This window comes from Bartonella numerosa, from assembly GCF_037070845.1.
Lineage (GTDB): Bacteria > Pseudomonadota > Alphaproteobacteria > Rhizobiales > Rhizobiaceae > Bartonella.
Genome location: NZ_JAYMZI010000008.1, coordinates 1 through 49,894 on the forward strand (window position 1 = coordinate 1; position 49,894 = coordinate 49,894).

Consider the following 49,894-nt stretch of genomic DNA (forward strand, 5'->3'; position numbering starts at 1 on the left):
AAGCAGGGTTGGGTTTTAATGCTCAGCTAGTTCCAAAGCTCGTTCTTCATGGTGATCTGTCTTATCAACATAAGCTTACGAAGGCGGGCTTTTTTGGGGTCACTTTCTCTGGTGGGGTGCGCTACAGATTTTAGTGAGTAGGGTATGTAAAATTTTGCGTGCTGTTTGTGCCAAGCGGGTGGAGGTTGGATGGGGGCGGCAGCGGTTCTTTATTTCTATCGTGTTTTTTTGGTTGAGTAAGTATCTTGTCGGGTCGGTTCTGCGTGAGATAAAGACATGTGAGAATTGTTGGACTTCAAGGCGCTTGCAGGTGTGAGGGGTTTTTCGGGGATTTTTGTTCTGGAGAATTGGCTGTAAAGGCGGCATGTCGGGGCGCTCGTAGTGGCGGTGGGTTGTATCCTCGCCGTTGTTTTTTCTGTTATTGGATCAACGGTGCCGCATGCCGGGTTCGAACCAGCGACCCCATCATTACGAATGATGTGCTCTACCGACTGAGCTAATGCGGCGCAAAGTCACGTATTAACCGGACAAAAGTTGACTTTAGGGTAATAGCTAAAAGAATGTACAAAAGCAAGAGCCGTCTTGTCTAATCATTTGTTGGATACAAAAAGTGTTTTGAGATTGGGGAAAGTCGCTCGTAAAAGCTAGAGAAAGAACAGTATTTTTTTTGTTTTTATGTTGTGTTTATACTGGCAGAATGGTTTTTCGATTTAGGGAGTATTTGGTGTTAAAAGTGTGTATGGGGAACTTGCATTTATGACGATGAACGATGTGCTTGGCCGCTTTTTGCGTGGGTAAGCGGGCCATTGGTCAGGGCTACGAAAAGCGCTTTTTATCGACGACTGCATTTTTATAAAGCCAGAAAACATCTTTATTCTTCGTTTATTCGCAAAATAATCTTTAGAATTATCATCGATAAGATGGAGCCTTTTAAAGCATTAGCTTGAATTTGTAATGCATTTTAAAGAAGTTTCTTCAGTATAAAATGTGCCTTCTTTTTATAAATGAAGTTTTATGAAAGGGCTTTTGCTTTTTGCGATTTAAGAGACAAAACATTATTGCTAATGCCCCCGAGATAGACCATGCAGGGAAAGATGTCAGACTGATGCAAATGGGGGACATAAAAATTGGCATAGAATCGCTTATAGATTGGTTGAGGTCGAAGATGTCAATACGTAGGAGGTTTACCAATACTCTATTAAAGGGTGTTATTGTCCAGTGTGCGGTGCTAATGGTGCGTTCGCCATCAACCACGGATACTATAATCGTCAGCGTGGTGAAAATGAAAGCCATTAATTTAGATAAAGGACGAAACATATTTTTCTCGTTGTTTTAAGGGATACCCTCGTAACGTATAGAAGGATAGATAAGTTGCGTAAGAATGAGCTCTCGTTCGCTTTTATAATTTTTTGAAAAGTGCATAAAATCGTTATTAGCTCTTTCGGTAAAGATTGAGCATGAATCCGATGAGGAATAATGTTTGAGGAATAGCACAATGGGTTGGGGTGCGGTTTTCAAAATCTCCATGTTCAAATGATTGCACTGGGAGGCGTTCTTGGAGCAGGCCTTTAGCCGAAATAACTTGAAACATTTAAAGCATCGGTTTTCTCATAGTGTGGGATCTTATAGGCAAATTTTCGCGCAAGCGAAATTATTGTCAGAGCTGAAGGAAGATGCGGACACAAATAAAGCGACGAAAAGTATAAAAAAGCACGGTATGAAGTGAAGAATATTGCCTATGAAATAGTAGAAGTCATGAAAGGAAGGGTATAGCTGAATTCAAGCAGGAGTATAAAAAGTGTCCACAAAATCAAAAAAGGAACTTTCCCTATGGGATTCCATATCAAATGAAATCAATAAGAGAGAGAAATTAAAACCCTTATATGTTCTTTTGGACGAAAAAACTTAAAACAAGAAATTGAGCTCATAGAAAAAATACGTGATATTTACCTAAATATGGATTCAGTTGATTATCAAGCTACAACTTTAAAAAATCGCAAGAGAGGAAAAAACGACACAGTAATAAAGCCGACTAATGCTAGCTTACGGATCATAGGTCTTAGAGGAGTGTTAGATGCTTTCATCGCATACAAAAACGATAATGAATTTTTTTATACTGGGCCGCTCTTAAATATCTAATGGACAGAGTAGGAATTTTTAAACCGTTATTTTTACGTTCATTGGAAGTTTTGAAAAATACATAAGGAGAGAAAAAGTTCATTTGTTGCTATGTTTTTTACAGCCTTACGTTAATTATTTTGCCCCTGATTCCTCACTCTACTGTTTTGTACGGTGTTTGTTGGTGGCTCTGGGAACGGTGAATTAATGGCAAATCTTTCCTGTATTATAGGAACACAAGCGACCTTTATTGAAGCATACATTCTGGCACTGATTCTTGATATGAGTTTGGTAGTGGTTGTCGTTTCTATATGGTGTTTGCTTCTGTTCTTGGGTTATAAATTTAGTTATATTGGCAAAGGGATGGTATAAAAATATTGATTGGAGTAAATTTTGGGCATCATAAAATTTGATAAAGTGACACAAATTTTTGGCGATTTATGTGCTCTGAGGGGTATTAGTGTGCAGCTCACTGAGAGGCGGGTTGCTGTTATTGGTGCAAATGGTTCGGGGAAGAGTACGTTCGTTCGCCTTATAAATGGATTGCAATTGCCATCTTACGGTCTTGTAAGCGTCGACGGGTTCGATACAAAGCGTGATGCGAAGATAGTAAGGCGTAAGGTGGGCTTTGTCTTTCAAAATCCCGATAATCAAATAGTTTTTCCTCTAGTGGAAGAAGATTTATCTTTTGGGCTTAAGAATTTGAAACTCAGTAAAGACGAGATCAAAAAGCGTGTGGATGAAATCTTACAGCGTTATGATCTTCAGGCTTTTAGAAATCATGCAGTTCATTTATTAAGTGGTGGGCAAAAACAGTTAATTGCGATTTCTAGTGTAGTGGCAATGAAACCAGATTATATCGTCTTTGATGAGCCAACAACGTTGCTTGATTTGAGGAACAAGCGTCGCATCACAAAAGTCATAAAGGAATTGTCACAAACGGCGATTGTTGCATCGCACGACTTGGGGTTTCTTAGACAATTTGACAGAGTGCTTGTCTTTGACAAGGGAGAAATAATTGTTGACGATGTACCCCCTGTAGCGATTAAAGAATATACGAGAAGAATGGCGTGATTGGTTTATATTGTCCCCAAAATACATTAATCCATAGGCTTAAGCCCGGGATCAAGCTGGTATCCCTTTCTGTATTTGCAATTGCCATATTTGCGGTTTCATCCATATCTGTACTTTTGTTATTTTTGTCGCTTTTGGCTTTATTATACAGGGCTGCAAAGGTTCCTTTCAAAATTGTTTTTAAACAGTTTAAGTCAATGAGTTTGTTTTTGGCGCTTATATTTATTTTTCAGGTTTTTTCTAGTTATTGGCTTGTGGGCTTTGAGGTTATATTGCGTCTTGTCATTCTCGTTTTTTTAGCGTCACTTATTTCTTTTACAACAAAAGTTTCAGACATGGTCAGTTCAATTGAATCAGGACTTCGGCCATTTCGGTGTTTTGGTATAAATCCATCGAAATTTAGTATGGTTTTGTCTATGACGATTAGATTCATTCCAGTCGTTGGTGAAAAATTTAATGAGGTTCGCGAGGCGCAGCAGGCGCGTGGGCTTGATGCCAATATTTTTTCCCTCGCGATACCTTTAATTATACGAACCATAAAAATGGCTTCAGAGGTCGCTGAGGCTTTAGACGCGCGTTCTTATGATGATGATATTGGTGACAGAGCGTAATGATGATGAGAGAATCGTAGAGGGAGGGTGCTTAATTGAATACGAAGGATCTGGTTTATATTGCTTTATTTGCAGCTATTTACGCAGTTTTAGGTCTTTTCCCTCCCATAATTTTGCCTTTTTTTCTCGGGGTTCCTATTACGGCACAGTCTATGGGGCCGATGTTAACGGGGTCGATACTCGGAGCGAAGAGAGGAGCTTTGGCGTCTGCTCTTTTTCTTGTACTTGTTGCGATTGGACTGCCTCTATTAGCCGGTGGTCACGGAGGCATTGGAGCCTTTTTAGGAGCTGGGGGCGGTTATCTGATTGGCTTTGTATTTGCTGCGCTTTTCATTGGCTTTATGGTGGAGCTATTCTGGAATCGGTTGAATTTTATTATATTATTTGTAATAAACTTTATAGGTGGAATTGGAATTGTGTATCTTTTGGGGATACCATGGATGGCTTACGTAACTAAGGTTTCTTTATTGAATTCTTTAGTAATCGCGTCTGGTTTTTTGATTGGCGACGTCCTAAAGGTGCTTGTTGCATCTTCTATAGCGATTACGGTAAAAAAATCTATTCCTCTCATTTCGTTACGGAAAAAGTAAATCTTGCTCTGAATAGAGGCTCTGGGTCTCGTACATTTTAAGGTGGAAAGAAAGATAGTATGTTGTGCTCCTATCTTATGTTTGTGTTTTAAATTAGAGAGGGTATACAGGATAAGGGCTGTGCACTACTGGATCATTGTTAAAAAAATGGCCAAATTGTGTGATCTTATGTTTTTAGGATTTATCGTTTATGATGTCGCAGTAAAAGATCGACGTTATACTTCGAGTATAAATTATCCAAGTTTTTGTTGATTCTCAGAAAAATTTACAAGTCGTCATCGAAAATTGGGAATGATTGTTGTCACTTTAGTGATTTTTTAGATCGCGGAAAATGGAGTCTGTTCGTAGTGTAAGATAAATGATGCATTATGTAAAACAGAGTATTTATTAATTGGGCCTAAGGCTGCATTGTGCGTAGCGTTCCTAAATTGCAAGTTGGTCTGGTCTTTAAGAGCAAGACAAAGAGTAATGGAAACAAATTTATCATGCTATCAACCATAACCAACTACAGTTCGTTTTTTCAAAAGCGAACGCCGGTGTTTGCGGAATAGGGTGCATTTTTATGTCCTCAGAGAGTGTTTTCAGGGTCTGTATGTTGTACGTATTGAAAGAGTGTAACTGGGATAAGTCGGCCAATGTATCATTTTTTTTACGATAAATGTATTTTTGAGAGTTAATTTAAGTTCACTTAAACAAGAATCTGATCTCTTCTAAAGAGATATGGGGTTGCGTGTGCGCGTATTATGTACAGTTTATAACGGGAGTACTTAGTATTGAACGATGATTTACTGGGCTGGGTGGGCTCGATAATAGATCTAATCCGCTTTCTTAAGTGCTCTCGTGACAATTTTATTACCCGGTGGACAAATTTTAAAGTATGTACTCGTTTGAAGTAATTGTTTTTTGATTGCATGCTGAGTGGCTCTAGAATTCTGCATAATTTTGGAAAAAATGGTGCTTTCTGAGCAGGAGGTGGCTCGGATTTTTCGTGGGAACACTACGCCAATTTTGGTGGATCGTAGATAGTTCATTTTGGGTCAGCTTTTGCGTATTTTTTTATGCGGTTATCAAGGATGCAGGTAATTTCGATCCGTGGACGTATTCGCCGGGCGTGACGTGCTCTGTTGATAGAAAAGGTGATAAGGAAGGAATGTTTCGGGACGTGCTAACTTTTAAAACGGAAGAACCCCAGAGTCTTCAGGTAATCCTGAAAACGTTGGAAAAACTGGAAAGATTCTACGTTTGCGACTTTAAAGAACTTGAAATCCCTATTTTCTGCTGTTTTTTACAGTCTACCATCCGGAACGAAGGACACGCACATAACTCCGTGCCGGGTTGTGCACAGCCTAAGAGAGACGGTGCCCAGACGCGGATTCGAACCACGGACACGCGGATTTTCAGTCCGCTGCTCTACCAACTGAGCTATCTGGGCGTATCCCGCATAATACGCGAGATGTGTGCGGTTATAACATCAAAATTTTCTCTGTCTAGTCACCAAAAGAAAAATAATCAATTTTCGATGAGATAAGCTTTATACTTCGGGAATTATAATTACTCTTTCTATAAAATCAACTTGATAGGTATATTAGGATGCGTTAGTGTGCTTTTATCAGGGCGCTGTCCGATGGTGGCAATGGCGTGTGCAATTTCCCTTGGAAATCGGTCTGTGAGCGTGATTGATGGGGATGTTTTTTCCTAAAATTTCGTGCATTTTCAGTTTACGAAATAAATAAAAAACGTTTTAGACGCCTGCGGAAAGAGGTAGTTGGTGTCGTGTTTTTAAGGAGGCATCTTTCTTTAAAGAAAGGTAAATTTTTTTGAAAGGGGAGATTCGTGGTGGTATTAAAAGAACCAGATTGTCGTCCAAATAATCCTAATTTTTCTTCAGGTCCTTGTAGTAAGCGACCTGGGTGGACCACTGAAGTTTTAAGGACAGCGCTTTTGGGGCGTTCGCATCGGTCGAAGATAGCAGAATTGAGGCTTTCTGAGGCCATTGATTTAACCCGCGAGGTTCTCAGAGTGCCTGCTGATCATCGTATAGGCATTGTTCCTGCTTCGGATACTGGTGCTATTGAAATGTCTTTATGGTCTTTGTTAGGTGAACGTGGCGTCGATGCGGTTGCGTGGGAAAGCTTTGGTTCAGGTTGGGCTAATGATATCCTTGATCAGTTGAAGCTTCCTGATGTGCGCTGTCTGAAAGCTCCTTACGGTGCGTTACCGGACTTGACGCAAATTGATTTTGACCGTGATGTCGTTTTCACGTGGAATGGGACAACTTCTGGTGTGCGCGTTCCCAGTGCAGATTTTATTCCCGATGAGCGGGCAGGCTTAACGATTTGTGATGCAACGTCAGCAGCTTTTGCGCAGAACCTCGATTTTTCGAAGTTAGATGTTGTTACCTTTTCATGGCAAAAAGTTTTAGGGGGGGAGGCAGCGCACGGTATATTGATTTTAGGTCCTCGCGCTGTTGAGCGGATTGAGAATTATACTCCGGTTTGGCCTATGCCTCAAATTTTTTGTATGAAAGAAAACGGAAAATTAAATGAAAATATTTTTAGGGGAAAGACGATTAATACACCTTCCCTTTTATGTGTCGAGGATTACATTGACGCGTTGAGGTGGGCGAAGTCTTTAGGCGGTTTGCCGGCATTAATGGAGCGAGCTGACAGAAATTTTGCTGTAATCGATGCTTTTGTACGTAGAACACCTTGGCTAGAATATTTAGCAAAGATCCCTCAGATACGCTCTAATACGTCTGTTTGTTTAGAAATTGTGGATCCGATTGTTACTGCTTTGGACATTGAGATGCGGGAATCTTTTATCAAAGCGGTGGTGGATCGTCTCGACGAAGCTGGGGTTGCCTATGACATTGGCTCATATCGGAGTGCTCCTCCAGGCCTTCGGATTTGGACGGGCGTAACAATTGAAGCTTCTGATCTTGAGCTGCTGACGGAATGGCTTGAGTGGGCGTTTCAGATCGAAAGGGCTCGGCTTTAATTAGCTTTGTAATGTAGTTCTTTCTGGGCAGGGGGGCAAAGGGTTTTGGGCTGTGTCTCGCCTCGTGCTAGTGGAGGGCTTTCAGGGATTGTGTGTATCATAAAAGATTGCAGGGTGGGTGCTAATTATACGGACTGGTAAAGACGATAATAAAAAGCTGTAAATTTTTCGGCTTTTTTCAGAAAGAAACGCGGATTAGGGTGAGGGCGTATTTTGTGTCACAGTGTTGCTTTTATCATTGAAAATCACGTCCTTGATTGCGATGAAGACTGGAAAAGCCGAAATGGGGAGTCGCGCTTGTTGCGAGGTTTCGTTATAAGAGGGTGTTTGTTTTTCATACTGGTTTTATTTTATCAAACATGGCGGAGAAAATTATGGCCAATGTAGTAGTTGTTGGTACACAATGGGGCGATGAAGGTAAAGGTAAAATTGTAGATTGGTTGTCTGAACGGGCAGATATCGTGGTGAGGTACCAAGGTGGACACAATGCAGGTCATACATTGGTTGTTGATGGAGTTAGTTATAAATTGTCGCTTTTGCCCTCTGGTTTAGTCCGTGGAAAGTTATCAATTATCGGCAATGGTGTTGTGGTTGATCCCCATCATTTTGTTGCGGAATTGAAAAAACTTCGCGATCAGGGCATCGAGATTACGCCGGATATTTTACGTGTTTCTGAAAATGCTTCTTTGATTCTTTCTGTACATCGTGATCTTGATGCTGCTCGGGAGGATAGTCTGTCGAATTTGGTGATCGGCACGACAAAGCGTGGAATTGGTCCTGCTTACGAGGATAAGGTGGGTCGTCGTTCTATTCGGGTGATAGATTTGGCGGAAGCTGACACACTTATGTTCAAAATAGAACGGCTTTTGCGACACCATAATGCTTTGCGTCGCGGTATGGGTGCTGCAGAGATCGATCCCAAAGAGCTTTATAATGAGTTAATGCAAGTAGCAGATGAAATTCTGCCTTTCATGGATTGTACGTGGCGTCTTTTAGATGAAAGTTCCCGAATGGGGAAGCATATTCTTTTTGAAGGAGCACAAGGTGCTCTGTTAGATAATGATTTTGGGACGTATCCTTATGTGACGTCATCGAACACAATTGCTGGGCAAGCATTTATTGGTTCAGGTATGAGAACAGGGTCAATGCACTATGTTTTGGGCATCGCAAAAGCTTATACAACACGCGTTGGAGAAGGACCATTCCCCACAGAACAGGTGAATGATATTGGTGAATTTCTCGGAACGCGTGGGAATGAATTTGGTGTTGTAACTGGTCGAAAACGTCGGTGTGGTTGGTTTGATACAGTCTTAGTGCGTCAGATGGTGTCGATTTGTGGCGTTCAGGGTATAGCGTTAACAAAGCTCGATGTGTTTGATGGTTTAGATGAAATTAAAATCTGCGTTGGCTATGAGCTTGATGGTAGAAGGATTGACTACTTACCATCTTCCATGGAGGCTCAGATTCGCGTGAAGCCAGTGTACGAAACGGTGGAGGGTTGGAAAAATACGGCACGCGCGCTAAACTGGGAAGACCTTCCGGTACAGGCTGTCAGGTATATACGTCGTATTGAAGAGTTAATAGGTGCTCGGGTGTCTCTCTTATCTACGAGTCCTGAGCGTGGCGACACTATCCCTATCACAGACCCCTTTGCGGATTAGTCGCTATCCCGGAAATTTTGCATTAGTCTTCGGCAAGTTTCTTTGTTTTTTACAAATAAAGGTTCGAGGTCTGGACAGCAGAAAAGTACAAGACGACGTTGTTTATTTTGCATACTACTATTAAATTACGATGGATAATTATGTGAGCATAAACGGCAGTCAATTTAGAAGGTTAAAATAAAGGCATTCTTGCTTCGCAATTGGGGCTTCTTTCCTCAATTTGAGAGGGATCGTAATAGGGTATGGTAGACTTTGTTAGAATCTTAAAAAAAACAATTGACGCACAAAGCAACGTTACATCGCAGGTGCGCGAGCGAATTTATAAAAGAGCTTTTGAAACACTAGAGCATCAATTTACAGTGGCTACAATATCACAGAAAGTGGCGGATGAACAAAGACAGGTTTTGCAGAATGCTATCGCAATCGTTGAAGAGGAGTATTTAGCGGTTGAGAAGGAACAATTTTTTTCAAAAATTGGATGGAAGTCTGCGGGCCAAAATGAGGACGGAAAAAGTACACAAGACTCTGTTTTAGTGCAAAATGATAATCTTCCAGTTTTGGTGACAGAAGAAAAATGGGAAGCCTATGTTGTAAATTTAAAGGACAATAAAGAATCTAATGGGCCTTCCACATTCGCTACGCCGGACGCGGAGTTGGTTAATATGGATTCTTACCCAGATTCTCGGCGTATTGAAGAAAATGTCATTGAGGATCCTGGTTTTGCTCCTGCTGTTCAAATAGATAGCTCACATGTTGTTTCGCATATTTTTTCTCAGGCTTTACGCCGTGCTAATCGTTCGTCGATGCAGAAACGTGTCATAGTAGGGATGAGTGCTTTTGCCAGTTTTATTATTTTGATTGTTTGTATTTGTTTTGTGGGGAGACGCGTGTTTGTATCGAGTCACCATCAGTTATCAAGGCAAAGTGTTCAAATTTCTAATGCATCACCGGAGGTATTTTCGGTTAATAGGAAGCTAACACAACGCTTGTTAGAAGATGGAAGTGAGGTTGATGTTGGTTTAGACCAAACGGGGGGGTCTTTGAATAGAGAAAAAGCCTCGACAGTTATTGCAGCCAATTTGCAGCCAATAGAACAGCTAGGAGAAGCGGTTTTTTATAGGGCACGTACGGATTATGATTCAGAAAAAGTGGCAACGGGTAGCGTACGATGGTCACTTGTAAAGGAGCTCCAAGATGCGACAGCTCAGGAAGAATTAGCTATACGGGGTGATATAACAATTCCAGATGAAGGATTGCTATTACGGTTGATTCTGCGTCGTAATACCGACTCTTCTTTTCCCGCTGCGTATGTTATGGATGTTATTTTCATTCTTTCTGATAAATTTTCGGGCAAGGCTATAACTGATGTTCAGGCATTAACCTTTAAAGCGAGTGAGCAGTCAATTGGGCAATCGTTGAGGAGGGTTGTTCCTGCAAAAATTGACGATAATTTTTTTCTCATTGCATTGAGCGGGAATCATCCGTTTCTTGGTAGAAATTTGCAATTAATGCGAGAGTTAAACTGGATACGTTTAACATTAATTGATAAAAGTGGGCGCGTAAACGAATTAACTTTCGCAAAAGGGCCGATGGGGGAGTCCATTTTTAATGAAGCTATTGAGCAGTGGCTGACTAGATCGGAAAAGTCTAGGGTTTCTAATCGGAAAAAAGTTGTCAGTGAGGGGCAAAACAAAACAACAGGAAGGTAGATAATTCACCATCTGCAAGAGAAGACACCCCCCCCTCCAGAAACGTGAAACCAAACCAAAATCAAATCACGCCTCCAGCACCACTAAAAATATACAAATATTATTGACTTTGTTGTACCTATCTCTGGGACGAAGCAGAAGCTTTAACGGAATGTTGCACCTTTTCGAACGCACGCATTTCAATTTGTCTTACACGCTCCCGACTGATATTGAATTCGCTAGAGAGCTCTTCCAACGTCATGGGCTCATCACTCAAACGACGCGCTTTGAATATACGTTTTTCACGATCATTCAAATTATCCAAGGCATCCGTTAACATAGAACGACGATTCTTCAACTCATCTTGTTCAATTAAAATTTGCTCCTGATTATCGGAATTATCCACCAACCAATCCTGCAACTCACTATTTTCACCTTCTTTTGTGCGGAGAGGCGCATTAAGCGAAGTATCACCGCCGAGTCGGCGATTCATTGATACAACTTCATCTTCTGTCACGTTCAGCTGCGTTGCAATTTCTTTTACTTGCTCCGCATTGAGGTCACCGCTGTCGAGTGCTTGGATCCTATTCTTTAATTTGCGAAGATTGAAAAACAAACGCTTTTGGTTTGCAGTTGTTCCCATTTTCACCAAACTCCAAGACCGCAATACATACTCTTGAATTGAGGCTTTAATCCACCACATTGCATAGGTTGCCAGGCGAAATCCACGTTCTGGTTCAAAGCGCTTAACAGCTTGCATGAGTCCAATATTACCCTCCGAAATAACCTCTCCAATTGGCAATCCGTAACCTCTGTACCCCATCGCGATTTTAGCTACGAGACGCAAATGACTTGTAACTAATCTATGCGCAGCCTTCAAATCATTGTGCTCGCGATAACGCTGAGCCAGCATATATTCTTCTTTTGGCTTAAGCATTGGGAGACTGTGTACTTCTTCCAAGTAATGACTCAGCCCTCCATCACCTGTAGCTATCGATATTAAATTCATACGGGCCATATAGCACCCTCCTTCTTCACGAATTCCCTGACAAGGCAAACTCTCTCGTTGATATTACATCAAACCCTATCGTTAAATATTATATAATTTTCTCTCGCACCGCTATAATAAAATTTTGTTCAAAAAGAGATATTTTATTGTAAAATCATGAAAAGGACAAAAGTTTCAATCAATTGTCTTTAGGCTGGTAATAAGTTCAACTATATCTTTTGGGAGTGGCGAGGCAAAAGATATAATTTCGCTTGTAGCTGGGTGTTCAAAAGTTAAACTAGTTGCGTGCAGTGCTTGTCGATTGAATTGGTCGATTACGTTTTTGATCATGGGATAAGTTGTATTTGACTTTGTTTTAAAAGCATTTCCATAAAGAGCGTCGCCTATGAGCGGGTGTCCTATATGGGCCATGTGGACGCGAATTTGGTGTGTACGTCCTGTTTCTAAACGACATTCTAAGAGGCTAGCGAAAGATGTTGTACCTGAACGGTTCCCGTATTTTTCAAGTAAAGAAAAATGTGTAATAGCGTGACGAGCGTAAAGAGTTTGGCTACAAACGACTGCCTGCTTTGTTCGGTTGTGGGGAGAACGTCCAAGGTGTGTGTCAATTGTCATGACATTACGGTTAGGGGATCCCCAGACTATAGCTTGATAACGTCGATCTAATGCACCGGTTCGCCCGTGATCAAAAAATTGAGAGCTGAGTTTTTGATGAGCGAGATCGTTTTTAGCAATGACCATAACTCCGCTGGTATCTTTATCAAGACGGTGGACGATGCCCGGACGCTTGATACCTCCGATACCAGATAAACTATCACCACAGTGGTGGATTAAAGCGTTAACTAGCGTTCCTGTCCAATTGCCATTTCCGGGGTGAGTAACTAGGCCTGCGGGTTTGTCTACGACGATGATATAATCATCTTCGAACAAAATATTTAACGCGATAGCTTCACCGTTGGGTTTTGCATCTTGAAGAGTGGGCACCATTAGTTCGATTATTTGGTTAGGTTTTAATTTTGTTTTTGGTTTCTTTACTAATTGGCCATCAATTTTAAGGCATCCTTCGCGGATGAGGGTTTGCAGACGCGAGCGCGACACCCCACTCTGGCACCGCTCCGCGAGCCAGTGATCAAGTCTTTGTCCAAGAGCATCTTCATTTGTTGTCTGTTGTATCAATACATGCGCCTGCAGTAAATATATTCACCAATATGAAATGGCTTTTGTATCTAGAAATTCTTCGATTCCCCATTGGCCGCCTTCACGGGCACGTCCGGAAAACTTTACACCTCCAAAGAAACTACCATCAGGCAAGCCGTGTCCGTTAACCTCTACCATACCAGATTTCATTTGTGCAGCGACACGACGGCACTTGTCCCGATCTTGTGATTGTATATAGTTTGATAGTCCATATTCTGTGTCATTGGCCAGTGCAATTGCTTCACCTTCCGTGCTGAATGGAATGATTGAGAGGACTGGACCAAATATTTCTTCTCTGAATATCCGCATGCTAGGTGTAACATCGGCGAAGATTGTTGGACGAACGTAGTAACCGCGCTCCATACCCACTGGTAGACCAATACCACCCGCGACAAGAGTCGCGCCTTCGTCAATTCCTGATTGGATAAGTTCTTGAACTTTTTCGTATTGCTGCTTTGAGACCAATGGACCGATGTGATTCCCCGCTTCGTCACTAGGTCCGACTTTTGTTTTTTCGGCGATGTCTCTGGCTGTTTTTACGGCTTGATTGTAAATAGACTGTTCTATAAGCATACGTGTTGGCGCATTACAGGTTTGTCCAGTATTATAAAAGCACTGACGCACGCCACGCTGGACTGCATCTGGGTCAGCATCGGAAAAGATGATATTTGCACCTTTTCCGCCGAGTTCTAAGCTAACCCGCTTCAAAGTATTGCTTGCTTTCTCAGAAATATCCTTTCCGGCTCTCGTTGACCCAGTGAAACTGATCATTTCTATGTCTGGATGAGTCGATAAACAACGTCCTACAGTTGCACCATCTCCATTGACTAAATTAAAAACGCCAGCAGGTAGCGTTGACTCATCTAAAATTTCAGCGAAGAGCATAGCGGAAAGGGGGGCAATCTCAGAAGGTTTTAAGATCATAGTGCAACCAGCTAGTAAAGCAGGGATGACCTTAAGAGTTACCTGATTCATAGGCCAATTCCATGGGGTAATCAACCCCACGACACCGATGGGGTCATGGTGAAGAATTGCTCGATCATTTCCTTCAACTAGAACATCTTGGAGCGAAAATTTTTTAAAGGCTTTTATAAAGTTACGGATATGAAAACTGCCTGCAGCAGCTTGCGCATTACGCGCCATATCGATAGGCGCTCCCATTTCCATTGAAATAGCTTTCGCAATATCTTCCGAGCGTCTTTCGTAGATTTCCAAAATTTTTTCAACAAAGCCGATCCGCTCATTCGGTGAAGTCATTTTCCAGCTTTGAAAAGCTTTTTTAGCGGCATTGATTGCTTTGTCTACATCATTTTCGTTGCCAATACTAATAACGGCACAGGCTTCTTCTGTTGATGGGTTAATAACATGCGCATCGCGAGGAGTGTCTGGATTATTCCATACCCCTTCAATGTAAAACTTTCGCTTATCAAGCATAAGGTGCTCCCTATTTTTTTGCTGTCAAATCTCGCGTTATTTGAACAGTTTCTAACAAAAATGACAAGAGTAATTTTAAAATATAGAGATAGAATGATTTTTGACGATTCGGAGCACAAAATTGAGGTGAGATTGCTTATTGTGTAGGGAAGGAGCGGAGTAATTAGCAGCATTTTCCAAAATTGGTAAATACAGCTGCGATATCGTAGGTCTCGCAACTCGTGAAATAATAATGGATAAAAAGTATCATCGGAGCATAACTTTTTTTAAAAAAAGATGGACGTAAGAAAAAAGTTATTAACCTTCGTATTGTAAATTCCCGCACAATTCTTTTTTAAGAGGCGGTTTTTTTTGCTATAGTTTTGTTGGGTGTCATGCATAATTCAAAAACAAAGTCCACTTTTGCATCTTCTTTTCCTGATGAAGGTGCGGAAGGCGCACTGAGGGGCGGTCCATCTACTAAAATCACGGAGATATTTCCTTATCCGGAAGTGTGGAAGAGGGCCTTTACTCTTGGACGGAATGTGCGCTTCACACGAACACCAGAAGTTGAGATTTTACGTCGCCGCATAGAGGCAGATCCGATTTTTGCAAAAAAATTTAAAATTTTCACAGAGCAAGAAAAAAAACGGCTCACGGATGTCACTGTGCGTTGTGATGGGAAAACGGCACCCTCGAAATTGACTGGAAGAAGCGTTAATTCTGAGCCAGTTGGGAGAAAAATGTCACTTCATCATGCGAGGGCTATTGGGCAATTATTGCAACAAATTGATAATATTTCAGTTAAAGAGGATATGAGGGGGACCGAGCTGCAAATAGAAGACATCGAGAAAAAAGAAAAGCCTGTTTTTCATCTTTCTGATGATGTATTTTTTGAGTGTGGGCCTTTTGTGTTAGAACGGCTAGATGACAAAATTGCGGAAAAAGATGCTAAATCGATTAATTTTGCGAACAATGAAGTTGCGCTGAGCGCTGTATCTGCTTTTGGCGAGTCGATCGCAGCTCTTTACCGTGTTCTTGAATACCATTTTCTAAAATTTGACGCTCCAATTATATCTGGAACTGCAATAGAGAATATTCGGGATATCGGACAAACCGGAAGTTTAACACATTCGAAAACCGGTAACATGGGAAGAGCCGAATCTCAAATGTGTAATTCTGGACTTGTTATGGAAAATTCTTCTCGCGTATTTGCTGATTTAGAAGATGATACAGTGATAACGGATATTCCCAGTGATGTTGCTAAGCATGTGGGAGAAGGTGCCGTAAAAAGTTTGGAAGATGCTTCTGGATCGAAGGTAAAAAGAAAAACACAACGAACTCCCAGAGCGCTGTCAGTTAGCCGTGATTCTTTGGACTTAAATTGCCATCCTTTAAATTGTAGCAATTATGAGTTTCCCCCGGTTGATTTATTGCAAGACCCCGTTTTTCATGAAGGTACGATTATCACACAAGAAACGTTGGAGCGTGGTGCTGGGCTTCTAGAAAGTGTTCTGGAAGATTTTGGAATTAAGGGTGAAGTTATTCATGTTCATCCGGGGCCAGTGGTAACGATGTATGAGTTCGAACCTGCTGCTGGGGTAAAGTCATCGCGCGTCATCGGTCTTTCTGATGATATCGCTCGTTCTATGTCTGCTATTTCTACGCGTGTTGCTGTGATTCCTGGGCGCAACGTAATCGGAATTGAGTTGCCAAATGCTGTCCGTGAAACAGTGTATCTGCGTGAATTAATCCAATCAAGTTCTTTTCGTGAGAGTTCGTTTAAATTAGCTCTTGCTTTAGGAAAAGGGATTAACGGCAAGCCTGTGATTGCAGAGTTAGCTAAAATGCCCCATTTATTGGTTGCAGGAACGACAGGGTCGGGAAAGTCTGTTGCGATTAATGCGATGATTTTGTCGATCCTTTACCGAATGACGCCGGAGCAGTGCCGTTTAATTATGGTTGATCCTAAGATGTTAGAACTTTCTGTTTATGATGGAATTCCGCATCTTTTGACACCTGTGGTGACCGATCCAAAAAAAGCTGTAACAGCTTTAAAATGGGCAGTTCGTGAAATGGAGGAACGTTACCGAAAAATGGCGAAATTGGGTGTACGTAATATTGACAGTTTTAACGCGAGAGTTGCGCTTGCTGCTCAGAGGGGTGAAAGGATTATGTGCACCGTACAATCGGGGTTTGATAAAGAGAGTGGGGAAGTTCTCTATCATGAAGAAGAAATGGATTTGACACAACTTCCATATCTCGTTGTTATCGTTGATGAAATGGCTGATTTGATGATGGTAGCGGGAAAGGAAATCGAAAATGCCATTCAGCGTTTGGCACAAATGGCGCGTGCCGCGGGGATCCATCTCATTATGGCAACGCAACGTCCCTCCGTTGATGTCATTACGGGTACAATTAAAGCAAATTTTCCTACCCGCATTTCCTTTCAGGTAACATCGAAAATTGATAGTCGTACAATTTTGGGAGAACAAGGCGCTGAAACTCTTTTGGGTCAAGGGGACATGTTGCATATGGCTGGGGGTGGTCGTATTGTGCGCGTTCATGGGCCTTTTGTTTCCGACGAAGAGGTTGAATCTGTGGTTGCGCATCTTAAAATGCAAGGAAATCCCGATTATTTAGCGACGGTAACGGATAGCGAAGAGGATAATAAGGACCCAGATTCTGCTGGCGATGCGAAGGGTTCTGTATCAGGAAATTCGGGAGACGATAATGATGAGCTTTATTTACGTGCCGTCAAGATTGTTATGCGTGATAGAAAGTGCTCGACGTCTTATATTCAGCGTCGGCTTGCTATTGGTTATAATAAGGCGGCTTCTATCGTTGAAAAAATGGAAGAAAAAGGCATCGTTGGAGCTGCTAATCATGTTGGTAAACGAGAGATTTTGCTTAATGACAGTTAGTTTGAAAGATCGGTGCTTGGAATTTTGTGGGATCGGACGTTATTTTATCTTGTGGGTGCTTTTTTAAAATACTGCAAATGTCGAATGGAGGAAGAAGGGGGAGGCGGTGTTCTCCGTAAGAATGTTTGTATTTAATGCAGATTATGTAAAAAATTTCGAAGGTATATTCGGTGTTGTGGTGTACTGGGTGCTTTAAAAGTTTTTGGTGTGCGGTGCTCGTTGGGCCGAGTAACTTAGGTTGCTACGCTGGTTTTTTTTGTAATCTTCGGCGAGGTTATTTGTTTTTGCTTAGCGTATTATTGGAGAGGATGTTTTTCCGTTGATAATTTGCGATGGTGCGGCAGTATCGGTCGTGGCGGTGATGAGTGTGAAATTACAAATTTGTGATGTTTAGAAGGAGTATGCTGAAGTTGTAGGTCTGGCATTTTCATGTATTTTAGGATCTGCTATTTATCGGCAGATTTCATAAGTTTGCTAGTTACCTACCGTGCCGGCTTTGAATGCTGAATACTAGATCAAGAGTTTGCGACTTTGGTTTTTTAAAAGATGCAAGAAAAAGTACAAAAACAAAGAGATGAAAAGCTGGATACAGACATATCTGGTCTTTCAGATGTAGAGCGTTCAGCTTTTTTCGAGATTGCAGAACAGTTGCGCGGTGAGCTGCATCCTCCCACAAAGACTGAGCGCTTCGTTGAAGAAATGATAGATCAAGTACCGTCTTCTCAAGTATCGCACGCAAAGGTTATAGAGCAGACTCTTATAAAAGAGCCTGAAGTGGTTCTATCATTGTTGGATATGGCGACTGATGGCGTTTTGTGGCTGGATGGGCAGGGGTTAATTCAATCAGCCAGTGGAGCCGCATTAGCATTGATCGGTTACGAAATAGATGAATTATTAGCACGGCCGTTATCGTCATTATTTGCTTTGAAGAGTAAGTTTTTTATTGAAGAATATTTTACGCAGATTCGCGCTAAGAAGAAAAATCAGATTTTAAATCGTTATGAAACGGCTGATTTGGTGACAAAAAGTCGTAAAAATATACAAGTTTCTGTGGTAATCGTACCTTTGGTACGACAACAATGTGATTATGCTGTTATGTTGCGTAACACTTCAGGGGTTGCTTCGCCTTTAGGCAAAAAGGTAGAAGGAGGCGGAGCGGCCGGAATCATCCACGAAATGCGGACGCCTTTGAATGCTCTTATTGGTTTTGCGGAAATTATGAATGATGGCCGTTTTGGCCCTATAGATAACGAGCGTTATCGGGGGTACTTGCGTGATATTATTTCGTCTGGAAAGCACATATTGTCGCTGGTTAATCAGTTATTGGAATCTTCAAAAGCAAATCATTTAGGCTTAAATGGTCAGGTCAGCGCGCCCGTCTTAATTGAAGAACTTGACGTGGCGTCCTGTTTGCGTTCCTGTATGTCCCTTCTTGAGATGCAGGCTAACAATAGCGGTATCATCATGCGCATTTTTGCGCCAGATCATCTACCATTTATCCATGTGTCGCGGCAAATATTTCGGCAGATTATATGGAATCTCCTGTCTAATGCTATCCGTTTTACACCGTCAGGTGGACAAATTATTGTCCATGTTTCTTGCGGAAAGAGGGGGAAGGTAAGGATTTCTGTAAGTGATAATGGCATAGGGATGAACGATGAGGAAATCGCACAGGCTATGCAGCCTTATGGACAGGTAGAACGTAGGGATAGCAGATCGGGTGACAGCACTTTCGTTGGAACCGGTCTGGGGTTGCCGATGTGTAAATCTATGGTAGAAAAGAGCGGCGGTCAGTTTTTATTGTTTTCAAAACCTAATCATGGAACAACTGTGCAGATGTTCTTTCCTGTATTCCATGAGTAAGTTTTAGCACTAATTTACTGTCTTCGGGCTAATAGGTCTCTGATTTCTAACAGAAGCTGTTCTTCCATGGATATTTTTTGTGGACTTCTCGTTTCTTCGTGTTTTCGGCGCATTTTGTTCATGCCCTTAACAAACAGGAAGAGAATCCAAGCAACGATAAGGAAATTGATGAGCAAGGTTATAAAGTGACCGTAACTAATGGTCGCTCCGGCTTCTTTTGCAGCGCTCAGAGTCGCTTGTTTCTCCCCTGCGAGTTGAATGAACATGTTAGAAAAGTCAATTCCACCCGTTATGAGACCGATTATTGGCATAAAAATATCATTGACAATTGAGTTAACCAAATTGCCAAAAGCGCCCCCTATAATCACACCAATAGCAAGATCAACCATGTTGCCTTTTATGGCAAATTCTTTAAATTCTTTAAACATTGTATCCCCTCTGCTTAACTACGTGATATACGATAGCCTTAATTATCGCTTTTTACAGAAAAGGAAAGAGCAGTCTTTGCCTCATTGCAGTACAAGGTCTGTTGGTATCAAACTCTTTCTTTGAACGCTATTTGGTCCATTGAATGTTTTTAAATACATGGCTCATTCGGCTTGAAGTGAAGTGAGAGTGTTTAATCCGGAATAAAAATTATGCCTGATTTACAGAAATATTCTGTGACCTGTATAATTTTGTATTGAAAGGGGAGTGTATTTTATGGATCATTCTCTACATCTTCGTGTACAGATTGTTTCAATTCCCAATGTTTGCATGATTGCTAAAAGAGTTTTTTCAGGTGTAGGGTGATTTTTTTCTAGTATTTATCGCTCATTGGGTAATTTGCTACCTTTGCTGTCTCGTGCGCTAAGCCGTTTTTATAGCATAGTGAATCATTTTTGTGTTGTGGAGAAAAGCTGATGAGTTTCTTTCGTTGTATTGGTCGTTCTGCTTTATTTGTGTTGGATCCAGAGCATGCGCACCGTCTAGCGATTATTGGGCTTAAAAGTGGATTGAATAACTATCGGAAGATCGTTGACAGACGCTTATGTGTGACTGTTGCTGGGCTCAAGTTTGAAAATTTTATTGGCCTTGCCGCTGGTTTTGATAAAAATGCAGAGGTTGTAGAATCTGTTTTTCATTTAGGATTTGGTTTTACAGAGGTCGGTACGGTTACGCCAAAAGCCCAAGCCGGAAATTCAAAGCCGCGGCTTTTTCGCTTAAGAGAGGACAAAGCGATTATTAACAGAATGGGCTTTAATAATGACGGGCACCAAATTGTGCATGATAGGCTATGCACTTGCAAAAAACGCGGTATTGTAGGAGTCAATATCGGCGCTAATAAAGATGCTCTCGATAAGATCGATGATTATACTATTGGCATTGTTCGTTTTTATGATGTTGCTGATTATTTTACGGTTAATATTTCTTCGCCTAATACACCGGGCTTACGTGATTTACAGGTTCGTGGTAGCTTACGTCTTTTGATAAATGCAGTTTCTCAAGTGCGTAATGAGCAAAGGGAAAAGCATGGGTTCTCTATTCCAATTTTTTTGAAAATTGCGCCTGATTTATCGGAAAAGGAATTGGATGATATAGCTGAAGAAATGGTACTTTCTGACTTTGATGGTTTAATTGTTTCGAATACCACTATTTCACGTCAAGGGCTCACAGATAGCAAGCTAAGTACAGAAAAAGGGGGGCTATCTGGGTGTCCTCTATTTGAGTATTCCACTGTAGTGCTCGCAAAAATGCGCCAAAAATTGGGAAAGGAAATTGCAATTATTGGTGTTGGTGGGGTGAATAGTGCGCAGACGGCTTTGGAAAAAATTAAAGCTGGTGCAGATTTAGTCCAATTATACAGTGGAATGATTTATGAAGGCCCTGGCCTTGTTGTAGCTATTTTAGAAGAGATTTTACGATTTATGCAGAAGGATGGTGTTGATAATATAGGAAGTTACCGCGATCATCGTGTTGAGCATTGGGCAAAGCGCCCTCTTTCTTGGTGATGGGGCTGTTTTTTAGTAAAAAATAGTAGATTTTCTCAAAGGGGCTTGCAAACTTTCCCGATCTTCCTTATGTCACACGAGGTGGAGAGTCGGTATTCTCTAAGTAGTAGACAATTATTAGGGCTTTTATTAAGATCCTTCTTTTGTGCGGTTGTAGCTCAGTTGGTTAGAGCGCTGGTTTGTGGCACCAGAGGTCGTAGGTTCAAATCCCACCAACCGTACCAAATTCTTCGCTGTATATGATATAGTAAATAGCCCAGATTCTGCCAGTAATTTGCGGGGAGACTCTACCGCGGTGGGCGTGGCGTCATCTCTGTATGTGAGGTAATATTATAATCGAGTCTTGGCTGTTTCTAAAAATTGTTGTATTATGGCCGAAAAGGATGGTAGACGCGTGAAAAGTAGGGGTCCTGGGCCTATTTCTGATTTTCTCGAGAATTTACGTGGTGTCGATAATTGGGAGCAAGCGTCGCAGTGGCTTGCCTTCCGAGATGTGAAAGATGTTGAGTGTATTACGCCTGATCAAGCAGGTGTGGCACGTGGCAAGATGATGCTTTCCAAAAAATTTATATCGGAGACGTCGTTGGCGCTGCCTTCAGCGGTTTTTATGGCGACAATTTCAGGAGATTATCCTGAAGATGGTCGAGGTTTTGAGTATCCAAAAACGGATGGTGATTTGCGTCTCGAGCCTGATTTTTCTACGTTAAGCATTGTACCATGGGAAGAGGCTCCCACCGCGCAGGTCATTTGTGATCTTGTGTATCAAAATGGACAAGTTGTAGATTATACACCGCGAAATGTTTTACGGACAGTGGTTGATTGCTATACCCAAATGGGGCTCAAACCAATTGTTTCACCAGAAATTGAGTTTTATTTGGTACAGAAAAATCCTGACCCTGATTATCCTTTGCTTCCTCCAGTTGGTCGTTCTGGGCGTTCAGTTGGTGGAGGGCAGGGGTATTCGATTGCTGGTGTGAACGAATTTGATGATTTGATTGATGACGTTTATCATTTTTCAGAGGCGCAAGGGCTAGAAATCGATACGCTCATTCATGAGGAGGGGGCAAGTCAGTTCGAAATCAATTTACGTCACGGCGATCCGATTGAACTAGCTGATCAAGTTTTTATGTTTAAAAGGACAATTCGTGAGGCAGCACTTAAACACGATATGTATGCAACTTTCATGGCTAAACCTATTCAAGGGCAGCCGGGTTCTGCCATGCATATTCACCAATCAGTCATTGACAAGAAAACTGGTGTTAATATCTTTACGGAGAAGGATGGTGGAGAAAGCATTTATTTTCGCCATTTTATTGGTGGGTTGCAAAGGCATATGGCTGGAGTGTTGGTGATGCTTGCTCCTTATGTAAATTCTTATCGGCGTCTCGTGCCCGGCATTTCTGTTCCCGTTAATTTGCAATGGGGATATGACAATCGTACCACTGCTTTTCGTGTGCCGCGTTCTGCACCACAGGAACGGCGCGTTGAAAATAGGCTGCCCTCGTCGGATGCTAACCCTTATTTAGCACTTGCCGCTTCTTTGGCTTGTGGGCTCATTGGTTTGCAGCAAAAGCTTGAACCAGATGAGCCAGCAATGGGTAATGTAAATTCTGATAATGTAGAATTACCGCGCGGGCTCATTGAGGCTGTTAGCTTGTTTGAGCGAGATACAGCGATACGTTCCATTTTGGGGGATGTGTTTGTAAGTACTTATGCGGCAATTAAACGGGAAGAATTTGAGACTTTTATGGAAGTGATTAGTCCGTGGGAGCGTGAATATCTTTTGCTCAATGTTTGAATTTTATTACGATGGTAGGTTATAATTCAATTTCTCCGGGGATATCTTGGTACGAAAGTGTTTTGGGTGATCGTCCTGCTTACCCGCTTTTTGACGGACAGGCGCAGTGTGATGTGGTTATAATTGGAGGTGGATTTACGGGACTTTCTGCCGCTTATCATTTAGCTAAGGCGGGGGTGAGTGTTGTTTTGTTTGATGCTTCGCGTTTTGGTGATGGTGCTTCGGGGCGCAACGGTGGTCAATTGGGTACGGGGCAACGGCAATGGGTGGAAACGCTAGAGAAAAAATATGGTTTTGAGCGAAGTAAGGCGTTATTTGATTTGGCTGAAGAAGCCAAAGGGGATGTTCTGTCTTGGTGTGCTATTTCTGATTGCCATAGTAATTTTATGGCGGGGCAACTTTCTGTAACACATAGAAAACGTGAAATAGCGTCTTATCTCCGGCATATTGATGTTATGCAGCGTTATGGTTATCACGGTCTTACTTTTATGGACAAAGATGAAACGGTTGAACGGCTTGGTTCATCTTTTTATTGCGGCGGTATTTATGATGCCACAACTGGCCATATAAACCCCTTAAAGTTGGTTGTTTGGTTGGCAAAAAAAGCAAAAGATTCTGGCGCTGAACTTTATGAGAAGACACGAGCGACGGCGGTAGAGCGCAGCGGTGGCCGCTGTGTAGTGGTGACAGAGCGGGGCAACGTAGTGGCTGAGCGCGTTTTGTTGGCAACCAATGCATATAAGATTGGCTTGCAACATTTTGTTGAGAAAAATATTGTTTCTATTCGCTCTTACATCGGAGCGACGGAGCCTCTACCAAGGCATGATCCGATTCTTTTAGGTGGTGAATCAGTGGATGATTCACGTTTTATGGTTCGCTATTTCCGCAAAACTTTTGATAATCGTTTATTATTTGGTGGAGTAGAAAGTCGCGATAATCAGCACCCCACAAATTTGGATGATTTGATACGATGGCAGATTGCTGAAATTTATCCCCATCTCAAATCAGTAAACTTGACACATCGTTGGGGAGCAACGGTCGCCATTACAGTTGAGCGTATGCCTTATGTTCGCCAACTTTTTCCGGGAATAACCTATTGTGGTGGATATTCAGGGCATGGGGTTGTTCTCGCTCCTTTTGTAGGGAAGTTGTACGCTGAGTGGCTTATGGGTAGGCGTGAACGCTTTGAGTGTTTTCAGAATTTGAAGATTTCGTCTTTTCCGGGCGGGAGGTTTTTGCGTGACCCATTGTTATTTTTGGCAACGCGGTGGTTTTCTTTGATGGATCGTTTCTGACGAGATAATTTTCGCAACGAGAAAGCTGAATAGTTTACTTAGTGTTTTCCTGTTTTAGCAATTGGTTTTTTTGCAGTTAAATGCAGCGAGGGGTGAGTGTGTGTTTACCGAAGTATTTTGGTAATTTTTCAAGTGGTGCTGGCTTTTTGCTACACGAGTTTGTATCCCCTCTGTATCGTTGTTTTCATATTAAGCAATTTAGCGGAGTGGTGTGTGTGATCGGAATCGTGCCCTTTGTTAAGCGGTGGGTAACCTGAAGGCGTTAACATTTTTCCATATTGCTTTGGGTAAATATTTTTATTGAAAGAAATCCAAGTCAAATACGGCATAATTATTTCTTTGTGCATTTAATTTATCATTTTTGTTGACACTCGATCGAACAGATTCAGATTTCTTAACTTTATCTGCCATGATCGAAGAATACGGCGGGTATCTTGTTTTAATTTACGATAGGTTCGTCCGTCTTTTAACGATATAATTTTAAAGGTTAAAGAAAAATAAGTTTAATTGTACTATCAAAAATGAGCTATCGTTAAAAAGGCAATTGACTATGATATGTAAAAACGGCAGTTGGACGAGATTGGGTATTTTGGAAATATTTGGTGGAGATGATGTGTCAAATTGGGATGATAGTTTTTAGGTCCTTTTTTATCGTAGAGGTCTTGTGGAGTTGTGATGGTGCAGGGGCCGTTTTGCGCGATTTGTTTTGCTTTGCTGATAGGAAATCTTCACAAATAGTGTAAATGCTGCAGGTGGGAAAAACTAAAAATTCTATATTTTACGGTGCCTCTTGGTGCTTATAACGTAGGGAAAGATGATGTACTAGGGAGCGCGCCCCCTTGGCATGTTGGGTGGTTTTTATAGAATCTCCCTTTATTATCTGGAAAAACTGTTATGGCGGGAGTGGAGCCTTTAGTATTTGAGATGTGAATTGATCATTGACATTAGATGGATGGAGGTTTTTTTATTTAATGGATTGGTGAGCGCGAATTCACAAAATTGTCTGAAATCGCTATGGCTTTAAAAATGATCCTTTGTAAATATTTTTGGCGCAAAGCATGAGATAGTGTTTGGTAATTTAATGTCCAAGTTTTTGGGGGTTGTGTCTTTGTTGTATTTCTTTGGACACGTGTTTTGTTTTTATGTTTTAACGCTATCGTGGTGTGCCTATAGGCGCTTGCTTGCTGATGTTATTCACGGAGATATGGTATTGTTTGCTTATTGTGATGAAGTTGAAGTCGTTTAGTGTCTTGATCTTAAAGGGATTAGTGGCAATGGGGCGGTTCGTTTATTTAGTAATATTGGTTTACGTGGATGTTACTTGGTCTTAGTTGCTTTGATGGAACGTGATAGTGAATACAGAACAACTTAGTTTAGAGCGATAATAATGCATGGAATGAATATCGATCGTTTAAATTTTGAAACACCTACTGCTCTAGCTTTGGCTTTAGCTGATCGAATTGCTGCAGAGCTTAGTGTATCTGTCCTTGAACATAAGCGAGCAGTCCTAGCAGTTTCTGGTGGTAAAACGCCGGAGCTGTTTTTTCATTATCTATCAAAGGCAGATATCGATTGGAAAAATATCATCATCACTTTGGTTGATGAGCGTTTTGTGCCTGTTGATGATGAGCGTTCAAATGAATATGTTGTGCGGCGCTGTTTGTTACAAAATTTTGCGGCTAAAGCACGTTTTATTGGGCTTTATCATAAGGCGATTACTGCTGAACTTTCAGCGTTTTCGGCCGCTAATCGTATAAATACTTTGCCCCGACCATTTGATGTTGTCGTTTTAGGAATGGGTACTGATGGACATACCGCTTCCTTTTTTCCTGATGCTGACCGTTTGAAACAAGCGCTTGACCCTCGGACACAAGCAATTGTTTTACCCATTCATACAAAAAGCGTTCACGAGCCAAGGTTAACACTTACTTTGCCAATTATAGTGCAATCTCGTTTCATTGTTATTCATTTCGAAGGTTTTCAGAAACGCAATTGTTTTGAAACTGTTTGTCAGGACGGATCGGAAACGGAAATGCCCGTTCGGGCAGTTTTGCGCCATGCTCATCATCTTGTTCAGGTCTATTGGTCTCCCGCAGAAAATGAAATAAGCGAAACTAGACGTAGCACGGACGCTAAAAATATTCGGCCTCTTTCGAGCAATAGGGCGCGCATATAAAAAAGTCAGATACGGCGTTATTGTTGTATAATCCTGCATTTCTTGGTTCACGATCGTCTGGTGATTTTCCTTCTTTAATTAACAGTTTAATTGATAGACGGGATATTTTCTTAGTTGATAGTGTAGAGTGTCCATGATGTGTGCGACATTAAGAGATTTGAGTAGTGGTCCCATTGTATGCTTGCAGGGTGATGACATTATCGCGATATCACCATAGGTGAAAGTTAGTTTTCAGCAAATGATATGGTTAAGTCTGAACATGTAATCGATCGCATTTTTCTGACTTTCTAGATGATGAACACGGCGCTAGATATGATGTCTTTTGTGTTTTTTGGAAATTCGTTAATCGTGCAGAAAAAAGAAAGTGGTATAAGTATAATGAAAGTACGTGAAGTTTTAAAATTTTGGCATAGGTAAATTATGTAATCGAGCAGCAGCTTTTAGAGTATTAACCATGAGCATAGCGATTGTCATGGGACCAACGCCACCTGGAACAGGAGTAATAGCGGCAGCCTTATCTTTTACTCCTTCAAAGTCGACATCACCGACGAGACGTGTCTCCCCTATACCTTTTTCTGGTGCCGGAATGCGGTTGATGCCAATATCAATAACAATAGCACCGTTTTTAATCCATTCTTTTTTAATTATTTTTGGATGTCCTACTGCTGCTACTAAAATATCGGCGCTACGACACACATCGTCGAGGTCACGGGTGCGGCTGTGAGCAATTGTCACAGTTGCATTCGCCGCTGTTAATAGGGCAGCCATGGGTTTTCCGACAATATTAGAGCGTCCAACAACAACAGCATCAAGATTTGACAAATCCTGACCACATTGCTGTTTAATCATCATCATAGCACCAGCTGGTGTGCAAGGGATTATCGCGTCTTCAAATGCGTTTGTCACAAGTTTTCCTACATTGATGTGGTGAAAGCCGTCGACGTCTTTTTGGAAAGAAACAGCTTGTGTTACGCGGTTCGTATTGATGTGGGCAGGCAAGGGAAGTTGTACTAAAATACCGTGGACTTTGGGGTCAATATTCAATGTCTCAATGAGTTGAAGAAGCTCTTCTTCTCGTGTTTCGTTAGGTACCATATGCTTTATTGTGAAAAAACCGCATTCTTCAGCTTTTTTGCTCTTTGATTTTACGTATATTTGGCTTGCGGGATCTTCTCCGACGATGATGACGGCAATGCCGGGCTGTATTTTGTGATGATTGTGGAGCTTTGTCGTTTCGGCTTTTACTTTTGTAATGATCTCTTCGGCGAGCTTTTTTCCGTCTATAATGTTGTTCATGAAGGGGATCCTTTCAGTGCAGGGCTGCTTGTTTCTTTTGAGCATTTGTTGGCAATACAACGGGATTATATCGCAACGTTAATACAGGGATGGTAAGAGTGATTTGATAATTTTATATTTTCGGCTTTTGAAATATTTTAGGATAGTTACTTTATTAAGAAGCAGCAACATTTCTATTCCAATAATCTTTGGATAAAAATAAGAATAATTAGGTTATTGAGTTTCGGTGTGTGGATTTTAATATTACAAAATTTTTTTAAGGATAATTTAATTTTTTGAGTTTGTCATGAGGTGGAAAAGTATGATGAAAATCATATGCGCTAGAATAATAAGAGTTTCCAGAAAAGTTTTTTACAGCCGTCTTTCGCCCTACCTCATGTTGTTTCAGAAAGCACGACGCGTCTTTATTTGATGTAGCATCCAGATGCAGGAAAGGGCTGTGGTGTACGATCACGTGACAATCCATTATGGTTAAAACTTCTCTATTGCCTTGGAGTATTTCTTTCTGGCGTTATTTTTACGTGCAAAATTGGTTATATCGCATCTTTACTACGGGTCTGACCGACGGAAATTGAGGTGCCTTTAAACGAGCATTTTCCGGAAATATGTTCTTTCGTAGATGCAGGTTATAAATTCATGGTTCATTGTAGAGGATTTTGTTAAAGTGATGGTTGATTTTTGATAGGTCGTCATAGTCACGGAGTGTGTGAGATTAGTGACGTGTAGCATCTGTCAAATTTAGGTACAGCTCTGAATGTTCAGGTATAAAGTGGTCGATTTGGGGTGGGTTGTCGTTGAAAATGGTGCCTGCGTGCATTGGGTATGGCGGCTTTTTTGGTAACTCAGAAAAAAGACAGGTTAAGATGTGGCTTTGGGTTATTTGAAGTTTGTGCAGAAAACGCAGTTTCGTGTGGTTTTTTGTCAATTGGGGGATTGGTGAAGTTGTCCATTGATGTAGATCAGGTGTCGTTATAGATGGGGGAAATGCGACGTTGAGGTGGGCATTAACGCCGCTCTGCCGGGCCTGATGGTATTCATTTTTATAAAGAGGACTTCTTGAATATTAGGTTTTGATTAGGGCGTTGGTGCGCTTTATAGCCGAAAATAAATATTAGCAGTGGTCAGAGAAAATTGGCATCGGGATCAGCGAAATAAAAATATTTAGTTAATTATCGTTGTGTGGGCGTCTTACTCTTTAGCGCAGCTGGGCGTATTAAAGTGGATAACGTCGTATTTACGGTGAATATGGGAAGCCGTGTGTCTCTAGAGTGTTGTTTCCAGAATCGCATGTCCCGATTTGCGATTGGAGCTTCGGTGTAAATGATCTAAATTTCAATTTTTTGGAATCAAAATTTTTTTCAGCTTAAGAGGAGGCAATGTATTTCAGTGTGATAATTTTTCATCGTATCTAAGTCGGTGATTGACTTTATTACACTGTAAGTAGAGGTAGATATAGATAACATTGCATTCGTTAATCGAGCTACTACAGTATGAATGAGGATAACATGTTTTCAATCTCGGATACACTGGTGTTTTTTCGGTTTATTTAGTGCAGTATTTAAATTGAGTAGTTAACAAAAAAGTGCGTATTAAAGGATGGCGTCTGATAATTTCATTGATATATGAGGTTTCTTTAGAGGGTTTGGGTGTTTCTATTTGTGTAAACCAAGGGTAGCTTTGATGTGACTGGTGTAGGTGTTTGTCTGTTCGGGTTGAGGATTTTGAAAACGCGCTGTACGCTCTATTTCCTTGCAAAAAACAATTTATTTCAGAAAATAACGACGCTCCGTTGACGGTATTTGGTCGTCAGGATATTCAGGTGAAATTTTAGATAGGACAATGACAGTGGCGGAATGATTAATGTAGGTTACGAGTTAGTTCCAATTTATTCGGGGGAAAACCTAGAAGATATCACAAGGCCGGTGTGACCAACATGAGCCAGGACCGTAGTTTGAAAAGAGGTGGCACAGAAACTCTGTACGGGGATGCTCGGTATATTGCAGGTGGTTTTGTGTGGATTTTTTCCTCTAGCTCTGTAGAAAATGGCCGTGGCAATTTTTTGATTAAAAAGATGTGCACGTATATCTATTCGTGTCATTTGTTATGGGGACGAATTTTGGGCGTTTTATGAAGCGTTATATTGGTAAAAAATTGAAAGGGTGTGCTGCTGTGCGCTTACAATCGTTAATTTGGGAAGAGATGCTATACCTATCTTTTGAAATTGCAGACTCTCTATTTGCTCCAACTGATTTAATTCCTGTGATTACTAGAATAAAAGCTAGGATAGTGACGACGACAACGTCGGCTTTTTCTGCAGATATATTTTCCTCCGATCATATGTCAATTATTAAACGTAATGGCAAATAGTGTGCTGTTACGGATTTGTATGGGAAGGGAATAATTTCATATCGTACTTGTTCCAATATTATTTCATAAAATCGATAAAACTACTTCGTTCTTTGCATGTTAGAGCTTTATAGATTGTGATTCTTCTGTTTTTTGATGATTAAAGTTGGCTGTGGCAAAATTCTCATGCGTGCAAATTATAAACTGAAAAGATTATTCATTCGTCAATCGTTTTCTATGAGTGAAAAAATAAGGATAGAGGGTTCTCAGGCTTCTTACCTCATACGGGTTTTACGCATGCAGGAAGGAGATGAGATTTTGCTTTTTAATGGGCAGGATGGCGAGTGGCTTGCCAAACTCATTGCTGTTGAGAAGAGGTCTGTTGTAGCCCAGCTTGTCCATCAAGAGAGGCTGCAGACAGCGCATTTGGATCTTATTTACTGTTTTGCTCCACTGAAGAGTGCACGCTTGGATTATATGGTACAAAAGGCAGTAGAAATGGGCGCATCAGTTTTGCAGCCTGTCGTGACGCGTCATACGCAAGCGACTCGTATCAATATGGCGCGTATGGAGGCAAATGTTATTGAAGCTGCTGAACAGTGTGGCATTTTATCTGTACCTAAATGTTTTCCTTCTGTGTCGTTAGAAAAACTTTTGGAGTTCTGGGATGAGGAGCAGCCTTTGTTTTTTTGTGATGAAGCGCAAGAGGTGCATAATCCATTACCTCTGTTGAAAAAGCAAAAAATTACTGCTCGAGGCGTTCTTATTGGTCCGGAAGGCGGTTTTAGCGAAGAAGAGAGAAATTTTTTAAAAAAACACTCCTTCGTGATTTCAATATCACTGGGGCCGCGTATTTTGCGTGCTGACACTGCAGCTGTCGTTGCTTTGACCCTTCTTAATGTTACGGAAGGGGATTTGTCAATTGATCGAGAAATCTGTAAAATTATTTCGGATGATTCACTTAAAGTTTGAGTGATACAAATAGGAATAGGACAAAATAGGTCATGGCGCTTGATATAACTTGTGAAAGTGAAATCTCTAGCCTAGAGAGCTTGGTTAGCTATTTTCGAACGGGGTGTAAAACAGAAAATGATTGGCGCATTGGCACGGAGCATGAAAAATTTCCATTTTATATAAATGATTTTAGCTCTGTTCCATATGAGGGGATGAGGGGAATTCGTGCACTTTTAGAAGGAATGCAGGAGGCTCTAGGATGGGAACCCATTTCAGATAAGGGAAATATCATCGGTCTCGTGGGCCCAGCTGGTCACGGTGCCATCTCTTTAGAACCTGGAGGACAGTTTGAATTATCTGGCGCGCCGCTGAAAACGGTCTGTCATACTTACCGCGAGCTTATGAAGCATTTGACACTTCTCAAAAGTATCGCGGAGCCGTTGGGTATTGCTTTCCTTGGTATCGGTGCTAGTCCAAAGTGGACTTTAGCTGAGACTTCGCGAATGCCGAAGTCACGTTATAAAATTATGTCTAATTATATGCCAAAAGTTGGTTTCAATGGACTTGATATGATGTACAGGACATCAACTATTCAGGTAAATCTTGATTTTTCATCTGAAACTGATATGCGGCGAAAAATGCAAGTGTCTATGAAGTTACAGCCTATCGTAACAGCGTTATTCGCTAATTCACCCTTTACTGAAGGGCGCCCAAATGGTTTGCTGTCTTGGCGCTCTGAAGTTTGGCGTTATACGGATGATCAGAGATCTGGGATACTCCCCTTTGTGTTTTCTGAGAGTTTTGGCTTTGAAGATTACGTCGAGTGGGCACTTGATGTTCCGATGTATTTTGTTGTGCGCAACGGTCGTTATCATGACTGTACTCACATGACTTTTCGGCAATTTATGAAAGGAGCATTGAGAGAAAAAGTTGAAAATGCGGAACCTAATATGGGAGATTGGATCAATCATCTATCAACTTTGTTTCCCGAAGTGCGTTTGAAGCAATTTTTAGAAATGAGGGGGGCTGATTGTGGCCCCTTAGAGCATATCTGTGCGTTGTCAGCTTTTTGGGTAGGTCTTCTTTATGATGGTGAAGCATTAAATGAAGCGGAGGCTTTAACGAAGGATTGGCGTTTGGAGGAAGTTTTGCACATGCGCAATTGCACTCCAAAGGAGGGGCTAGGAACACCCTTTCGTAAAACTACGGTTTTAGAATTAGTGCGTCAAGCCTTGGTTATTTCACAAAAAGGCTTAAAAAATCGTAGGAACCGTAATACTGATGGTTTGGATGAGGCGGGCTTTCTGAAGCCTTTAGAGGAGATGGTTGCAATGGGGCAGACGAATGCCGATAAGCTTTTGTCGAATTACTATTCAGTTTGGAGTGAATCCGTGGAGCCGGTGTTTTTGAAGTACGCTTACTAAGGTTCTGAAACAGAGAAAGCCATCCGAGCTACGGCTTTGTGGTTGGGGTGGGGTTTTTTTGTGTCAAAACTCCGCAACAACAGACTTAAATGAAAAAACAATCCCACTATAGCAGCTACGCCTACACTCTAAAGAAATTCAACCACGAAAAAGAGAGGAGACTCTTAACTTACGAAGCCTCAGATACACGACGGCCAAGGACTCAATGGCAGGCAGAAATACCTAGAAAGGGCAGCAAAACTCCGGGCGCTTTTCCTACTTTCAAAGGACACACCCACGAGGGAACGACTACCCATCACGCAATCAATATCTGCAATGCACCAACAAAAGACGCGTTTCTATTTCGCAAAGGCAGACCGACCACCGCTGATGAGACCCTCTCTTTGCGCACGCTTGCGAGCAAGTTTCCGCGTGCGACGGATGGCCTCGGCCTTTTCGCGTGCGCGCCTCTCCGATGGCTTCTCATAGTATCCACGCATTTTCATTTCACGAAAAATGCCCTCACGCTGCATTTTTTTCTTCAGCGCGCGCAGCGCCTGGTCAACATTGTTATCACGAACGAGTACTTGCACGATCCATCCTGCTTTATTTCAGTATCAATAAACAATAGGCAAAAAACCCACGTCCCTTTACACAAAAAAGGGACGCACCTCGGGATGTATACCATATTAATGAGATACTTGTCTACATCGCTTTCAAAAAACACCCTCTTTTTGTTAATAATAGTTTTCCGCGATTGATAACCAATTTATGGGCGTAATTTTACGAAAGCCCTTGAATTTCACCACTGCCATCAAGATAAATTTTTTCAGCAATAGGGTAGTGTGGTAGGCCAGGCATGGTCATAATGTCTCCACAAATAACAGTGATGAAGCCCGCACCCGCTAAAAGGCGAACTTCTCGCACAGGAATTTCAAAATCAATAGGGGCGCCATATTTTGTGGGGTCGGAAGAAAAGGAAAAGGGTGTTTTTGCCATGCAAATGGGGTAGTTTCCGTACCCCTCTTTTTCCCAACATTCAAGCTGCTTGATGATATGATCTGGGATGACGGCTCCGCGTCCACCGTATAAATTCGTTATGATACAATTAATTTTTTTGGTGAGTGGGAGATCGTCTTGATAAAGAACCTTAAAATGGGCATCCTCTTTTTCAATTAAGGCAATAACTTCCTGGGCGAGCTCTATGGCTCCTTTTCCGCCTTGCTTCCAATGTTTACAGAGCACAGCTTTATGTCCTGTTGTGGCGACTATTTTTTGTAATGTATTTATTTCAACATTGCTATCAGTATCAAAATGATTAATAGCAATAACACAGGGGATACCGAAGTGCTTCATATTGTTGATATGCCGCAGAAGATTAGCTGCTCCCTTTTGCAAAGCGGAAAGATTTTCTTTCACTAGATTATTTTTATCTACGCCGCCGTTCATCTTTAATGCACGGATTGTTGAGACAATGACTGTGGCATCTGGTACGATATTGGCTTGTCTACACTTAATGTTAAAAAATTTTTCTGCTCCAAGATCAGCTCCAAATCCTGCTTCCGTGACAACATAATCAGCGAGCCTTAGAGCAGTTTTTGTTGCTATGACTGAATTGCAGCCATGAGCAATGTTTGCAAAAGGTCCTCCATGGACGAGAACGGGGTTATTTTCAATTGTTTGTACAAGATTAGGTTGTATGGCGTCTTTTAAAAGAACTGTCATTGCACCTTCTGCACCGAGGTCAGCAACTGTTACCGGTGTCTTATCGTAGCGATAGGCGACGATGATGTTTTTAAGTCTTTGCGTTAAATTTTCTAAATTTTCGGCGAGACAAAAAATGGCCATAAGTTCCGATGCGACGGTGATATCAAAACCCGTCTGACGCGGAAACCCATTTGCTATTCCACCTAATGAAACAACGACATCGCGCAGCGCACGGTCATTCATGTCAAGAACCCGCTTCCACACGATACGGCGTGGATCAATATTCAAAGCGTTTCCCCAGTATATATGATTATCTATCATTGCAGCAAGAAGGTTGTGAGCAGCAGTAATGGCGTGAAAATCGCCAGTAAAATGCAAATTAAGATCATCCATTGGTATGACTTGAGCATAACCGCCTCCTGCGGCACCGCCTTTTATGCCGAAGCAGGGGCCTAGAGATGGTTCCCTTAAGGTAGCTATCGTTTTTTTTCCGATAAGGTTCAATGCATCATTTAGCCCAATTGTCGTTGTTGTTTTTCCTTCCCCAGCTGGTGTCGGATTGGTAGCGGTGACGAGGATGAGCTTACCATTCTTGTTTTTACTGAGCGATTTGATGTACGTGGAAGAAATTTTGGCTTTGTCGTGCCCGTAAGGAATAATATCTTCGTGTGTAATACCAATTTTTTTCGCGATCTCTGTGATGTGTTGCTTTTTAGCAACGCGAGCAATTTCAATATCTGTTTTAGGCATGAGGAAATTCTTTAAGCTTAATCTTTTTTAATGCTTGGGTTGCGTACCACGGCTTGGCAACAAAGTTCATTGCATATGGACGTATAGGGAAACACCAGAAAATTTGGCTATAAGTTGCGTGAAGGGAGAACATAAAGTAAGATGAAATAAACCCACCACCGCAAAGCTTCGCTGAGAAAATAAATGGAAGGTAAATGAATAGTCCGAAAGTGTTTTTTAAAACATGAAAGAATATCAATACCATTTAAACTCTGCGAGAAACAAAAAATACTTAACGAAGCTTCAGCGGAGAAAGGTGGCGCACCCGAAGAGATTCGAACTCCTGACCCCCAGATTCGTAGTCTGGTGCTCTATCCAGCTGAGCTACGGGTGCCTTTCCAATTCTTTTTACCATATCGCATAAGACACAAGAGGGTTCCTAATCGTTTCATTGTGGAATTGCAAGCGAAACTTATTAGAAACAAAAAATTTTATCTATCTGTTCACTCTATTTTTGACGAAGGACATGGGATCCTGGTTAGGCTTTGCATGATGTTCTTTTATTGCGCATTCAATGTAACAATACTTGACACTTTGGTCTACAAAATTGTAGTTAGTTTGGACGTTAGGTGGTCCGCGAGTGGTGAATAAGATACGTTTTTGGTTTGGCTGGAGGTGCGCTGCTGGCATTGTCCTGATCTCTGCGCGAGGTTCGGGTGCCGTTGTTGGGGAGAGCTTCAGGGGATGTACGTATCGATTGTAAAGCAGGGGTAGATGTATGGGGCTGTTCAAGAAAATTATTCCATTAGTATGCTTGGTTGTCGCTTTATTTTGTGCTTATTTGTGGTCAAAACACGGTCCAGAGCAATCTAAGTCTGCGGTAAGTCAGACAAAAGGCGTTCCCCAAACATCTAAAATGCGGAAGGGGTTGCCTCCTGCGCACGTTGTCGTTAGTCCCGTTAAAGTTCAAAATTTTTATAAACAGTTTAATGCTATTGGTAGTGGGCGGGCTATAGCAGCGGCGGAATTAACTCCTTGGTCAGCGGGCATTATTGACGAATTATACGTATCCGCGGGAGCAAAAGTGCAGGCGGGAGATTTGATCGCAAAACTTGATTCTAAAAGAGAGGAAATTGCGGTTGAGAGAGCAAAGGTACAACGTGATAATAGTGCATTGGCGCTTTCGCGAACTCTTAAATTGCGTTCTACTAATACGGCAACGGAGGTTCAGGAAATTGCTGCGCGTCTAGATTTAGATAATGCGGATTTAGCCTTGCGTGATGCTAATTTGGCACTTTACCGGCGGACGATTCGTGCGCCAATCGATGGAGTTGTCGGTATTTTACCCATTGATGTAGGAAATACGGTCGCTCTCAATACTGTTGTTGGTCGCATTGAAAATAGAGAACGCGTTTTAGTTGATGTGTGGATACCTGAACGATATGTGTCGTGCATCCGTAAAGGAGATGAAGTGGCTGTGAATTTGATAGCGTGGCCAGATGAGGTATTTACCGGCCGTATTCATGCACTTGATAATAGAGTTGATGAAGAAAGTCGTACATTGCATGTTCAGGTTGAAATCGAAAATGAGAAAGATGTACTTATGTCTGGTATGTCCTTTTCTATTAAGTTTCAGTTTCCCGAAGGACTTTTTCCTGTCGTGGATCCCCTCGCAATCCAATGGAATAATAGAGGGTCTTTTGTTTGGAGAATACAAGATGGGAAGGTGGAATATGTTCCCGTGTCTATTATCCAACATATAGAAGGGCAAGTATTCGTGGATGCTCCTTTAAAGGAAGGCGATCAAATTATTGTCCAGGGAGTGCAGATGCTCTACCCCGGTAGAAGTGCTGTTATCGATGATTCAGAGACCCATCAGCAGAAATCATCTACAGCTGATGGGCAGGGTGCATAATGAGACAAGAAACAGAAACAAAACAATCCGTTGTGGAGCCCGAGCGGAATGGCATTATAGCGCTTTTTATTCGCAGGCCAGTTTTTACCTTTGTTTTGAATGCTATGATTGTGATTGCTGGGTTCGCTGGTTGGATGGGTGTTGATGTGCGCGAATTGCCAGATGTAGATATTCCAGTAGCAACGGTTGTAACGAATTTCCGTGGTGCATCAGCGGAAACAATTGATCGTGAAATCACGAAAACCATTGAGGATGCGGTTTCACGTGTCTCGGGTGTTAAAACGATTTCTTCGACGTCTTCCTTTGGTCGCTCTCGTGTTGAGGTTAAGTTTAATGTTGGTGTCGATCTGAATGTCGCTGCCTCTGATATTCGTGATGCTATTTCTCGCGTTGTTAATTCTTTGCCCAAAGAGGCGGATCCACCTCAGATCATCAAGGCGGATTCTAATGCTGCTGCGATTATGTATTTAGTTGTGACTTCACAAACAATGGGTATCGATGATTTGACAACAATCGTAGATGATCAAATTGTTGATTTGCTTTCTGCTGTTGATGGTGTTGGGGATGTACACGTTGATAATGCTCGCACAAAAATTTTTCAGATTGATGTTGATCAAGAAAAACTTGCTAGCTATGGGTTAACTATAGCAGATGTGGCGCGCGCTCTTTCCGACATGTCTGTGGATGCGCCTGTGGGATCGCTGCGCAATTCCGGAGAGACATTAATCGTACGGGCTACTGCTAGATTGACGACACCGGCGGCCTTCGAGCAAGTTATGATAAAGCCTCGTGTGCGTATCGGTGATGTCGCGGATGTTACTCTGTCCCCTGATGCAGAAACGGTTATTCTCCGCGTTAACGGAGAGTCAGGGATTGGGCTGGGTATTGTACGTAAGGCTCAATCTAACGTTCTTGATATTTCTAAAGGTGTTAGGGGAGCTGTTGATCATCTGAAAAACACTTTGCCTTCTTCTGTACAAGTTAGTATCATTAGTGATGATGCTACCTTCATCAAGGGCGCACTTCATGAAGTTGAGACTGCATTGGTCGTTGCTATTCTTGCTGTTATTGCAGTCATCTTTCTTTTCCTTCGAGATATCCGTATAACACTCATTCCTGCTTTGTCTATACCGGTGGCTCTCATTGGGACAATTGCCGCGATTTACCTAGCAGGTTTTTCTCTGAATATCTTGACGTTTTTGGGATTGGTATTGGCGACCGGTCTTGTTGTGGATGATGCAATTGTCGTTCTCGAGAACATTGTCCGACGGCGCAATATGGGATTTGGTTCTCTATCGTCATCAGTTTTGGGAACGCGAGAGGTGTTTTTTGCAGTTATGGCGACGACGTTGACTTTAGTCGCTGTTTTTGTGCCTATTTCTTTTCTTCCTGGGCAAATTGGAAGACTCTTCAGAGAATTCGGTTTTGTATTAGCAATTTCTGTTTTGCTTTCTGCAGTTGTTGCTTTGACGCTTTGTCCTATGCTTGCGTCGCATTTTCTTAAAGATTCTGTTGAAGGTGATGCAGAGAGTGTGCGCTATTTTGCTTTTTTGAACAAACTAGGTGCTCATTTCAGTGACGGTTATGCTCGTAGCCTACATAGGTGTTTGGAGCGTCCTTGGTTTGTTGTTTTTGCGTCATTCGCTTTTCTGGGTATTTGCCTTGGGGGATATATGAAGTTACAGCATGAGCTAACACCAGAAGAGGATAGGGCGGCTGTTTTGTTGGTTGTTAATGGACCACAGGGCATCTCGACGCAGTACATAAATGAGCAGGTAGAGAAAATTGAAGCGAGTTTACAACCGTTGCGCGATGCTGGTGAAATCGTTAATAGTTATTCTATTGCGGGTATTGGCGGCGCTTCAAATCGGGCCTTCCTTATTTTGTTGCTTTCATCTTGGGAAAATCGCTCGCGCAGTCAGAAAGAAATCGTAAAAGATATTAATGGAAAAATTAGGAAATTTCCTGCAGTGCTTTCATTTGTTGCACAGGGAAATTCCCTGGGAGTTCGGGGGACGGGGCAAGGGTTGCAGTTTGCAATTCTCGGGGATAATCGCGAGAAATTACAGCTGGCTGCTGGCGAACTTGTGAATGCTCTGCGGAGTGATGAGCATTTCGTTCGTCCCCGATTAACTATTGACGCAACGCAGCCGCAATTTTTTATTGAAATTGACCGGGAAAAGGCTTCCAATTTGGGGATTAATATTACCAATTTGGGCAATACTTTGCAGGCGATGCTGGATGGTAAAAAAATTGGCTCCGTTTACGTAGATAATCACTCCTACGATGTAAAGCTTACATCGCGTAAAAATCCCGTCAACAATCCAACCGATTTAGAGAATGTTATTTTAAAAACGCAAGACGGTAAATATGTTCCTTTATCAGTTATTGCAGATATGCATGAAAAAGCCACTACACCTCAATTAAAACGGGAAGAGCGCATGAATGCTGTTGTTGTGAGTGCAAATCTCGCTTCAGGTGTCGCGTTGGGAGATGGTTATCGAGTTATGCAAAAAATCGCTTCTCCTTTATTATCAGAAGAGAATTATATTATTCCATTGGGAGAAGCTGCAACGCTTGGTGAAACATCCTCCGATTTAGCGATCGTTTTTGGGGTCGCTCTTATGGTTATTTTATTGGTTTTGGCTGCGCAGTTTGAAAGTTTTATTTCTGGGTTTATCATAATGGCTACTGTGCCATTAGGTCTTGGTTGTGCCGTGGTCGCTATGTTTTTGAGTGGTACTAGCCTTAATATTTACAGCCAAATTGGTTTGATTTTGTTGATTGGCATCATGGCAAAAAATGGAATTTTGATCGTGGAATTTGCGGATCAGTTGCGTGATCAAGGTAAAAATGTTCGCGAAGCTATAGAGGAAGCGGCTAATATTCGCCTCCGCCCAGTCAGCATGACAATGATTTGCGCCATTTTAGGGGGGATTCCTTTGATTCTGGCAAAAGGGGCTGGTGCGGAAGCACGTGTATCCCTGGGGTGGGTCATCGTCGGTGGTTTGGGATTGGCGACAGTTTGTACTCTTTATGTGACGCCGGTTGTTTACCTTTTTTTGGGACGCTTTGTGAAGCCAAAAGCGGAGATAGCTTCACGCTTAACGGAAGAACTAAGAAGAGCTGAATGATATTTTGGATGGAATGTCTGATAAATTTAAAGAGTCTTTGTTTAGAGAAAGTCGTTTAGAGGTCTTGCTGTTTCGTTTTTGCGTTTATTCATTTAGTGTGCATGCGTTGAAATATTTAGCCAGTGATAAAAGGGGGCTGTCGGTTATACCGTGTTTGCGGTGATAAGGTCTTTTAGAGCGGCCTTAGAGCTTTAGATGAATGCGTTGCAGACTATTTTGTAGATTATAATGTTCGTATACTCGCTAACGTTTTGTGGAAGACTGTTGCGTTTACGGTTTCGCTTTAAGGGCTGGTGGTTTCTTTTCTGGTTTTTAAAAATGTTGTTTGGTATCTCTCTACGGATCTGGGACGGCTTGATTATCGTTGCGGACGTATTAGGGGAAGGATGTGCGGTGATATTTTCTGGTGAGCTTAGCTGGATATGTCTAAAAAGCGGTTGGTTCTTTGTGTTTTCTCATTCTGAGGGGATAGTTTTAAATGAATGCGATATCATTTAAGATATTCAGGCCGTTTTTGTTCGTATTTGGGTATTTTCTAGAATAGTTCGCAATGGTAGCTACACAAGAAAGCGACAAGGGGTACAAGCATGGTTGATATCTGTGCAGGGGATTTTTAGGATCTGCGATAGCATTTAACAGATGCTTTAAAACTCCGCTGCCCACGGTGTTTGTTTTGTTCTTAACTTTGATCAAATAAACCCAATTAGCATCGCTTCGTTCAAGGGTGTGGCGGAGAGAGAGGGATTTGAACCCCCGATAGAGTCACCCCTATGCCGCATTTCGAGTGCGGTGCTTTCAACCACTCAGCCATCTCTCCACGGTTATTAAATCACAACGGAAAAATAATAAACGTACGATGGATAAGTAGCCTTCAATTGCTTCGGGAACAAGTCCTTTTTTGCTTTTTTGTCATCATTTCTTGACAGAGGACGGAAATTCTATCATATGTACCGGGCGTGAACGTACGGGGGCTGTGCTTTCGTGGTTTTTGTGGGTGTTTTCGCTCTTTTGAGCTTTGTTGTATTACGACTGATAAAAAGTGGTCCGCTTCTCTCTGTTAGTGATGAGGTAGGGCTGGGTCGAACGGAAAGGTAGAATAATGTTCGCAGTCATTAAAACTGGCGGAAAGCAGTATCGTGTTGTTGCTGATCAGCTGGTAAAAGTTGAAAAAATTGTTGGTAATGCCGGTGATGTCGTCGAATTTAAGGATGTGTTGATGATTTGCGAGGGTGGGAATGCGACTGTCGGTTCACCCATCGTTGCTGGTGCTGTGGTTACAGCTAAAATTGTTGAGCAGGGTCGCGCACCCAAGGTTATTGCATTTAAGAAACGCCGTCGTCAGAATTCGAAACGTACGCGCGGTCACCGCCAAGCGGTAACGACGCTTCGTGTTTTGAAAGTTTTGGCTGGCGGCTCGGATAGCAAAAAGGTGGGTGCAAAGTCGTCTGAAAAGAAGGTAGTTGCACGGAAAGAGGCGGGATCCGCTGGTTCTCTCAAAAAGGCCGCTACGTAGGTTTATAAAAAGGTTTGCGTCAGGAGAGGCGCAATCGTGGCGTTGAGTGAATAAGAGAGATTAAAGGAGAGTATATATGGCGCATAAAAAAGCTGGTGGTTCTTCGCGGAATGGTCGCGATTCGGAGTCAAAGCGTCTTGGTGTTAAAAAATTTGGTGGTGAAGCTGTTCTTGCTGGCAATATTATTGTTCGGCAACGGGGTACACGCTGGCACCCTGGTGATAATGTCGGTATGGGGAGGGACCATACAATTTTCGCGTTGTTAAATGGGACAGTTTCTTTTTGTAAGAAAGCTGGAAATCGCTCGTATATTTCGGTAATTCCCGCAATGGAGACGGCGAAGTAGGACTGTGATGCTGTTTTTACGGTGAGCCGATGTCTCTTTGGATTTTTAAGCTCTTCGGTTGTAATATGAAAAGGGAAAGGTGGTGTGCCGCCTTTCCCTTTTTCATTTTTACGATGCAGTAGACAGAGGGGGATGAGAAAAGCTGAAAAGTGGCATCTGGGGTACGTTTCTAGATTGATGGAAATCAGCTGTTATATTTTTGTTTGGATCGGAGGCGTTTGGGTTAGTGGTTGGTGTGTGATGATAGCGGGGAGCGTTAGAAGAGTTGGGGGACTGTAAAAAATTGATTGAAGCCTGTCAGTAAAAATGGGCTAATTTATTCTTTTTTATGGATTTTATAGTGGCTGTAGTATTCTGGGGCGGTTATAATTTTTCGTTAGGCGAATTATTTTAAAAAAATGATGTATGACATATTTAAGAAAGTTGATTAAAGTTTCTTAAGAGTGATTGCGCGGAAAACTTTTCAATAATTTTTAAAGTAGAATATGCCGCTGAATGGGTGCGGTGATATTACGGAGACGAAGGTGTGGTTAGTAAAAGGAGGGATGTTCTGAAGGTCTGCCTTGTCCGATGAAAGTGAGATTCACTGATTAGTGGAAAAGGTTGAGTTTAAGTAGCGGTGTTTTTTGCGATTTTGTTTATTTCGTCTGTTTGACTATCTGGAAGTTGAGGCTGTTTTTGGAGATTTTCTTGGTTTTAGTGATTAGTTCCGCTATCGTGAGGTATGGGTTATTCTTTATAGTACATAGGTAGATGGGGAGGGTTCTGTCGTGTTTGTTTGGGAGAGAAAATCTGAGATGTCGTTATGTTATGTCTTTTGGGTTCGGTGTCGCTAAATTTTAAGTCTTGAATACTCTGAAAGAAGTGAGCTGTATGAGGCGATATTTAATTATGTAATTAGCCGAGAAGCAACAGCGGTGGGTGTCCCATTGGGAGGGCAGTATAAAGTATTCAGGCAAAGTTGCAAACGGCTGGAGTGCTTCTGTTGTTGGGCCGTAATCTGTTAAATAACTCAGGTAATACAGCGTTTTTTACAGTGATCTTCGTTGGTTGGGTGCGCGAGTGTCTGAATATTTTGTGTAACGAAATAGAAAGCCAAGTTCGTCCGTTATCTTTTTAAGAAAGTTCTCTGGGTGGCAGCGTTTAGTTGTTCAAGGGCTTTCGGTTGGATGTTTGAGTGTTTCCGGTCATACTTCGTGTAATGAAAGCAATGCCGTTTTGCCGCTTGTGTTTTGTGTTCTGGAAATGCGGTTTTGAAATGAAGTTTGCCAAATATTTTTAATTCGTCATGAAATACGAGGAGGCAGGGGCAATGAGTTCAGGTTTTAATGAGGTGGAAGTCTTGTCCAGGATATCTGTGAAGCTTGCGGCTGCTTTTGATAATAAAAATGATGCCATACATGCTGCTTTTGAATTGCTTGTACAAATTGGTGCGGTCGAGAAATATTATTTGGAAAGTATGCTCAAACGAGAAACGGTAACAAATACTTGGCTTGGGAATGGTATAGCTGTTCCCCATGGCATGGTAGAAAATCGTGATTTGATTATTAAGGATGCTGTTGCCGTTGTGCAAATTCCTGCTGGTGTTGAGTGGCGGGATGGAAATAAGGCGCGTTTGGTCGTTGCTGTTGCGGTTTGTCCTAATCGTTATATGGAGATTTGCAAAAAATTGACGCTTCTTTTGTTCGATAAGGAACGGTTGGAAAAACTTTCAACAACTTTGGATAAACGGCAAATTGTGACAACCCTGTTCGGTCAAGATACAAAGATGGGGGAAGGCTGTGTTGGTGATCTTTCTATTTGTCAACAGTGGATTTTAGATTATCCTAGTGGTCTTCACGTGCGACCGGCTTCTCTTTGGGTGGAGTTTGCGAGGAAAATTCAAAGTTCTATTAGAGTTCGCTGTGGTCAATACGCGGCTGAAATGGGCAGCTTGGTGGGCTTGCTGCAATTGGGAGCAAAGAACGGTGATGTTTTAACTTTTTCGACGGATTCCGTAGAGGGTGAGCAGTTGCTTAAGGATGCAATTTCTGTTGCAAAGAAGATTGGCCTGGGTGAAAAATATACAACAAGAGAGACGAAAGCTCAAATTAAGGCTTTTCATGGGTGGTATCCACGTTCTGGGCAGAAAGGTATCTCTGGTATTGGGGCGAGTCCGGGGTTGTCTGTCGGTAAGATTTTTGTTTTAAGGCGAAATGATATTTCCATAATTGATCAGCCAGTCGATTTTGTAACTGGCGCTGCGTTTCTTGAAAATGCTCTGATAAAGACGAAGCGCAAAATGATGTCGGTTATTAGTGATATTACAGCTCGTATTGGACCAGATTCTGCTGCGATTTTTTCCGCACAAATGGTTTTGCTTGAGGATGAAACTTTGATAGCTCAGGCTTGTCGTTTTATGGCAGAGGGCCACGGCGTAGCTTGGTCTTGGGATAGAGCGGTTCGACAACTTGCAGATGTATTTTCTAAGGCAGAGAATCCTTTTTTAGCTGCGCGTGCTATTAATTTAGTTGATGTTGGTTATCGTGTTTTGGGTGAAATTAGCCCATCTTATAAATCATCTTTTTTAAATAGTATCCCACACGGTACTATTCTTGTTACGGATGACTTATCGCCCTCTGATGCTGTTCAGCTGGATTGTACAAAAGTGCGAGGATTGGTGACAGCATGGGGGGGGCCCATGTCTCATACGGCTATTTTGGCTCGTACTCTCGGCATTCCAATGGTCGTTGCTGCGGGAACTGGTATTTTGGTCGATGAACGTGATATTCAAGCTATCATTGATGGTGATAGTGGTTTTATTTATCTTGATCCTTCTCTCGAAGATGTTAAAGATGTCCGAAAGCGGATGAATGTTTTCGTTAAAAAGCACGGCAGTGAGATAGATCTATGCAGGCGGCCGGTGCGAACGACAGATGGTCAGAGGATTCGTCTGATGGCCAATGTGAACGACGTAAATCAAATTCCCGTTGCGCTGAATTTAGGGGCCGAAGGCGTTGGATTAATGCGCACGGAGTTTTTGTTTCTAGACAGCCAACGTATACCGGATGAAGAAGCGCAACTTGGCGTGTATCGAGCGATGATTGCAGCTGTGGAGGATAGACCTCTTGTTGTTCGTGTGCTCGATGTTGGTGGGGATAAGCAGGTTGCGCATTTACAATTATCTGAAGAGAACGATTCCTTTTTAGGTGTCCGGGGAACGCGGCTTTTGTTGCGTCGACGTGATCTTTTGATCCCACAGTTGCGTGCTTTATATCGGGCATCAAAAGAAGGAGGAGACCTGTGGATTCTATTTCCGATGGTCATGTCTGTTTCAGAGATTTTCACTATAAAAAAGATTACAGAAGAAATTCGGGATGACGTTGGAGCACAAAAATTGAAATTTGGTGTTATGATCGAGGTTCCGGCTGCGGCGATTATGGCAGATGTTTTGGGTGCTCATGTTGATTTTTTTTCTATCGGAACCAACGACCTAACTCAGTACACAATGGCTGTCGATCGACGCAATCCTTACCTTGTATCTGAAGCGGATAGCCTTAATCCAGCAGTTTTGCGTATGATTCGCCGAACTGTTCAGGGTGCGGAGAAACACGGATGTTGGGTTAGTGTGTGCGGTGGTATGGCTGGGGATCCTTTTTCGGCTATGATTTTGACCGGATTGGGGATTAATGAACTCTCAGTGATATCTCGCGACATTTCTTCAGTAAAAGCGTGTTTGCAAATGCACAGTTTTGAGGACATGAAGCTTTTGGCTCAGAGGGCGTTACAGTGTGAAACCGCACAAGATGTGCGTTCTCTCAGCGATGACATTAAATTGGCAAGGAGACTTTAAGAAAATTGCGGCAATATCGCCGATAGTATGTAGCGTTAAGTATAAAACTTTATCTTCGTACTCTAACTTTGATTTGGGTGCGATGGTGGCTTAAAGGGGCTGTTTGTTCAAATTGTTAATAGCGGGATTGCAGCAAATAATTCAGACGCTCTTTGAACTCATTTATGTTCAAAGAGTTTGCTGAAAATTTGAATACAAACAGTTGCGACAACGAGCCTGCCTATACGAGCTTTTATATGAATAAATGGGAGATCTGAGTTTCTGAATGTGCATTTAGCTTTTTCTTTTGGTGTTTAATGGTCGGTTTTTTGCACTTTTTTGTGGAGGGATCCGTTTTTTTCTCTACGTGGTGAGCTGCACCTCCTATAGCCTATAGCGGAGTTGGCGCCGCTGTAATTTTACTGATCCGTGACGTAATTTAGTTTCTCCACAGCTTTCATTAGATGAACTACGAGAGGTGTATAACGCTTGAATATTCTCCATTCGTAAATAAGCTATTATGACGTACTACCAGGTTTGTGTAATTCGATAAATATAAACGATACCAAGATTGTGCTGTTCATAAACAGCCGATGTTTCGTGGTTGCAATTGTTGTATGGTGAAATTAGATGGTTTTTGTGAAGTATGGTTTAATTTACACAAAGAATGTAACCGTTTGTCTTGCTTAGTATTGAAGATAATCGGGACAGGGTCGGCGCTTTGGCGTCTAATTTATTAAGAAACACGGGCGTATGATAATTCAAAAATTGGCTTCTTTGTTAATGAGGAAGAGTGGTGCGAGTGGACGGTATGGCTATTGATCTTTTATAATAAGCTAATTTTTGCATTCCAAATTCTTATCTGAGAAGATTCCTTTCGGGGGAGAGAGAATCGGTTATCGTTGAATAAGTATCGCATCTTATTTTTGAAATATACAATTTGAGCTTGCACGTTGCTTCTTTCTAAGTATAGTGCGAGATTCTGGAGAGGTGGCCGAGTGGTTGAAGGCGCACGCCTGGAACGCGTGTATATGGGGAACCATATCGAGGGTTCGAATCCCTCTCTCTCCGCCATCCGCGGAATTTGCGGGTGCTGTGGGGGACATAAAATTGTCAAACCTTTTTATTTTAGTTTGCTTATCCTGGCGTTTTTGTATTTTTTTATCTGAGGTGGGTGGATGTTTCACGGATGGTGGGTTGTCAGGTGAAATTTGATCGGAGGGCGTATCAGAGCAGAGAGGCTGTTTATGTTATTTTCGTTGGTTGACAGAAAAGTAGTGTTCAGTTGGGGAGCGTCGGGATGTTTTTTTAAGTATCTTGGTTGGGTATTTACGTAGAAGTTTCCTTCTACACAATGCTTTTAAAACATCAAATAACGTAGAATAGGATATCTCTCTGGTCTATGAGTTTCCCTCCGGTTCTACGCATACTTATAGTTTTCTGGCTTCTCTCTTTTTCAGTATTCTGCGTGCAATAGCTACAAGAGCAGTTTTTCATTGAAAAACATGCTCTGCTCTCAATCTACGACATCTCTGGAGGGCTGTATAATCGTTATTTTCCCAAAATACCGAAATAACTGAACTCAGAGATAACAAACTCATCTTAATTTCAGCAACAATCCCGGAACGCGGCCCCGCATTATGAGTACAGGAGAAGCCTCTCCAGTGCCTGAATTGAGTCGCAAGGCGGTGCTAGGAGGATTCTCATGCCACGCCAAACACCTTCCCCTTATTCAGAGATGCCATCTCGGCCCGAAAAATAGAACAACCACACCCCCACAAAAAAGAAACATCCTGAAAAGTACGATCGAAGGAACAAAAACGATAAGGGGAAAGGACCGGGACAAATAACACAAAGCACCCGAAAAAATCCCCGGATAACCTACACTGTCACGAGCACTCTAAAAAATCCGATACTCCAAAAACAAAAAAAATAAAGCTCTACCCCTTGACAAAAAAAAATATAATCACTTTTCGTATTGCTATTTCTTTTAATATCCTATACGTATGTAAGAAATCCCAAAAAACTCGACCAAAAAAACATTTGGCCGACTAAACTAATCACCAAAAAACGCAAAATTTACTAAAAAATGACTCACATCCATTCAAACTTTAAAATTCACAGACACATCCGAAGCTAAAATGTGTCTTTTTTATGTTCATAGCGGGGACCTTTTCACTTTCACAACCTACCCAAAGTAATGCGCTCTCCGCGCAATCACGCAAGTATTAGTTCCGAAGAACTAGCAATAAAATATGTTTTTTTTATGTTTAAAAAATATTTTTATTAGGAGACTATATGAAAAAGCTATATTTAACACGAAATTTTGTTAAGCCTACTTCGTTAGGAGTTGCTGTATCTGTGTTGTTATCAAGTACATCGTCTGTGTTTGCTGCGAATGTTGCGCTTACAGGAGGAAGAGATCTTAGCACGAACGCTCCTGGTAGTAAGTACAGTAAAGGTAGTCACGGTAGTGTTGTTTTATCTGGTGATAATAATTTTTGTGGTGCGGATAACGTTATTGGCCGTGGGGGTTCTGGTTTTAGCAACGCCGGTGCAATAACTGCAGAAGAACAGTTTTCTAGATTTATAGAGAATACAGCTTTTCAAAACCTTCATCCGTACGGTACAAGTATCAGCAAAGTAACTTACACTTCTGAGGGGCATACGCAAGGCGGTGTTGGCTATATGGGGTCATCTTCAACGGGTGGTAGTACTAATGTTATGCCAGAGGCTTACGGTGTTTATTCTTTTGTAACTGGCTGTGGAGCTTCCGCGACAGGAAATTACTCAACGGCATTCGGAGCGGATGCCACCGCAAAGGCTGGGGGGGCGATGGCTTTTGGTGTTTCTGCTCTTGCGAGTGGGAGAGCTAGTTTTTCTGCAGGTATTGGGTCAGTGTCTTCAGGAGAGGCTGCGCTTGCTTTTGGTGGACTTTCGGTGTCTTCTGGTGAGGAAAGTGTCGCTCTTGGAGTTAGGGCGAAGGCAAAAGAGGACTATGCGGTTGCTTTAGGCTCGCGGTCTAGCGCCGAAGGTAAAGGTTCTATCGCGATAGGTGGCGCTGATTTTGAGGAAAGTAAAACAGTGGCAAGGGGTGAGAGTGCAATTGCTATAGGTATACATGCTCAAGCTGATACAGTCAGTTCGGTTTCCATTGGTGCCAATACGCAGGTGTTTTCTAGGGGCGGTGTTGCTTTAGGTGAGGGGTCTGTTTCTCAATTTGGCAGCTCTGGTCCCGGTTATGATCCTGTGACAGGGGCGAGTAAAGGCGATGGGGACAGTGTCTGGCAAGGTACTAGGGGGGCTTTTAGTATCGGTAACGCTGATAGCGGAGTAACGCGGAAGATAACGGGAGTAGCGGCAGGGTCTGAGGATACTGATGCAGTGAATGTGGCGCAGCTGAAATCTCTGAGAGAAGTTAGGTTAGGATGGTGGGATTTATCTGTTGGTGGAGAAAAAGCCCAAAATATTAGTGCAGGAGGTACGGTGGACTTTTCATCTACGGATGAAAATATAACTGTTGCAGCAAATAATGACGGTCACGGAATAGTTTTTGATCTAGCAAAAGATATCTCGTTAGATAGTGTTAAGGTAGGTGGAAGTACCCTGAGCGCGACGGGTTTAGAGTTGTCTGGTGGTCCGAAGGTTACGAGCGATGGTGTTGATGCCGGAAATAAAGTGGTTAGTAACATAAAGGATGGACAAATTTCTTCCAGTTCGTCTGATGCGATAACCGGTTCACAGCTTTATTCTGTGGGTGGTGCGCTTGCGAAGTCTCTCGGTGGTAATGCTAGTTACACAGATGGAGAGTGGACAGCGCCTAAATTTGAGGTTGCACAAGTTGATTCTGACGGCAAAGTCGGTGAAAAGAAGAGCTATGACGATATTTCTGGTGCTTTTGGTGGGGTTAATGAAGCTTTCACAGGCATAGATAAGAGGTTTGCAACTCTTGACGATAAAATTGACGGTGTAAAAACTGGTCTTGAAGATGGGCTTCTTATTGGGCAGGACAGAAGTGATCATTCCATTTCCATTGGTAAAGAGGCTGATGGTACTGTGATCAGTGTTGCGAATAAAGATAGCAAGTCTCGGAAGCTTACTGGTATTTCATCTGGTGATATTTCTGCGAGTTCGTCTGATGCGATAACCGGTTCACAGCTTTATTCTGTGGGTGGTGCGCTTGCGAAGTCTCTCGGTGGTAATGCTAATTACGCAGATGGAGAGTGGACAGCGCCTAAATTTGAGGTTGCACAAGTTAATTCTGACGGCAAAGTCGGTGAAAAGAAGAGCTATGACGATATCTCTAGCGCTTTTGGTGGTGTTAGTGATGCTTTC

28 protein-coding genes, 6 tRNA genes and 1 pseudogene are annotated in these 49,894 nt (G+C 42.1%); 24 read left to right on the forward strand and 11 right to left on the reverse strand.

Going from position 1 to position 49,894, the window contains the following annotated elements:
• Nucleotides 1-433 precede the first annotated feature (433 nt).
• Nucleotides 434-506 (reverse strand) — tRNA-Thr (locus tag WCP75_RS03790).
• A gap of 2,005 nt (nt 507-2,511) precedes the next feature.
• On the opposite strand from WCP75_RS03790, the gene WCP75_RS03795 reads away from it, so the two are divergent.
• From WCP75_RS03795 to WCP75_RS03805, 3 genes are read left to right on the forward strand one after another with little or no spacing between them, the layout of a single operon-like run.
• Complete coding sequence (locus WCP75_RS03795; RefSeq protein ID WP_336276922.1) at nt 2,512-3,192, forward strand: energy-coupling factor ABC transporter ATP-binding protein; 681 nt, start codon at nt 2,512-2,514, stop codon at nt 3,190-3,192.
• A complete protein-coding gene (locus WCP75_RS03800; RefSeq protein WP_336276923.1) occupies nt 3,189-3,803 on the forward strand; it encodes an energy-coupling factor transporter transmembrane component T family protein in 615 nt (204 codons plus the stop codon). The genes WCP75_RS03795 and WCP75_RS03800 overlap by 4 nt, the downstream gene beginning before the upstream one ends.
• A gap of 35 nt (nt 3,804-3,838) precedes the next feature.
• Nucleotides 3,839-4,393 (forward strand): biotin transporter BioY, encoded by a 555-nt coding sequence (locus WCP75_RS03805; protein WP_336276924.1) that lies wholly within the window; start codon nt 3,839-3,841, stop codon nt 4,391-4,393.
• A gap of 1,359 nt (nt 4,394-5,752) precedes the next feature.
• On the opposite strand, the gene WCP75_RS03810 is transcribed toward WCP75_RS03805, so the two are convergent.
• Nucleotides 5,753-5,825: transfer RNA gene (locus WCP75_RS03810), tRNA-Phe, on the reverse strand.
• Between the two features lie 401 nt (nt 5,826-6,226).
• On the opposite strand from WCP75_RS03810, the gene WCP75_RS03815 reads away from it, so the two are divergent.
• The 3 genes from WCP75_RS03815 (at nt 6,227) to WCP75_RS03825 (ending at nt 10,760) form a co-directional block, all read left to right on the forward strand.
• Complete coding sequence (locus tag WCP75_RS03815; protein ID WP_336276925.1) at nt 6,227-7,390, forward strand: phosphoserine transaminase; 1,164 nt, start codon at nt 6,227-6,229, stop codon at nt 7,388-7,390.
• Between the two features lie 374 nt (nt 7,391-7,764).
• Complete coding sequence (locus tag WCP75_RS03820) at nt 7,765-9,051, forward strand: adenylosuccinate synthase (protein ID WP_336276926.1); 1,287 nt, start codon at nt 7,765-7,767, stop codon at nt 9,049-9,051.
• 242 nt (nt 9,052-9,293) lie between these two features.
• Nucleotides 9,294-10,760 (forward strand): hypothetical protein, encoded by a 1,467-nt coding sequence (locus tag WCP75_RS03825; RefSeq protein WP_336276927.1) that lies wholly within the window; start codon nt 9,294-9,296, stop codon nt 10,758-10,760.
• Between the two features lie 118 nt (nt 10,761-10,878).
• Here the strand turns inward: WCP75_RS03825 and rpoH are convergent, their stop codons facing one another.
• The 3 genes from rpoH to WCP75_RS03840 form a co-directional block, all read right to left on the reverse strand.
• Entirely contained in the window at nt 10,879-11,757 is an 879-nt protein-coding gene (rpoH, locus tag WCP75_RS03830; protein WP_336276928.1) for an RNA polymerase sigma factor RpoH, read from the reverse strand.
• A 165-nt stretch (nt 11,758-11,922) separates the two neighbouring features.
• Complete coding sequence (locus WCP75_RS03835) at nt 11,923-12,924, reverse strand: RluA family pseudouridine synthase (RefSeq protein ID WP_336276929.1); 1,002 nt, start codon at nt 12,922-12,924, stop codon at nt 11,923-11,925.
• Nucleotides 12,925-12,948: 24 nt separating this feature from the next.
• A complete protein-coding gene (locus WCP75_RS03840) occupies nt 12,949-14,379 on the reverse strand; it encodes an aldehyde dehydrogenase family protein (protein ID WP_336276930.1) in 1,431 nt (476 codons plus the stop codon).
• A 374-nt stretch (nt 14,380-14,753) separates the two neighbouring features.
• Between WCP75_RS03840 and WCP75_RS03845 the strand changes: the two genes are divergently transcribed.
• Nucleotides 14,754-17,282, forward strand: coding sequence for a DNA translocase FtsK (locus tag WCP75_RS03845; protein WP_336276931.1), 2,529 nt, complete (start codon nt 14,754-14,756; stop codon nt 17,280-17,282).
• A 546-nt stretch (nt 17,283-17,828) separates the two neighbouring features.
• Nucleotides 17,829-19,145 (forward strand): PAS domain-containing sensor histidine kinase, encoded by a 1,317-nt coding sequence (locus WCP75_RS03850; protein WP_336276932.1) that lies wholly within the window; start codon nt 17,829-17,831, stop codon nt 19,143-19,145.
• A gap of 14 nt (nt 19,146-19,159) precedes the next feature.
• Here the strand turns inward: WCP75_RS03850 and mscL are convergent, their stop codons facing one another.
• Nucleotides 19,160-19,573 (reverse strand): large conductance mechanosensitive channel protein MscL, encoded by a 414-nt coding sequence (mscL, locus tag WCP75_RS03855; protein ID WP_336276933.1) that lies wholly within the window; start codon nt 19,571-19,573, stop codon nt 19,160-19,162.
• Between the two features lie 474 nt (nt 19,574-20,047).
• Between mscL and WCP75_RS03860 the strand changes: the two genes are divergently transcribed.
• The 5 genes from WCP75_RS03860 to pgl all read left to right on the forward strand — a co-directional run bounded on the left by WCP75_RS03860 (nt 20,048) and on the right by pgl (nt 26,405).
• Nucleotides 20,048-21,136, forward strand: coding sequence for a quinone-dependent dihydroorotate dehydrogenase (locus tag WCP75_RS03860; protein ID WP_336276934.1), 1,089 nt, complete (start codon nt 20,048-20,050; stop codon nt 21,134-21,136).
• Nucleotides 21,137-21,283: 147 nt separating this feature from the next.
• Nucleotides 21,284-21,360: transfer RNA gene (locus tag WCP75_RS03865), tRNA-His, on the forward strand.
• Nucleotides 21,361-21,506: 146 nt separating this feature from the next.
• Nucleotides 21,507-22,934 carry a glutamine synthetase family protein gene (locus WCP75_RS03870; protein WP_336276935.1) on the forward strand — a complete coding sequence of 476 codons (1,428 nt, stop codon included), beginning with the start codon at nt 21,507-21,509 and terminating at the stop codon, nt 22,932-22,934.
• A gap of 11 nt (nt 22,935-22,945) precedes the next feature.
• The gene (locus tag WCP75_RS03875) at nt 22,946-24,229 is read left to right on the forward strand and encodes an NAD(P)/FAD-dependent oxidoreductase (protein WP_336276936.1); all 1,284 of its coding nucleotides are present in this window, start codon (nt 22,946-22,948) and stop codon (nt 24,227-24,229) included.
• Between the two features lie 1,387 nt (nt 24,230-25,616).
• On the forward strand, nt 25,617-26,405 hold the full coding sequence (gene pgl / locus WCP75_RS03880; RefSeq protein WP_336276937.1) for a 6-phosphogluconolactonase: 789 nt from the start codon (nt 25,617-25,619) through the stop codon (nt 26,403-26,405).
• A gap of 396 nt (nt 26,406-26,801) precedes the next feature.
• Here the strand turns inward: pgl and folD are convergent, their stop codons facing one another.
• Nucleotides 26,802-27,701, reverse strand: a complete 900-nt coding sequence (folD, locus tag WCP75_RS03885) for a bifunctional methylenetetrahydrofolate dehydrogenase/methenyltetrahydrofolate cyclohydrolase FolD (RefSeq protein WP_336276938.1) — start codon at nt 27,699-27,701, stop codon at nt 26,802-26,804.
• 822 nt (nt 27,702-28,523) lie between these two features.
• Here folD and WCP75_RS03890 point away from each other — a divergent pair.
• From WCP75_RS03890 to WCP75_RS03905, 4 genes are all read left to right on the forward strand, one after another.
• Nucleotides 28,524-28,676, forward strand: a complete 153-nt coding sequence (locus WCP75_RS03890; protein ID WP_336276939.1) for a hypothetical protein — start codon at nt 28,524-28,526, stop codon at nt 28,674-28,676.
• A 1,152-nt stretch (nt 28,677-29,828) separates the two neighbouring features.
• Nucleotides 29,829-30,068: a hypothetical protein gene (locus WCP75_RS03895; RefSeq protein ID WP_336276940.1), complete on the forward strand. Its 240-nt coding sequence runs from the start codon at nt 29,829-29,831 to the stop codon at nt 30,066-30,068.
• Between the two features lie 165 nt (nt 30,069-30,233).
• Nucleotides 30,234-31,019 (forward strand): 16S rRNA (uracil(1498)-N(3))-methyltransferase, encoded by a 786-nt coding sequence (locus WCP75_RS03900; protein ID WP_336276948.1) that lies wholly within the window; start codon nt 30,234-30,236, stop codon nt 31,017-31,019.
• A gap of 32 nt (nt 31,020-31,051) precedes the next feature.
• Nucleotides 31,052-32,425, forward strand: coding sequence for a glutamate--cysteine ligase (locus WCP75_RS03905; RefSeq protein WP_336276941.1), 1,374 nt, complete (start codon nt 31,052-31,054; stop codon nt 32,423-32,425).
• A gap of 338 nt (nt 32,426-32,763) precedes the next feature.
• On the opposite strand, the gene rpsU is transcribed toward WCP75_RS03905, so the two are convergent.
• The 3 genes from rpsU to WCP75_RS03920 all read right to left on the reverse strand — a co-directional run bounded on the left by rpsU (nt 32,764) and on the right by WCP75_RS03920 (nt 35,234).
• Nucleotides 32,764-32,997 carry a 30S ribosomal protein S21 gene (rpsU, locus tag WCP75_RS03910; protein WP_336276942.1) on the reverse strand — a complete coding sequence of 78 codons (234 nt, stop codon included), beginning with the start codon at nt 32,995-32,997 and terminating at the stop codon, nt 32,764-32,766.
• A 190-nt stretch (nt 32,998-33,187) separates the two neighbouring features.
• The gene (locus tag WCP75_RS03915) at nt 33,188-34,861 is read right to left on the reverse strand and encodes a formate--tetrahydrofolate ligase (RefSeq protein WP_336276943.1); all 1,674 of its coding nucleotides are present in this window, start codon (nt 34,859-34,861) and stop codon (nt 33,188-33,190) included.
• Nucleotides 34,862-35,157: 296 nt separating this feature from the next.
• Nucleotides 35,158-35,234: transfer RNA gene (locus WCP75_RS03920), tRNA-Arg, on the reverse strand.
• 384 nt (nt 35,235-35,618) lie between these two features.
• Between WCP75_RS03920 and WCP75_RS03925 the strand changes: the two genes are divergently transcribed.
• The gene (locus WCP75_RS03925) at nt 35,619-36,755 is read left to right on the forward strand and encodes an efflux RND transporter periplasmic adaptor subunit (RefSeq protein ID WP_336276944.1); all 1,137 of its coding nucleotides are present in this window, start codon (nt 35,619-35,621) and stop codon (nt 36,753-36,755) included.
• Nucleotides 36,755-39,889 (forward strand): efflux RND transporter permease subunit, encoded by a 3,135-nt coding sequence (locus WCP75_RS03930; protein ID WP_336276945.1) that lies wholly within the window; start codon nt 36,755-36,757, stop codon nt 39,887-39,889. Before WCP75_RS03925 ends, WCP75_RS03930 begins: the two co-directional genes overlap by 1 nt.
• Before the next feature lie 727 nt (nt 39,890-40,616).
• Here WCP75_RS03930 and WCP75_RS03935 read toward each other — a convergent pair.
• Nucleotides 40,617-40,706 (reverse strand) — tRNA-Ser (locus tag WCP75_RS03935).
• Nucleotides 40,707-40,988: 282 nt separating this feature from the next.
• Between WCP75_RS03935 and rplU the strand changes: the two genes are divergently transcribed.
• From rplU to WCP75_RS03960, 5 genes and pseudogenes are all read left to right on the forward strand, one after another.
• Nucleotides 40,989-41,402 (forward strand): 50S ribosomal protein L21, encoded by a 414-nt coding sequence (gene rplU, locus WCP75_RS03940; RefSeq protein WP_442894947.1) that lies wholly within the window; start codon nt 40,989-40,991, stop codon nt 41,400-41,402.
• A 76-nt stretch (nt 41,403-41,478) separates the two neighbouring features.
• Nucleotides 41,479-41,748, forward strand: a complete 270-nt coding sequence (rpmA, locus tag WCP75_RS03945; protein WP_336276946.1) for a 50S ribosomal protein L27 — start codon at nt 41,479-41,481, stop codon at nt 41,746-41,748.
• Nucleotides 41,749-43,060: 1,312 nt separating this feature from the next.
• The gene (gene ptsP / locus WCP75_RS03950; RefSeq protein WP_336276947.1) at nt 43,061-45,580 is read left to right on the forward strand and encodes a phosphoenolpyruvate--protein phosphotransferase; all 2,520 of its coding nucleotides are present in this window, start codon (nt 43,061-43,063) and stop codon (nt 45,578-45,580) included.
• 963 nt (nt 45,581-46,543) lie between these two features.
• Nucleotides 46,544-46,633, forward strand: a tRNA-Ser gene (locus WCP75_RS03955).
• A 1,224-nt stretch (nt 46,634-47,857) separates the two neighbouring features.
• Nucleotides 47,858-49,894 (forward strand): annotated as a pseudogene (locus WCP75_RS03960) (hypothetical protein); the annotation flags it as partial.

Bases quoted from the DNA above. Each gene is read 5' to 3' on its own strand.
- WCP75_RS03870 (WP_336276935.1), top strand. From the start codon at position 21,507: ATGGCCGAAAAGGATGGTAGACGCGTGAAAAGTAGGGGTCCTGGGCCT.
- WCP75_RS03930 (WP_336276945.1), top strand. From the start codon at position 36,755: ATGAGACAAGAAACAGAAACAAAACAATCCGTTGTGGAGCCCGAGCGG.
- WCP75_RS03915 (WP_336276943.1), bottom strand. From the start codon at position 34,861: ATGCCTAAAACAGATATTGAAATTGCTCGCGTTGCTAAAAAGCAACAC.
- WCP75_RS03845 (WP_336276931.1), top strand. From the start codon at position 14,754: ATGCATAATTCAAAAACAAAGTCCACTTTTGCATCTTCTTTTCCTGAT.
- WCP75_RS03850 (WP_336276932.1), top strand. From the start codon at position 17,829: ATGCAAGAAAAAGTACAAAAACAAAGAGATGAAAAGCTGGATACAGAC.
- rplU (WP_442894947.1), top strand. From the start codon at position 40,989: ATGTTCGCAGTCATTAAAACTGGCGGAAAGCAGTATCGTGTTGTTGCT.
- WCP75_RS03820 (WP_336276926.1), top strand. From the start codon at position 7,765: ATGGCCAATGTAGTAGTTGTTGGTACACAATGGGGCGATGAAGGTAAA.
- WCP75_RS03925 (WP_336276944.1), top strand. From the start codon at position 35,619: ATGGGGCTGTTCAAGAAAATTATTCCATTAGTATGCTTGGTTGTCGCT.
- mscL (WP_336276933.1), bottom strand. From the start codon at position 19,573: ATGTTTAAAGAATTTAAAGAATTTGCCATAAAAGGCAACATGGTTGAT.
- WCP75_RS03840 (WP_336276930.1), bottom strand. From the start codon at position 14,379: ATGCTTGATAAGCGAAAGTTTTACATTGAAGGGGTATGGAATAATCCA.
- WCP75_RS03905 (WP_336276941.1), top strand. From the start codon at position 31,052: ATGGCGCTTGATATAACTTGTGAAAGTGAAATCTCTAGCCTAGAGAGC.
- WCP75_RS03895 (WP_336276940.1), top strand. From the start codon at position 29,829: ATGAAGCGTTATATTGGTAAAAAATTGAAAGGGTGTGCTGCTGTGCGC.
- WCP75_RS03825 (WP_336276927.1), top strand. From the start codon at position 9,294: ATGGTAGACTTTGTTAGAATCTTAAAAAAAACAATTGACGCACAAAGC.
- folD (WP_336276938.1), bottom strand. From the start codon at position 27,701: ATGAACAACATTATAGACGGAAAAAAGCTCGCCGAAGAGATCATTACA.
- WCP75_RS03890 (WP_336276939.1), top strand. From the start codon at position 28,524: ATGGCGGCTTTTTTGGTAACTCAGAAAAAAGACAGGTTAAGATGTGGC.
- WCP75_RS03875 (WP_336276936.1), top strand. From the start codon at position 22,946: ATGGTAGGTTATAATTCAATTTCTCCGGGGATATCTTGGTACGAAAGT.
- rpoH (WP_336276928.1), bottom strand. From the start codon at position 11,757: ATGGCCCGTATGAATTTAATATCGATAGCTACAGGTGATGGAGGGCTG.
- pgl (WP_336276937.1), top strand. From the start codon at position 25,617: ATGCATGGAATGAATATCGATCGTTTAAATTTTGAAACACCTACTGCT.
- rpmA (WP_336276946.1), top strand. From the start codon at position 41,479: ATGGCGCATAAAAAAGCTGGTGGTTCTTCGCGGAATGGTCGCGATTCG.
- WCP75_RS03860 (WP_336276934.1), top strand. From the start codon at position 20,048: ATGAGTTTCTTTCGTTGTATTGGTCGTTCTGCTTTATTTGTGTTGGAT.
- ptsP (WP_336276947.1), top strand. From the start codon at position 43,061: ATGAGTTCAGGTTTTAATGAGGTGGAAGTCTTGTCCAGGATATCTGTG.
- WCP75_RS03900 (WP_336276948.1), top strand. From the start codon at position 30,234: ATGCGTGCAAATTATAAACTGAAAAGATTATTCATTCGTCAATCGTTT.